General features: G+C 64.2%; 41 protein-coding genes and 1 tRNA gene (1 of these 42 only partly in view). 9 read left to right on the forward strand and 33 right to left on the reverse strand.

Annotated features, from left to right (window positions below; translation table 11 throughout):
- A protein-coding gene (locus E4L98_RS27110; protein WP_135204646.1) for a CysB family HTH-type transcriptional regulator crosses the window boundary here: on the forward strand, nt 1–95 show its 3' portion. It extends 838 nt beyond the left edge of the window; 95 of the gene's 933 nt are visible here — the last part of the coding sequence; its start codon lies off the left edge, out of view; its stop codon occupies nt 93–95.
- Nucleotides 96–135: 40 nt separating this feature from the next.
- Here the strand turns inward: E4L98_RS27110 and E4L98_RS27115 are convergent, their stop codons facing one another.
- The 5 genes from E4L98_RS27115 to E4L98_RS27135 form a co-directional block, all read right to left on the reverse strand.
- Entirely contained in the window at nt 136–2,568 is a 2,433-nt protein-coding gene (locus tag E4L98_RS27115) for a TonB-dependent receptor plug domain-containing protein (RefSeq protein ID WP_135204647.1), read from the reverse strand.
- 308 nt (nt 2,569–2,876) lie between these two features.
- Nucleotides 2,877–3,917, reverse strand: coding sequence for a quinone-dependent dihydroorotate dehydrogenase (locus E4L98_RS27120; protein WP_135204648.1), 1,041 nt, complete (start codon nt 3,915–3,917; stop codon nt 2,877–2,879).
- A 33-nt stretch (nt 3,918–3,950) separates the two neighbouring features.
- A complete protein-coding gene (locus tag E4L98_RS27125) occupies nt 3,951–4,679 on the reverse strand; it encodes an arginyltransferase (RefSeq protein ID WP_135204649.1) in 729 nt (242 codons plus the stop codon).
- A gap of 72 nt (nt 4,680–4,751) precedes the next feature.
- Complete coding sequence (gene aat, locus E4L98_RS27130) at nt 4,752–5,480, reverse strand: leucyl/phenylalanyl-tRNA--protein transferase (protein ID WP_135204650.1); 729 nt, start codon at nt 5,478–5,480, stop codon at nt 4,752–4,754.
- A complete protein-coding gene (locus E4L98_RS27135; RefSeq protein WP_135204651.1) occupies nt 5,477–6,061 on the reverse strand; it encodes an NUDIX hydrolase in 585 nt (194 codons plus the stop codon). Before E4L98_RS27135 ends, aat begins: the two co-directional genes overlap by 4 nt.
- A gap of 161 nt (nt 6,062–6,222) precedes the next feature.
- Here E4L98_RS27135 and E4L98_RS27140 point away from each other — a divergent pair.
- A tRNA-Met gene (locus E4L98_RS27140) sits at nt 6,223–6,299 on the forward strand.
- 24 nt (nt 6,300–6,323) lie between these two features.
- Here E4L98_RS27140 and E4L98_RS27145 read toward each other — a convergent pair.
- From E4L98_RS27145 to E4L98_RS27170, 6 genes are all read right to left on the reverse strand, one after another.
- The gene (locus E4L98_RS27145; protein WP_135204652.1) at nt 6,324–6,791 is read right to left on the reverse strand and encodes a DUF29 domain-containing protein; all 468 of its coding nucleotides are present in this window, start codon (nt 6,789–6,791) and stop codon (nt 6,324–6,326) included.
- A 46-nt stretch (nt 6,792–6,837) separates the two neighbouring features.
- On the reverse strand, nt 6,838–7,869 hold the full coding sequence (locus tag E4L98_RS27150; RefSeq protein WP_135204653.1) for a MerR family transcriptional regulator: 1,032 nt from the start codon (nt 7,867–7,869) through the stop codon (nt 6,838–6,840).
- A 10-nt stretch (nt 7,870–7,879) separates the two neighbouring features.
- Nucleotides 7,880–8,689, reverse strand: coding sequence for a class I SAM-dependent methyltransferase (locus tag E4L98_RS27155; protein ID WP_135204654.1), 810 nt, complete (start codon nt 8,687–8,689; stop codon nt 7,880–7,882).
- A gap of 68 nt (nt 8,690–8,757) precedes the next feature.
- The gene (locus E4L98_RS27160) at nt 8,758–9,651 is read right to left on the reverse strand and encodes a DNA-3-methyladenine glycosylase family protein (RefSeq protein WP_135204655.1); all 894 of its coding nucleotides are present in this window, start codon (nt 9,649–9,651) and stop codon (nt 8,758–8,760) included.
- A complete protein-coding gene (locus E4L98_RS27165) occupies nt 9,648–10,532 on the reverse strand; it encodes a DMT family transporter (protein WP_135204656.1) in 885 nt (294 codons plus the stop codon). Before E4L98_RS27165 ends, E4L98_RS27160 begins: the two co-directional genes overlap by 4 nt.
- A 143-nt stretch (nt 10,533–10,675) precedes the next feature.
- Entirely contained in the window at nt 10,676–11,698 is a 1,023-nt protein-coding gene (locus E4L98_RS27170) for an XdhC family protein (RefSeq protein WP_135204657.1), read from the reverse strand.
- 44 nt (nt 11,699–11,742) lie between these two features.
- On the opposite strand from E4L98_RS27170, the gene E4L98_RS31115 reads away from it, so the two are divergent.
- Complete coding sequence (locus tag E4L98_RS31115) at nt 11,743–11,871, forward strand: hypothetical protein (protein WP_267874932.1); 129 nt, start codon at nt 11,743–11,745, stop codon at nt 11,869–11,871.
- On the opposite strand, the gene E4L98_RS27175 is transcribed toward E4L98_RS31115, so the two are convergent.
- The 15 genes from E4L98_RS27175 to E4L98_RS27245 form a co-directional block, all read right to left on the reverse strand.
- Nucleotides 11,868–12,263, reverse strand: coding sequence for a surface-adhesin E family protein (locus E4L98_RS27175; protein WP_135204658.1), 396 nt, complete (start codon nt 12,261–12,263; stop codon nt 11,868–11,870). The genes E4L98_RS31115 and E4L98_RS27175 overlap by 4 nt on opposite strands.
- A gap of 13 nt (nt 12,264–12,276) precedes the next feature.
- Complete coding sequence (locus tag E4L98_RS27180) at nt 12,277–13,386, reverse strand: M48 family metallopeptidase (protein WP_135204659.1); 1,110 nt, start codon at nt 13,384–13,386, stop codon at nt 12,277–12,279.
- Between the two features lie 20 nt (nt 13,387–13,406).
- Entirely contained in the window at nt 13,407–13,856 is a 450-nt protein-coding gene (dut, locus tag E4L98_RS27185; RefSeq protein ID WP_135204660.1) for a dUTP diphosphatase, read from the reverse strand.
- Between the two features lie 11 nt (nt 13,857–13,867).
- Nucleotides 13,868–15,091, reverse strand: coding sequence for a bifunctional phosphopantothenoylcysteine decarboxylase/phosphopantothenate--cysteine ligase CoaBC (coaBC, locus tag E4L98_RS27190; RefSeq protein ID WP_205746850.1), 1,224 nt, complete (start codon nt 15,089–15,091; stop codon nt 13,868–13,870).
- Nucleotides 15,092–15,109: 18 nt separating this feature from the next.
- Nucleotides 15,110–15,613 carry a signal peptidase II gene (lspA, locus tag E4L98_RS27195; protein ID WP_135204662.1) on the reverse strand — a complete coding sequence of 168 codons (504 nt, stop codon included), beginning with the start codon at nt 15,611–15,613 and terminating at the stop codon, nt 15,110–15,112.
- 65 nt (nt 15,614–15,678) lie between these two features.
- Entirely contained in the window at nt 15,679–18,546 is a 2,868-nt protein-coding gene (gene ileS / locus E4L98_RS27200) for an isoleucine--tRNA ligase (protein WP_135204663.1), read from the reverse strand.
- Nucleotides 18,547–18,611: 65 nt separating this feature from the next.
- Nucleotides 18,612–19,568 carry a bifunctional riboflavin kinase/FAD synthetase gene (locus tag E4L98_RS27205; protein ID WP_135204664.1) on the reverse strand — a complete coding sequence of 319 codons (957 nt, stop codon included), beginning with the start codon at nt 19,566–19,568 and terminating at the stop codon, nt 18,612–18,614.
- A 144-nt stretch (nt 19,569–19,712) separates the two neighbouring features.
- Nucleotides 19,713–20,939, reverse strand: a complete 1,227-nt coding sequence (locus tag E4L98_RS27210; protein ID WP_229257599.1) for a tetratricopeptide repeat protein — start codon at nt 20,937–20,939, stop codon at nt 19,713–19,715.
- A gap of 70 nt (nt 20,940–21,009) precedes the next feature.
- Nucleotides 21,010–21,441 carry an ExbD/TolR family protein gene (locus E4L98_RS27215; protein ID WP_205746847.1) on the reverse strand — a complete coding sequence of 144 codons (432 nt, stop codon included), beginning with the start codon at nt 21,439–21,441 and terminating at the stop codon, nt 21,010–21,012.
- 65 nt (nt 21,442–21,506) lie between these two features.
- A complete protein-coding gene (locus tag E4L98_RS27220; protein WP_135204665.1) occupies nt 21,507–21,935 on the reverse strand; it encodes an ExbD/TolR family protein in 429 nt (142 codons plus the stop codon).
- Nucleotides 21,936–21,941: 6 nt separating this feature from the next.
- Nucleotides 21,942–22,856 (reverse strand): MotA/TolQ/ExbB proton channel family protein, encoded by a 915-nt coding sequence (locus E4L98_RS27225; protein WP_205746848.1) that lies wholly within the window; start codon nt 22,854–22,856, stop codon nt 21,942–21,944.
- A gap of 83 nt (nt 22,857–22,939) precedes the next feature.
- Nucleotides 22,940–23,602, reverse strand: a complete 663-nt coding sequence (locus tag E4L98_RS27230; protein WP_135204666.1) for an energy transducer TonB — start codon at nt 23,600–23,602, stop codon at nt 22,940–22,942.
- 516 nt (nt 23,603–24,118) lie between these two features.
- On the reverse strand, nt 24,119–25,657 hold the full coding sequence (locus E4L98_RS27235; protein WP_135204667.1) for a SpoVR family protein: 1,539 nt from the start codon (nt 25,655–25,657) through the stop codon (nt 24,119–24,121).
- Nucleotides 25,654–26,925 (reverse strand): YeaH/YhbH family protein, encoded by a 1,272-nt coding sequence (locus E4L98_RS27240; RefSeq protein ID WP_135204668.1) that lies wholly within the window; start codon nt 26,923–26,925, stop codon nt 25,654–25,656. The genes E4L98_RS27235 and E4L98_RS27240 overlap by 4 nt, the downstream gene beginning before the upstream one ends.
- A gap of 67 nt (nt 26,926–26,992) precedes the next feature.
- Entirely contained in the window at nt 26,993–28,915 is a 1,923-nt protein-coding gene (locus tag E4L98_RS27245; RefSeq protein ID WP_135204669.1) for a PrkA family serine protein kinase, read from the reverse strand.
- Between the two features lie 4 nt (nt 28,916–28,919).
- Between E4L98_RS27245 and E4L98_RS27250 the strand changes: the two genes are divergently transcribed.
- From E4L98_RS27250 to E4L98_RS27260, 3 genes are all read left to right on the forward strand, one after another.
- Nucleotides 28,920–29,237 carry a hypothetical protein gene (locus E4L98_RS27250; RefSeq protein WP_135204670.1) on the forward strand — a complete coding sequence of 106 codons (318 nt, stop codon included), beginning with the start codon at nt 28,920–28,922 and terminating at the stop codon, nt 29,235–29,237.
- Between the two features lie 115 nt (nt 29,238–29,352).
- Entirely contained in the window at nt 29,353–30,360 is a 1,008-nt protein-coding gene (locus tag E4L98_RS27255; RefSeq protein ID WP_135204671.1) for an adenosine deaminase, read from the forward strand.
- Between the two features lie 6 nt (nt 30,361–30,366).
- Nucleotides 30,367–32,901 carry an ABC transporter permease gene (locus E4L98_RS27260; protein WP_135204672.1) on the forward strand — a complete coding sequence of 845 codons (2,535 nt, stop codon included), beginning with the start codon at nt 30,367–30,369 and terminating at the stop codon, nt 32,899–32,901.
- On the opposite strand, the gene E4L98_RS27265 is transcribed toward E4L98_RS27260, so the two are convergent.
- Entirely contained in the window at nt 32,898–33,908 is a 1,011-nt protein-coding gene (locus E4L98_RS27265; RefSeq protein WP_135204673.1) for a response regulator, read from the reverse strand. The two genes, E4L98_RS27260 and E4L98_RS27265, sit on opposite strands and share 4 nt — an antisense overlap.
- A 3-nt stretch (nt 33,909–33,911) precedes the next feature.
- Nucleotides 33,912–35,210 carry a sensor histidine kinase gene (locus tag E4L98_RS27270; RefSeq protein ID WP_229257600.1) on the reverse strand — a complete coding sequence of 433 codons (1,299 nt, stop codon included), beginning with the start codon at nt 35,208–35,210 and terminating at the stop codon, nt 33,912–33,914.
- 154 nt (nt 35,211–35,364) lie between these two features.
- Between E4L98_RS27270 and cqsA the strand changes: the two genes are divergently transcribed.
- Genes cqsA through E4L98_RS27285 form a run of 3 tightly spaced genes read left to right on the forward strand, consistent with a single transcriptional unit; the run spans nt 35,365 to nt 38,286 of the window.
- On the forward strand, nt 35,365–36,597 hold the full coding sequence (gene cqsA, locus E4L98_RS27275; protein ID WP_135204674.1) for an alpha-hydroxyketone-type quorum-sensing autoinducer synthase: 1,233 nt from the start codon (nt 35,365–35,367) through the stop codon (nt 36,595–36,597).
- Nucleotides 36,598–36,612: 15 nt separating this feature from the next.
- Nucleotides 36,613–37,005 (forward strand): group II truncated hemoglobin, encoded by a 393-nt coding sequence (locus tag E4L98_RS27280; RefSeq protein ID WP_135204675.1) that lies wholly within the window; start codon nt 36,613–36,615, stop codon nt 37,003–37,005.
- Nucleotides 37,006–37,008: 3 nt separating this feature from the next.
- The gene (locus E4L98_RS27285; protein ID WP_135204676.1) at nt 37,009–38,286 is read left to right on the forward strand and encodes a DNA recombination protein RmuC; all 1,278 of its coding nucleotides are present in this window, start codon (nt 37,009–37,011) and stop codon (nt 38,284–38,286) included.
- A 49-nt stretch (nt 38,287–38,335) separates the two neighbouring features.
- Here E4L98_RS27285 and E4L98_RS27290 read toward each other — a convergent pair whose 3' ends face one another.
- From E4L98_RS27290 to E4L98_RS27310, 5 genes are all read right to left on the reverse strand, one after another.
- On the reverse strand, nt 38,336–39,169 hold the full coding sequence (locus tag E4L98_RS27290) for an ABC transporter permease (protein WP_135204677.1): 834 nt from the start codon (nt 39,167–39,169) through the stop codon (nt 38,336–38,338).
- Nucleotides 39,166–39,801: an ABC transporter ATP-binding protein gene (locus tag E4L98_RS27295; protein WP_135204678.1), complete on the reverse strand. Its 636-nt coding sequence runs from the start codon at nt 39,799–39,801 to the stop codon at nt 39,166–39,168. Before E4L98_RS27295 ends, E4L98_RS27290 begins: the two co-directional genes overlap by 4 nt.
- 4 nt (nt 39,802–39,805) lie before the next feature.
- Entirely contained in the window at nt 39,806–41,677 is a 1,872-nt protein-coding gene (gene moeA / locus E4L98_RS27300; protein WP_371857292.1) for a molybdopterin molybdotransferase MoeA, read from the reverse strand.
- 58 nt (nt 41,678–41,735) lie between these two features.
- Entirely contained in the window at nt 41,736–42,845 is a 1,110-nt protein-coding gene (gene moaA, locus E4L98_RS27305; RefSeq protein WP_135204680.1) for a GTP 3',8-cyclase MoaA, read from the reverse strand.
- A 162-nt stretch (nt 42,846–43,007) separates the two neighbouring features.
- Nucleotides 43,008–43,224 (reverse strand): hypothetical protein (locus tag E4L98_RS27310; RefSeq protein ID WP_135204681.1); only part of this gene is annotated, 217 nt, incomplete at its 5' end.

The following is a 43,224-nucleotide window of genomic DNA, read 5'->3' on the forward strand; positions in this document are numbered from 1 at the left end:
TGCGCGCGTATGCCTACCACTTCATCCAGCAGTTTGCGCCGGACCTGAGCCGCGCCGAGATCGAAGCCGCGGTCAGCGGCGGCGATCCCGCCTGAAACAACATCGGGGTCAGAGCCGACTGCTGACGCCGCTCGATTACCAGGTGTAGCCGGCCTTGGCGTAGTAGTAGCGGCCGTTGAAGCCGTTGGGCGCGAAGCCGCTGTACGGGTTGATGCCGTTGTTGTTCAGATTGCCCGCCGTGGTGACCTGGTCCGGATAGCGGTCGGTCACGTTGTCCACGCCGGCCGTCAGGCGCCAGTTCTTGCCGAGCTTGACGCTGGCCGACAGGTCCAGCACCCATTGCGGATCGTAGGTCTGGTCCAGCGCGGCGTTGTTCTGCGGCACGGTGAACTTGCCGTAGCGCGTCACCACGGCGCGCGCGCCCCACTGGTTGATGCTCCAGTCGGTCGCCAGGCTGAACTTGTCCCTGGGCGAGCCGACCGTGATGCGGTTGATGGTCTGGCGGTCGATCAGGGTCAGGCCGTTGGCGCTCAGGATGGCCGGATTGGCGTTGACGTGTTCCAGCTCCGTCTTGTTGTGGTTGTAGGCGCCGGTGAAGTCGAAGCGGCCGGCGTCGCGCGTGTCCAGCCGATAGGTGCTGAGCACATCCACGCCGGTGGTGCGGGTGTCGATGGCGTTGGTGAAGTAGCGGCCGGCGCCGACCAGGATGCCTTGTTTGGCCAGCGCGTCCTTCAGGGTCTGGTTCAGCGTCATGTTGGCCGACAGCGCCACGCGGTCGTCGATCTTGATGCGGTAGGCATCGACCGTGGTGGTCCAGTTGCGGCTCGGCTGGATCACCAGGCCGAGGCTGTAGTTGCGGGCTTTCTCGGCCTTCAGCGGGGTCGCGCCCAGCGCGCTGGCGGCCGCGCTGCCGACCGCGAAGGTGCCGGTCTCGATCGCCGTGTTGACATTGTTCACCACCGAGAAGTTGGTGGTGGTGATGGTGTAGAACTGCTGCGCCAGCGACGGCGCGCGGAAGCCGGACGAGCCGGTCGCGCGCAGCGACACGATGTCGTTGAAGGCATAGCGCGCCGAGCCCTTGGCCGAGGTGGTGTTGCCGAAGTCGCTGTAACGCTCGTGCCGCAGCGCGCCCGAGGCCGAGAATTGTTTGGTGATTTCCGCCTCGACGTTGGCGTAGACCGATTGGTTGTGGCGGCTGTTGCTGCCCGCGTTGACGGGACGGAAGCCGGAAAAGCCCTGCGCCCCGGTGCCGCTGTACGACGCCTCGTCGCCGGCGCCGATTTCGTAGGTCTCGCGGCGGTATTCGCTGCCCAGCGCCACGGTCACCGGGCCGCTGAACGCTTCGACCGGGAAGTCGCGCGCGACGTCGAGGTTGACCAGCGTCTGCGCATTTTTCAGGCGGCCGGCGTAGAAGTGGGTCGGGCTTTTCGCCCCCAGGTCCTGGTTGACGGTGTCATCGAGGTTGAGGCGGAATTCATTTTCGCCGTAGTTGAGGCTGACATCCCAACGCCAGCCGCCGGCCTCGCCGCGCAGGCCGGTCACGACCGCACCATCGGTGGAGCGGCTGTTTTCCAGCGGCAGGAAGCCGCGCGGATATACCGGCGTGCGTTGCACGTATTCGGTGTGCGCCGGTACCGTCGGCGTGGAGGCGACGTTGACCGCCACCAGCGCCGTGCGCCAAGTGGCGGCGGCCGAGGTGTCGCGCTGGCCGTAGTTGGCGAAGGCGTACCAGTCGATATCGTCGTTGATGTGGTATTCGCTGTTCAGGAACAGCGCGGCCGGCTTGGTCTTCGGATCGCCGAAGCGCTGCGTGACCTGGCCGTAGCGCGGTTCGAGCGGATTGCGCACGTCGGCGCCGGCGCGGTTGGTGGGATCGCGGTCGGCGACGTCGACCGCCACGCGTACCCAACCGTTTTCGCCGAGATTCAGGCCGCCCGAGGCGCGCAACGAGCGCTGACGGCCGTCGTGTTCCTGGTACTCGCCGAAGCCGACTTCGGCATCGCCGCCGTCGGCGCCTTTTTTCAGGATGATGTTGATCACGCCGGCAATCGCATCGGAACCGTACTGGGCGGCGGCGCCATCGCGCAGCACCTCGATGTGGTCGATGGCCGACAGCGGGATCGCGTTCAGGTCCACCGGCGCCGAGCCGCGGCCCTGGGTGCCGTTGACGTTGACCACGGCCGAGGCATGGCGGCGCTTGCCGTTCACCAGCACCAGCACCTGGTCCGGTGACAGGCCGCGCAGCTGGGCCGGACGCACCGCATCGCTGGCGTCCGCGCCGGACGGGCGCGGGAAGTTCAGCGATGGCAGCACGCGGCCCAGCACGGTCGCCAGTTCGGTCGAGCCGCTGGCCTGCAGCTCGCGCGTGCCGATGATATCGATCGGCGATTCGGAATCGACGGTGCGGCGGTTCTTGGCGTAGGTGCCGGTGACGACCACCGACTGCAGCTCGCTGTCCGCGGCGTTGTCCTGCGCCTGCGCGGCCATGCCGGTCGCCATCAGTCCGCACAGGAACAGGGCGCGCGGCAGCGGGGCGAGGGCGAGGGCAGCGGGACGGTATATAGGCATGGCAACAATCTCTCTATGACGGAAATGGCGAAATCTTATCTGCGCGCGGGTAGGCTGCCCACGAATCGTTATAACTTAGCATATGTGAATTTTTCATGTCTTGCTCGAATTCACCGAAGCACCGGCTAGCGCAGGTTTTTCGCATGAGCGAGGATGTCTTCGACGGCAGCACATCGCTGCCGATCTGGAGCGCCTGTCGCGGCGACGCAGACAGCATGCGCCGCATGTTCGATGTCCACGTCACCGGCCCGCTGCTGGCCAGCAAGGCGGCGGTGGCGCTGTTCCCGGCCTGCAAGGCTGGCGCTATTTCAAATGCCGCGGACGGCTTTGGCGCAGTCGTGGATCAGTCCGGGGCCGGCGTAGATCAGGCCGCTGTAGAGTTGCACCAGCTGCGCGCCGCACTCGATTTTGACGCGCGCGTCCAGGCCCTGCATGATGCCGCCGACGCCGATGATCGGCACGGCGTCGCCCAGCTCGGCCTTCAGCAGCCGGATCACGGTGTTGGAAAACTGGAACACCGGCGCGCCCGACAGGCCGCCGGCCTCGGCGCCATGCAGCATGCCGGTCACGGCGTCGCGGTTCAGTGTGGTGTTGGTGGCAATCACGCCGTCGATCTTGTGACGGATCAGCGCGTCGGCGATGTTCTTGACCTGGTCGCCATCCATGTCCGGCGCGATCTTCAAGGCCAGCGGCACGTAGCGCCGGTGCTGGTCGGCCAGCCGCAGCTGGGCGTCTTTCAGCGTACTCAGCAGGCCGTCCAGCTCCGAGCCGCCCTGCAGCTGGCGCAGGTTCTTGGTGTTGGGCGAAGAGATGTTGACCGTCACGTAGCTGGCGTAGGGATAGACTTTCTGCAGGCAGTGCAGGTAGTCGTCGGTGGCGCGCTCGATCGGCGTGTCGGCGTTCTTGCCGATGTTCAGGCCGAGGATGCCGGCCTGGTCCTGATAAAACCGCGACGCCTGCACGTTCGCCACGAAGGCGTCGACGCCGCCGTTGTTGAAGCCCATGCGGTTGATGATGGCGTGCGCCTCCGGCAGGCGGAACATGCGCGGCTTTGGGTTGCCAGGCTGCGCGCGCGGCGTCACCGTGCCCACTTCGATCGAGCCGAAGCCCAGGTCGGCCAGCGCGTCGATGTAGGCGCCATCCTTGTCCAGGCCGGCCGCGAGGCCGATCGGGTTCTTGAACGTCAGGCCCATCACGGTGCGCGGGTCCGCCTCGGGTTGCCTGATAAGCTTGGTCAGTCCCAGCGACGCGGCGCGTTTCAGGGCGGGCAGGGTGAAGTGGTGGGCGGCCTCGGCGTCCATGGAGAACAGCAGCGGACGGGCCAGGGAATACAGGATTTTTTGGGACATGGGGCGCTCTGGTTAGGGATCGCCCGTATTTTATCAGGCGTCCAGCACGCTCCATACGCCTTTGACGCGGGCTTCCAGCGGCCGGAAATTGGTTTTGTACGACATTTTCGGGCTTTCCTGGATCCAGTAACCGAGGTAGACGTAGGGCAGTTTCAGCTCGCGCGCCTGCTCGATCTGCCACAGCACGTTGAAGGTGCCGAACGAGGCGCCGTCGACATCGGGATCGAAGAAGGTATACACGGACGACAGCCCGTCCGACAGCACGTCGATGATGCTGACCATACGCAGCGTGCCGTCCGGCTCGCGGAATTCCACCAGCCGCGTGTTGACCCGGCTTTGCAGCAGGAATTGCGCATACTGGTCGCGGCTGTCCTGGTCCATGCCGCCGCCGGCATGCCGCCGGCTCTGGTAGCGCAGGTACAGCTCGTAATGCTCGTCCGAGAACGACAGCGTGGCGACGCCGGCGCGCAGGTGGCCGTGCCGCACCCAGGCGCGGCGCTGGCCGCGGCTGGGCTTGAATTCGTCGGCCACCACGCGCACCGGGATGCAGGCCTGGCAACCATCGCAATACGGCCGATAGGTAAAGATGCCGCTGCGGCGGAAGCCGCTTTTGACCAGTTCCGAATACACGTCGGCATTGATCAGGTGCGAGGGCGTGGCCACCTGCGAGCGCGCCTGGTGCGCATCGAGGTAGCTGCAAGGGTAGGGCGCCGTCGTGTAAAACTGCAGCGTCGCGAATGGAAGGTCGTTCAGGTGCGTCATGCACGTCCCATCGGGCGGTTGTGGATAGCCTATGATAGCGTGTCATCCAGCAGCACGCTTGTCACGCCTAGCTTAACTGTCTGGTGCGAGTGGTGCAACCGGTTCCCACTCGGTGATCTGCGGCAATTCAATACTGTTGCGCAGATGCGCCAGGAATTGCGCGCGCGCGATCGGCGCCGCGCCCAGCGAAGCCAGGTGGCCGGTCTCCTGTTGGCAATCGATCATGCTGACCTGATGGGCGCGCAGGAAGCGCACCAGGTAGGCCAGCGCGATCTTGGAGGCGTCGGTGACGCGCGCGAACATCGATTCGCCATAAAACATGCGGCCGATGCTGACGCCGTAGGCGCCGCCCACCAGCTCACCGTCGAGCCAGACCTCGGCCGAGTGCGCGTAGCCCATGCGGTGCAGGCCGGTGTAGCCGGCGATGATGTCTTCCGATATCCAGGTGCCGGGACCGTCGCGGCGCGGCGCCGCGCAGGCGCGCATCACCTGCTCGAAGGCGCTGTCGAAGCGCACCTGCCAGCGGCCGCCTTCCCGCCTGCTGCGCTCGACCTTGCGCAGGGTTTTCTTCAGCGAGTCGGCGATGCGGAAGTTGGCCGTCATCAGCACCATGCGCGGATCGGTGCTCCACCACAGAATCGGCTGGCCTTCGGAAAACCAGGGAAAGATGCCGTGTTTATACGCCATCAGCAGGCGCTGCGGCGACAGGTCGGCGCCGGCGGCCAGCAGGCCGGGCGCGTCCCTGGTGAGCGCCTCGGAGACGTCGGGGAACGGGGTATGGGTGTCTAACCAGGGGATCACTTTGCCTCTTCGCCCTCCGCGCGCATGGTGCGGTTGATGTCCTGCGTGTGGAAACCGTAGCTGCCGCCCTCGCGGATTTTGACACGGTCGGCGAAGAACAGTTCCAGCGTGGTCTGAATGGTGGGGAAGGCCAGCTCGCTCCACGGTATGTCCCGTTCGCTGAACAGCTGCACCTCCAGGCTTTCCTCGCCGGGCGCGAAATCGAGGTCGACCAGCTCGGCCAGGTAGAACATGTGGACCTGGTGCACGCGTGCCACGTTGAGCAGCGTGAACAGATTGCCAAGTTTGATGTTGGCGCCTGCTTCTTCCTGGGTTTCGCGGATGGCGGCCTCGGCCGTGGTCTCATTGTTTTCCATGAAGCCGGCGGGCAGCGTCCAATAACCGTAGCGCGGTTCGATCGCGCGCTTGCACAGCAGTACCTTGAGCTCGCCGTCGCGCTCCCACACCGGAATCGAGCCCAGCACCATTTTCGGGTTCTGATAATGGATGGCGGCGCAGCTGGTGCAGACGTAGCGCGGGCGGTTGTCGCCGGCCGGGATGCTCAGGCTGACGGGCGAAGCGCATTCGGAACAGAATTTCATAAAAAGTGATCAAGTCGGTTTAGCGATTACTTTACACCGTTTGCCGCAGACGCGGCGTGATCGCACCGTCCGGCCATTTGGATTTATTCGATCTATCGGAGGAGTTTGGGGGATTGATATTGCCTAAGTCCGGGATCTGCCGTATAATACTTTCCATCAGACGCGGGGTGGAGCAGTCTGGCAGCTCGTCGGGCTCATAACCCGAAGGTCACAGGTTCAAATCCTGTCCCCGCAACCAAATTCGAAAGAGCCGTTGAGACCGTCAGGTGTCAACGGCTTTTTTACTTGGCGCCGGCAAGAAATCTTCATCGAGTATCTGCTCGATCGAGTAAGGCATTGCTTTCGGAAAGGCTGAGACGGGCAAATAGGTTTCTCTGGCCGCGTCCCTGACTGCTTTAGGATAAACGCGGGCAGCATAGTCGCCGAGCTGCCGGCGCAGACTGGGCATGTCGTCGAGCACCATCATGATCTGCTGGCGCTGCGTCTCAATTGTCTGGCGCCAGCTGTTGCAGACGCGTGCAGGCTGGAATTGGTATTTCAGCAGATGATGCACTAGTCGGCGCAGGCGGCTCGCCACTTCCCGTTTGTCTTTTCTCACCTGATACCCCAGCTCGGAAATGATGTTTTCCAGATCCAGCTGATCGAACTTTCCGGCGCGCAGCAAGGCGATCTGGGTTTCGGTCCAGATCAGGGCGTCGGTTTCGTAAAGGCTGTTGATGTGGTCGTCCATGGGGCACCATGGTAGGACGGTGAGAACACTTCCACTTTATGCCCGATCAAACGTCCTCGCAAGCGGCCACGGCGCGGCGGATGTAGGCCAGGGTGTCGGCGTTGACCCAAGTGCCGCGCAGCAGTTCGGGTTCCTGCTCGTGCGCGTGGCGTATCTTGGCCTGCACTTCGGGACTGTCGCCGGCGCGCGCGCGGAACAATGCCATCCATTCCCGCGCCAGCGCCTGGGTGGACGGGTGTTCCGGCGCGATGCCGTCTTCCATCTGCCGGTGGACCTTGATGAACAGCGCGATCCATTCGTGCTGCCTATTGCGGCTGTTGGCGCGCAGGTGGCGCATCTGCGCTTCTTTGAGGTACTTCGCATACAAGGCCATCTTGCGTTCATGGAAGGCGATGCCGACATACTGTTGCATGTCTTCGCTGATGACGGGCTGACGCCGCGCGCGCGCGTCCTGCTCCATCATGGCGGTCATGCGCCGGGCGAACTCCGGATTGGCGCCGGTGTCCTGCTCCAGCATCTCCATCCATTGCTGCGACAGGCGGCTGGCCTGCTCGCTGTCGGCCGGTACGCCTTGCGCCATCAGGCTGCGCACATCGCCGATCAGCGCGCGCCAGCGGGCGTTGCGGCGCGCTTCCTGCTGCCAGAATGGCAGGCGGCGCAGTTCTTCGGGCGTGAAGTACTGCTCGTACAGCTTCATCTGCTCCAACGCGTCCAGCCAGTCCTGCAGCTCGGGATTGCTGTCGCCATCCATCTGCTGCTGCAGGCGGCTCAGTTGGCCGCGCAGCGCGCTGGCCTGGGCGATCTGCTGGTCCAGCGCGGCGATCTGTTGCGACACCACGCCGGCAAACGGCGCGTCGGGGCTGGCGAGGAAGGTGGCGATGTCGGCCAGTGACATGCCGAACTTGCGCAAGGCCTGGATCTTGTGCAGGCGTTCCACATCGTCGCGATTGTAGAGACGATAGCCGGAATCGGCGCGCGCCGATGGCGTCAGCAGGCCGATGCTGTCGTAGTGGTGCAGGGCGCGCACGGTGAGGCCCGAGTGCGCCGCCAGTTCGCCGATCTTCAATACGCTGTTCATGGGCTGAAGTTTAAACCGTCGCGCATATCATGCGAAAGATGCCGCTCAGTCCCGGCGGCGCCAGATGCTCGACCTGGCGGAAGCCCAGATGGCGCAGCATGTGTTCCAGCAGCGGCGGTTCGAAGCTGCTGCGCAGATGCTCACCTTGTGCGGTCAGCGAGGCGGCGACAAAGTCCAGGCCCGCGCACAGTTCGTCGCTCAGGTGTTTGCGGTGGACGCAGTAGTCGAACACGATCACGCTGCCCGGCGCGCAGGCGCCGATGTCGGCCAGCGTTTGCATCACCTGGTCCGGTTGCAGATACATGCTGACGCCCAGCCAGGAGAAGCAGGCCGGCAGGGCGGCATCGAAACCGGCCTGCTGCAAATCTTCGCTCAGCGTGCCGGCGGCGAAATCGGTGGCGACGTAGCGTAAGTGCTCCGGTTCGGCGATGCCGGAAATGCGCAGACAATCGCGCTTCCATTGCTGCATGGTCGGCAGATCGGCTTCGTAGATGCGCACACCGTGCGCGGGCGCCATGCGGTAAGCATAGGTGTCGAGTCCTGCGCCGAGGATCACGTATTGCGTCACGCCCTGCCGCTGCGTGGCGTGCCAGCAATCCTCCGCCGCACGGGCGCGCGCGGCCATGGCGGCGCGCATGGCGACGGCCAGCGGGTGGCGCTGGCGCTGCTCGTCGGCGCGCAGTCCGGCTTCGCGCTGCGGGCCGAGGATGCGCAGGGCCAGCGGGTCGTTCAAGACTAGCGGCTGATCGTACAGCTGGTGCGCGGCGCGGGCGGTGGCCGCGATCCAGGCGCTGGATTTGGGTGGCGCGGGGTAAGACATTGATGGCTCTCCTTCATCGACAATGAAGGGAGCATAAAGCCTGACGTTACGTGAGGCTCAAGCGGAATTTAGCCGGCGTCGCGGTCATGCAGGCTGGCCCACAGGTGAGCGGCGGCCATGGTGCGGTGCGGGCTGTAACGGGCCAGGATTTCCTCGGTGCGTTTGATGTCGGGCCGCTCCGCGTCGCCAAGCAGGGTTTGCAGCGCGGCGCGCACGGCAACGTCACCGTGCAGCGAGCAGTCGGCGTAGCCGTAGCCGCGCAACAGGCCGTAGTTGACGGTCCACGGGCCGATGCCTTTGACGGCCAGCAGCGCGGCGGAGATCTGTTCGATGCTGTTGGCGGATGTGAGGTCCAGTTGCAGTTCCCCGGCGGTGATGAGTTGCGCCAGCCGCAGCAAGGTCTCGGCCTTGGCGCGCGAGAATTTGCGGCTGGTGAGGTCGTCCAGCGACAGCGCCGCGGCGCTGCGCGCGTCGGGATAGCACCACAAGCCGCTGCTGTGCTGGCGCCCGGCCAGCAGGATGAAGGTGCGGCGCAGCGCAATCGCAAACGACAGGTTGATCTGCTGGCCGATGATGGCCCAGGTCAGCGCCTCGAACACGGTGGCCGATTGCACGATGCGCAGGCCGGGCTGACGGCGCGCCAGCGCCGCGAACAGCTGGTCCTTCTTCACGAAGGCGCTGAACGGCGCCGGATCGATGCGCAGCCCGAGAATGTTGAGCACCGCCTCGCGCGCCTGTTCCTGCGCGGCTTTGGACAGCTTGCCGTCCGCATCGACGTTGACGCTGGCGCTGGCCGGCGACAGCGCGAGATCGAGCACCACCGGCACGCCTTCCAGCAGCACGCCTTTGCGCAGGCGTTCCGGCGCCACCTGCTCGGCGATGCTTTCGGCATCGCGACGGTGGAAGCTCAGGACATCGCCGACACGGTAATCGGCCGGAAGCGCCAGGGTATATGGCTTCATGCGGTGCGCGCCTTCAGGCCGAGGCTCGGGCGGAAGCCGGTGACCAGTGCGGTGCCGGTCAACACGATGGCCGCGCCGACAAAGGTGTACCACCCCACCGTCTCGCTGAGGAAGGCGACGCCCCACAGGATGCCGAACAGCGGGCTGAGGAAAGTCACGGTCAGCGCCGACGATGGCCCGACATCCTGGATCAGCCGGAAGTAGATCAGATAAGCGACGCCGCTGCACAGAATGCCGAGCGCCAGCACCGCGCTCATGATGCCGAAGGTCGGCGCGCCCGGTGCCGGGAAGAACGGCACCACCGGCAGCACCAGCAGCGTGGAGGCCCACATCGAACCGTGCGCATTGGCGAACGGTTCGACCGCCTTGGCGTGCTTGGCGTAGTTGCTGGCGATGCCGTAGTTGAAGGAGGCGAACAGCACCGCCGCAATCGCGATCGCGGCGCCCGGCTTGGAACTGACGTGGTCGAAGCCGACCAGCAGCGCCACGCCGCAGGTGCCCAGCGCAAGGCCGAGCAGCACCTTGGCGCTGACCATGGTGCGCGACCAGACGGCGGCGATCAGCGTGCCCCACAGCGGCGTGGTGGCGTTCAGCACCGCCAGCACGGAAGCGGACAGGGTGCGTGCGGCGAACGCGAACATCAGGAAAGGCAGGGCCGAGTTGAACAGGCCGAGGATGAAGTAGTGCTTCCAGTGCTGACGCAGTTGCAGCGACTTTTTCAGGAAGACGCCGATCGCGGCCAGGAAGAGGGAGGCGAACAGCACCCGGTATTCGATCAGCACCGCCGCGCCCAGCACCGGCGCGGCGATGCGCATGAACAGGAAGGAGCCGCCCCAGATGGCGGCGAGCAGGAAGAGTCGTAGCAGGTTGGCGGTGCTCATGCGATATCCAGTCGAGATCGGAGCGGCGCGCTCCGGCCGGATATTGTCGCGCATCCGCGCACGCGGCACCAGCCGATTCTTGCTTTCAATTCGGGCACAGACCACGTTTTTGAAATATTGCGAAAACGTGGCCTGTCCCCGGGTTAGACGGCGCCGGTTTCGACGGCGCACACGGCGTCGCCCGGCGCGGTGGGGGCGGCGGCGTGCGGCACGATCATGTCGGTGGGAACGCCGTTTTTGATCGCGGTCATTTCGGCCAGGATGGAGATGGCGATTTCCGACGGCGTCTTGCTGCCGATGTACAGGCCGATCGGCCCATGCAGGCGCGCCAGCTGCTCAGGCGTCACGTCAAACTCCACCAGCCGCTCGCGGCGCTTGGCGTTGTTCTTGCGCGAGCCGATGGCGCCGACGTAGAAGGCGTCCGATTTCAGCGCTTCCATCAGCGCCAGGTCGTCCAGCTTGGGGTCGTGGGTCAGGGCCACCACCGCGCTGCGGCGGTCCAGCTGCATGGACAGCACGATATCGTCCGGCATGTCGTGCACCAGTTGCACGCCGTCGACGTGCCAGCCGGCCCGGTATTCCTCGCGCGGGTCGCACACGATCACGTGGTAATCCATGGCGGTGGCGATCTGCGCCAGGAAGCGCGACAGCTGGCCGGCGCCAATGATCAGCAGCCGCCAGCGCGGGCCGTGGATGGTCACCATGGCCTGCTCGCTGACCTGCAGCTGCGCTCCCGGCGCCGCCTTGGACAGCGTCACCGCGCCGTCGCGCAGGTCGACGCGGCGCTGCACCAGTTCATGCTGCTCCAGCCGCTGCAGCAGCTCGTCGATGCGGCTGGCGCCAGACAGCGGCTCGATCGCCAGTTCGATGGTGCCGCCGCAGGGCAGGCCGAAACGGTGGGCTTCGTCGGCGGTGATGCCGTAGCTGACGATTTCGGGCACGGTGCGGCTGATGCCCTCGTCGCGTACGCGCGCGATCAAATCATCTTCGATGCAGCCGCCCGAGACGGAGCCGATCACGGTGCCGTCTTCGCAGATGGCCAGCGTCGCGCCTATCGGACGCGGGCTCGAGCCCCAGGTCTTGATGACGGTGATCAGTTCGCAGCGCTTGCCGGCGGCGATCCAGCCGGCGCTGGTTTTCAGTACTTCGAGGTCGATGGAGTCCATGGATGGAATATACTACGGCTCATCAAAGCTTGCAGGGAACGGATATGCCTCATAAGGAAGACGACGGTACCCCCAAATTCGGGCGTTTGCTGATTGTGCTGATTTGCGCGGTGCTGGTCTGCGCCGGCCTGACCTGGCTGATGGCGACCGTCTACCCGAATTTCCCCAACTAGATCTTGCAGGCCGCCGCCAGCGCGCTGTCCAGCGGCGTGTCGGGCACGATGTCTTCCGGACTGAATTTCTCGAACTTGTAGTTCTCCACCGGCTCGCCCTTGCCCATGGTTTCGGGATAGTAGATCTGCGCCATCAGGGTGCTGGTGTGGTCCTCGCAGGCGTAGATGTGCAGCATCTTCACCGAGCGGTACAGTCGTCCCTCCGGCGTCTTCTGCGGCCGCGCATAGCTCTGCATCGACCACACCTTGCGCGTCTTCTCGTTTTTGACGATGCTGGCCTTGTCGATGTAGAAGGCGTTGCCGCTGCCGCCGCCCACGCGCATCCACTGCGCCGCCTGCGCCGATCCGGCCGCCAGCAGCAGGGCGATTGCGATCAGACCGGATTTGCTCATGGCGGGCTCCCGTTCAGGGCACCAGCGGACGCTGGGCCGATTGCTTGCTGCGGATTTCCGCCACCGTCTTGTCGATGGCCGACAGGCGGTAGGCGATGCCCGGATGGTTGGCGTTATAACCGTTCAGCACCGAGGCCGGATACTGCGTGGCGAGCTTTTGCCAGAAGGCGTGCGCGCCTTCCACGCTGTAGCCGGCGCGCGCCACCATGTACAGCGACAGCCGGTCCGCCGCCGCATCAAGTTCCTGCGGCATGGGCTTGACGCCGGCGCTGCCGATCAACATCGACAGGTCGGGACGCACCGACACCAGGTTGTCGATGATGCCACCCACGGTGTACGCCTGTTTGGTGGTGGCCGCGTGACCCAGCACATTGTGGGCGATGTCCTTGGCCAGCACGTAGGCGATGGCTTCGTCGCTCTGGGCGAAGTGGATCATGCCGCGCGTGATCATCACGCGCTGGCCGTCGGAATACGCGTTGACGTTGTCCGAATTGCCGATATCGATCTTGAAGGCGCAGGCGCGCGTGACCGGCATCTTCAGCTGCTGGTTATTGCCGCCGCGGGCGATGGTGAGGGTGATGGTGCGCGCACTGGACGCCAGCGGGCCGAGAATGGCGGCGGCGTCGGTTTCGGCGTTGGCGCCCACCGGCAGCAGCTTGCCTTCGGCGGCGACCAGGCCGTCGCCCTTGCGCAGGCCGACGCGGGCGGCGCCGCTGCCGGCCAGCACGCTGGCCACTTCCAGGCGGTCACCGTAGTTCAGCACCGCGGCGGCGGCATCGGCGAAGTCGCCGGGATAGGAGTATTTGTTCTTGGCGGTGAAGCCGAGCAGGTTGCGCGCCTGCGTGCGGCACAGGTCCGCGTTATTGATCAACAGCGGGCCCGCTACACGGTACAAGCGCTCTTGCAGCGCCACCATGTCGCCCAGCTGCTTGCGCGCTTCGGCCATCCTGGCGGTGACCTGCGGCGGCGCCTCGGTCACGCTGCTGACCACCGCCGCCGGCGCGGCCGGTGCGGCCGGCTGCGGTTGAAGGGTGGAGCAGGCCGACAGCAGCAGCGCCGCCGCGCCGGTGGCCGATGCGAGGGATAATGTGCCGAATGTGTTGATCGTTTTCTGCTGAACCATCCCGTTGCTCCGTCTCCGTTTTAGTGTTTGCCAGTGCTGCCGAAACCGCCGGCGCCGCGCTCGCTGGTATCGAATTCTTCCACCACGTTGAAACCGACCTGCAGGACCGGCACGATGATCAGCTGCGCCAGGCGTTCCATCGGGTTCAGCGTGAAGGTGCTGTGGCCGCGGTTCCAGGTCGAGATCATCAACTGGCCCTGATAGTCGGAGTCGATCAAGCCTACCAGATTCCCCAGCACGATGCCGTTTTTGTGTCCCATGCCGCTGCGCGGCAGGATCATGGCGGCATAGCCCGGATCGGCGATGTGAATCGCCAGGCCGGTCGGCACCAGCACGGTCTGGCCAGGCTCGATCGTCATCGGCGCGTCGATGCAGGCGCGCAGATCGAGGCCGGCGGAACCGGGCGTGGCGTAGGCCGGCAGCTGATCCTTCATGCGTGGGTCTAGGATTTTAACGTCAACGGTTTTCATTTATTTAGCGCTTATTTTGCGAATAGAGAGTGTTGCGAGATCCGTTTCGAGATCTCCGAAATCAGCTGGCGCGCCAGGGTCAGTTTGTCGGCGCGCGGCAGGATGGTGTGACCGTTCTCGTCGAACAGGATGATGGTGTTGTCGTCCTGGCCGAAGGTGTGGTGGCCGATATTCCCGACCAGCAGCGGGATGCCCTTTTTCTCGCGCTTGTCGGCGCCGAACTGCACCAGGTTTTCCGATTCCGCGGCAAAACCCACGCAATACGGATGACCGGCCAGGTTGGTGCGGGCGGCCACGGTGGCCAGGATGTCCGGGTTCTGTTCGAACTTGAGGTCGGGCGCGGTGCCGTCCGGATTCTTCTTCAGTTTCTGCTCGCTGGCGTTGGCGATGCGCCAGTCGGCCACCGCCGCCACCGCGATGAAGATGTGCTGGTGATCGACGTTGGCCATCACGGCGTCGAACATCTGCTGCGCGCTCTGCACGTCGATGCGCTGCACGCCGAACGGCGCCGGCAGGGCGGTGGGGCCGGAGACCAGCACCACCTCGGCGCCCGCCTCGCGCGCGGCGCGCGCCACGGCATAGCCCATCTTGCCGGAGGACAGATTGGTGATGCCGCGCACCGGATCGATCGGCTCGAAGGTCGGCCCGGCGGTGATCAGGATGCGCTTGCCGGCCAGGACTTTTTCCTGGAACGAGGCCACCACTTCCTCCAGCAGTTGCGCCGGTTCCAGCATGCGGCCCAGGCCCACCTCACCGCAGGCCTGGTCGCCGGCCGCCGGCCCGAAGATGACGATACCATCCTCACGCAGCTGCTGCACATTGCGCTGGGTGGCGGGGTTCTGCCACATCTCCACGTTCATCGCCGGCGCCACCAGCAGCGGCACATGGCGCGGACGCGCCACGCACATGGTGGACAGCAGGTCGTCGCAGGCGCCGTGCGCCAGCTTGCGGATGAAGTCCGCCGAGCAGGGCGCGATGATGATGGCGTCGGCCTCGCGGGTGACGTCGATGTGGGCCATGTTGTTGTCCACGCGCGGGTCCCACTGGCTGGAGTAGACCGGTTTGCCGGACAGCGCCTGCATGGTCACGGGCGTGATGAATTGGGTGGCGGCGTCGGTCATTACCACCTGCACCGAGGCGCCGGCCTTGGTCAGCGCGCGGCACAGTTCCGCCGATTTGTAGCAGGCCACGCCGCCGGACAGGCCGAGGACGATATTTTTACCAGTGAGTTCCATCATGATGCTGCTCCGTTCTTAGCGATTCACCCGGCGTAGTTCGTCCAGGATGAACAGGCCGGCGCCGATGCAGATCGCCGAATCGGCGACGTTAAACGCCGGGAAGTGGCCGAGTCCCGGCCAGTGGAAATCGAGGAAGTCGATCACGTGGCCGTAGACCATGCGGTCGATCACATTGCCGATGGCGCCGCCGAGGATCAATGCCAGCGCCCACGAGAACATGCGCTGGCCGCTGTGCTTTTTCAGCAGGTAGATGATGAACACGGCCGCGGCCAGCGCGATGCCGGTGAAGAAGTAACGCTGCCAGCCGCCGCTGTCGCTGAGGAAGCTGAAGGCCGCGCCCTTGTTATACGCCAGCACCAGGTTGAAGAAAGTGGTGATCACTTTTTCTTCGCCCAGCTGGAAGGTCTTGGCGATGGTGATCTTGGTCAGCTGGTCGATCAGGATCACGAGGGCGGCGATGCACAGCCAGGGCGTCAGGCTGGCCGAGGATTTGGTCGGGAAGATTTTTTTGGTGGCCATAAAAGTTCTTGTTGGTTCGTCGTGGCGATGCCGCCGCGCTTTTTGGCAGCGCGGCGGCCGTCATATTAAGCGAACTTGCGTTTCTCGCCCGCACCAAACAGGTTGCTGTAGCAGCGGCCGCACAGGGTGGGGTGGTCGGCGTGGGCGCCGACGTCGGCGCGGTAGTGCCAGCAGCGCTCGCACTTCTCGGCCGTCGATGCGGCCACGCTGACCGCTTCTTCCGCCTCGCTCGCCACTTCCGCCACCGTCGCCACCGAGGTGATGAAGATGAACTTCAGATCGTCATCGAGGCTGGCCAGCGCCTGGTACTTGTCGCCGGCGGCCTTGATGCTCAGTTCCGCCTGCAGCGAGGATCCGATCGCGCCCGAGGTGCGCAGGTCTTCCAGCTGCTTGGTGACGTCGGTGCGCACCGCGCGCAGGGTCGCGTACTTGCTCAGCAGCGCGTCGGCGTCGGCCAGCTGCGGCAGCTGCCACCAGGTCTGGGTGAAGATGGTTTCGTCGCTGGCCTTCCAGCCTTCCGGACCGGCGAAGATCTCCCATGCTTCCTCGGCGGTGAAGGACAGGGCCGGGGCCATCAGGCGCAGCAGGCTTTGCGTGATGTGCCACAGAGCGGTCTGCGCCGAGCGGCGCGACAGCGAGGTCACGGCCGTGGTGTACAGGCGGTCCTTGAGGATGTCCAGGTAGAAGCCGCCCAGGTCTTCCGAGCAGTAGTTCTGCAGCTTGGACGTCACCGGCTGGAATTCGTACTGCATGTAGTGCGCTTCGATTTCCTTCTGCAGCTGCGCCATGTTGGCGATGGCGTAGCGGTCGATCTCCAGCAGTTCTTCCACCGGTACCGCGTCCTTGGCGGCGTCGAAGTCCGACAGGTTGGCCAGCAGGAAGCGCAGGGTGTTGCGGATGCGGCGATACGATTCGGTCACGCGCTTGAGGATTTCGTCGGAGATCGACAGCTCGCCGGTGTAATCGGTCGAGGCCACCCACAGGCGCAGCATGTCGGCGCCCAGCTTGTTCCACACATCCTGCGGTGCGACGGTGTTGCCGATGGACTTGGACATCTTCTTGCCTTCGCCGTCGACCACGAAGCCGTGGGTCAGCAGCGCCTTGTAGGGCGGCGCGCCGTTCAGCATCGAAGAGGTCAGCAGCGAGGAGTGGAACCAGCCGCGGTGCTGGTCCGAACCTTCCAGATACAGGTCGGCCGGGAACGCCGATTGCTCCTTGTGCGAGCCGCGCAGCACGGTCTGGTGGGTGGTGCCCGAGTCGAACCACACGTCCAGCGTGTCCTTGTTCTTCTCGTATTGGGCGGCTTCGTCGCCGATCAGGTCTTTCAGGTCCAGCGACTGCCAGGCGGCGATGCCGTCCTTCTCGATCAGTTTCGCCACCTGCTCGAGCAGCTCGGGGGTGCGCGGATGCAGGGCGCCGGTTTCCTTGTGGACCACGAAGGCCATCGGCACGCCCCACTGGCGCTGGCGCGACAGGGTCCAGTCGGGACGGTTGGCGATCATGCCGTGCAGGCGCGCCTTGCCCCAGTCCGGGAAGAACCGGGTCTCGTCGATGCCTTTCAGCGCGGTCTGGCGCAGGGTGGCGCCGCCGTCCTTCGGATGCACGTCCATGCCGGCGAACCACTGCGAGGTGGCGCGGTAGATGATCGGGGTCTTGTGGCGCCAGCAGTGCATGTAGCTGTGGTCGAACATCTTCAGTTCAAACAGGGCGCCGGCTTCCTTCAGCGCGTTGCAGATCGGCTTGGAGGCTTCCCAGATGGTCAGGCCGCCGAACAGCGGCAGGGTGGAGGCGTATTTGCCGTCGCCCATGACCGGGGTCAGGATGTTCGCGTCCTTCATGCCGTGCGCGCGGCACGAGATGAAGTCGTCCAGGCCATAGGCCGGCGCCGAGTGCACCACGCCGGTGCCGGAATCGGTGGTCACGTAGTCGGCCATGTAGACCGGCGACAGGCGGTCGTAGAACGGATCGGCCGCGTGCAGCGGATGGCGGAAGCTGACGCCGTCGAAGGCCGCGCCGTGGGCGGTGGCGATGGTGGTGCCTTCCAGCTTGTAGCGGGACAGGCAGGATTCCACCAGATCCTGGGCCAGGATCAGCAGCAGCGGCTGGCCGTCACGCTCGGTCTGCACCAGCGCGTAGATCACTTCCGGATGCACGTTCAGCGCCTGGTTGGACGGGATGGTCCATGGCGTGGTGGTCCAGATCACGATGTAGCCGTTATCGGTCGGCAGTTTGTCCAGGCCGAAGATCCGCGCCAGCCTGTCGGTATCGTCGAACTTGAAGCCGACGTCGATGGCCGGATCGCGCTTGTCCTTGTATTCCACTTCCGCCTCGGCCAGCGCCGATTGGCAGTCGAAGCACCAGTTGACCGGCTTCAGGCCGCGGTAGACGTAGCCCTTTTCCAGCAGGGTGCCGAGGGCGCGCAGTTCGTCGGCCTCGTTGGAGTAGTTCATGGTCAGGTAAGGATTCTGCCATTCGCCCAGCACGCCCAGGCGGATGAAGTCCTTGCGCTGGCGGTCGACCTGCTCCAGCGCGTAGGCGCGGGCCTTGGTCAGCACGTCGGCGGTCGGCAGATTCTTGCCGTACTGTTTTTCGATCTGGATCTCGATCGGCATGCCGTGGCAATCCCAGCCCGGCACGTATGGCGCGTCGTAGCCGGCGAAGGTGCGGGCCTTGACCACCATGTCCTTCAGGATCTTGTTGACGGCGTGGCCGATGTGGATGTCGCCGTTGGCGTACGGCGGACCATCGTGCAGGATGAATTTCGGACGGCCGGCGGCAGCCTTGCGCACGCGCTCGTAGATCTTCTTGTCCTGCCATTGCTTGACCCAGTTCGGCTCGCGCTTGGCCATATCGCCGCGCATCGGGAACGGGGTTTCGGTCATGTTGACCGGGTATTTACTCTCAGGCTTCTTTGCGGATTTGTTATCGGACATGGTATGCGTTCAGTATGGGTATTCGGGAATTCGTTGGTAGCCGGCGCGCGTAGCTGATCGCGCGGTCAAATTCGGTCGGTGGCGCGCTTGGCGAAGAAGGCGCGCGCCACGGCGGCGTCGTTGTGGATGGCGGCCGTCAGCGTCGGCAGATCGACGTATTTTTCCTCGTCGCGGATCTTGTGCAGGAACTCGACGCGCACCTGTTTGCCGTAGCAGCTCCGGGCGAAGTCGAACACGTGCACTTCCAGCAGCACGCGGCCGCTGTCGTCGACGGTGGGGCGCACGCCCAGGCTGGCCACGGCCGGTAACGGCTGCCCGGCCAGGCCGTGCACCTGCACGATGAAGATGCCCGCCAGGGCGGGGCGGTGCGGCACGCGCAGGTTCAGCGTCGGGAAGCCCAGCGTGCGGCCCAGTTTCTGGCCGTGGATCACATGGCCGGAGATGGCGTAAGGGTGGCCGAGCAGCGCCTGGGCATGCGCGAAATCGCCGGCGTGCAGCGCCTCGCGCACGGCCGACGAGGAGATGCGGGTGCTGCCGTTCATCACGGTAGGCAGGGTCTCGACGTGGAAGCCATACTGTTTGCCGGCTTCCAGCAGCATCTGCACATTGCCGGCGCGGCGGGCGCCGTAGCAGAAGTCGTCGCCGACCATCAGCCATTTCACGTGCAGTCCCTCGACCAGCACTTTCTCGGTGAATTCCCGCGGCGTCAGCGCCGCGAACGGCGCCGAGAAGTGTTCGACGATCACGCGGTCGATGCCGTTATCGGACAGCGATTGCAGCTTGTCACGCAAATTGGCGATGCGGGCCGGGGCGCGGGACAGGTCGCCGGCCTTCTGCGCGAAGAATTCGCGCGGATGCGGTTCGAAGGTCATCACGGCCGCTTCCAGTCCGAGGCCGGTGGCGGCGGCGCGCACGCGGGCCAGCAATGCCTGGTGGCCCAGGTGGACACCGTCAAAGTTGCCGATCGTGAGCGCGCAGGGCGCGCGCGCCGCTGCATTGGGGAGACCTCGGAATACCTTCATGGGGAATCTGGTGGAAACAATCGCAAATACGGGATTATACCGGACACCAACATCGGGGTCAGAGCCGACATTCGGACACGACCCCGAATAAAAAAAGCGCTGTCGGCCGGGCCGGACAGCGCTTTGCGCATCAGACTGCCCGAATTATTGCATCGGGTGGTTGATGTTCATGGCCCAGTAACGCGCCAGGTCGCCGGTACCGTCGGTGCCTTTGACGGTCTTCAGGGTCGCCAGCGCGGCTGGCTTCTTGCCGGCGACGAATTGGGCGATGCCCAGGTGCAGCTTCAGGGCTTCCGGATTCTTGCCGGTGCCCAGCTTGACCGCCTGTTCCATCAGCGGCAGGCCCTTGTCGGCCTTGCCTTCCGACACCAGGCCGTAGCCCAGGTTGGACAGGGTGTCGGCATCCTTGGCCTTGGTGGCTTCCGCTTCGGTGGCGGCGGCCTTGGCGTCGAACTCGGTCTGGGTCTTGGCCGCCAGGTCTTTCAGACGCTGGTGACGCGGGGCGTCGGAACCGGTGCCCAGGGCGCCTTTCTTGTAACCCTGGTCGATGATCTTGATCGCTTCAGCCGGATTGCCGGCCTGCAGCGACAGCTGGGCCATTTCCAGGTAGTCGGACGGCTTGGTCAGCAGGCCCAGTTGCAGGCGCAGGCGCAGCAGGTCCAGCGACAGGGTCGAGGAGAAGCCTGGCTTGGTCTGCACGCGCTGCAGCAGGTCGGCCCAGGTCTGGGCTTTCGGATACGAGGCGGCCATCTTTTCCAGGGTCTGGACGTAACCGGCCTTGTCGTTCTGCTTGAGCTGGATGTTGGCCAGCATGCCCAGCTGGGCTTCGGTCAGGTTCTTGGCGTTCGACAGTTCCTTGGCGGCTTCCTGGTATTTGCCGCTGATGTAGTAGGTCTGCACCAGCAGTTCGTACATCTGGCTGTCGTTCGGATTGTCTTTCAGCGCGCGCTGAATCCAGGTGATGGCTTTCGGGTAATCCTTGATGCGGTAGTAGATGCCGGCCAGCGCCTGGGTGAATTTCGGTTGTTCGGCAGGCGACAGCTTGCCGGAATTGATCACGGTCTCGAATGCTTTCGCGGCGGTCTCGTATTCGCCGGCGGCGGCGGCGGCCGAGGCGCGGGTACGTTCGATCAGATAAGTTTCGTTTGCGGACTTGCCACCGACGCTGTCGGTTTCCTTCAGCTTGGCCAGCGCTTCCTTGTTCTTGCCGGAGCCGGCCAGCTTCTGGGCTTCTTGCAGCGGTTTGCCGATTTCAGCACGCACGGTCTCGGCGGCGTAGGCGACCGACGACAGGCCGGTGACAGGAACTGCTGCGGTGAAACCAATAGCGGCCATTACCAGGCCGAGATGGGCGAGACGAAACTTGGTCATGGGTGAGTTTTCTTTCTTCAAAAAACGAAATAGGCAGGAATGTCCTGCCTATCATTGTACATGGGACTTATTACTGGAACTGTTCGTTACCGACCAGACCAATCTTGGTCACGCCCAGACGCTGGGCCGAAGCCATCACGCCTGCGACAACTTTGTACGATACCAGCTTGTTCGGACGCAGATGCACTTCCGGCTGGTCAGCTTGCGCCGCGACATCGGTCAGTTTCGCTTCCAGGGTGGCGCGGTCGGGAACGACAGCGTTATCCCACAGAATCGTACCGTCGAAGTCGACGTCAATGGTGACGACCACTGGTTCCTTGGTTGGCGGCGGCGGGGTGCCGACCGGCATGTTCAGGTTAACCGAGTGGTTGGCTTTTGGAATCGTAATGATCATCATGATAATCAGCACCAGCATCACGTCGATGAGGGGCGTCATATTCATTTCCATCATTGGTTCCGGATCCGCGCCACCACCTGCAGGGGAACCGACATTCATACTCATGGTGTTTCCTTTAAGAAAGGCAGGTTGGGACCGAAGTCCCGAACCTGCGATGCACGTATCGGGGATTAACCCTTATCAGGCGGTTCGGTGATGAAACCGACCTTCTGAATGCCCGCGCGCTGGGTCGTGTAGATCACCTTGCCGATGGCTTCGTAGCGGGTTTCCTGGTCGCCACGAACGTGCACTTCCGGCTGCGGTACCTTCACGGCTTCGACCTTGAGCTGGTCGAACAGATCGTTGGCATCGCGCATTTTCTTGTTACCCCAGTAGATATCGCCATCTTTGCTGACCACGATGTTGATGTCTTCTGGTTTGGTCTGGATAACCTGATTGGTTTCTTCTGGCAGCTTGATCTTCACCAGCTTCAGCACAACCGGGCTCGTAATCAGGAAGATAATCAGCAGAACCAACATGATGTCCACGAGGGGCGTCGTGTTGATCTCCGACATGACGGTATCTTCGTCTCCGGTATCGGAGCCTACGGACATGGACATGATTAATTACCCAACTTTTTTGGAGCCGGTAGCGGTCGACATTGCGCCCGAGATCAGCACCGAGTGAACGTCAGCGGAGAAGGCGCGCACGTCTTCCATCGCGGCTTTGTTACGACGCACCAGCCAGTTGTAGCCCAGAACCGCAGGAACTGCAACGAACAGACCGAAGGCGGTCATGATCAGCGCTTCACCCACTGGACCTGCCACTTTGTCGATCGAGGCGTTACCCGACATGCCGATCGCGATCAGCGCGTTGTAAATACCCCAAACGGTACCGAACAGACCGATGAACGGTGCGGTCGAACCCACGGTTGCCAGGAACGACAGGCCGTCTTGCAGACGCGATTGAACTTTGTCAACAGCGCGCTGGATCGACATGGTCACCCAGGTCGACAGGTCGATTTGTTCCAGCAGGGCGCCGTCGTGGTGAGCGGTGGCCTTGGTGCCGGTTTCAGCGATGAAGCGGAATGGCGAACCATCGGTCAGGGTCGACGAACCAGCGGCGATCGACGAGGCCTTCCAGAACTTGGCCGACGCTTCTTTCGACTGCTTGAAGATCTTCATCTGGTCGATCAGCTTGGTGATGATGATGTACCACGAACCCATCGACATCAGCGACAGGATGATCAGGGTGCCACGCGACACGAAACCAGCTTCCCACACGGCGGCGAAGCCGTATGGGTTTTCCACTTCTTCTTTACCACCGTGAGCGGCTGCTGGCGCGGCGGCCGGAGCGGCGGCGTCAGCGGCAGGAGCAGCAGGAGCTGCGGCCGCGTCCGCGGCTGGCGCGGCTGCAGGGGCCGAAGCGGCGGCCGAGGCTTGGTCCTGCGCGAAGGCTGGAGCGCTCACCAGGGCAGTAGCTGCGGACACCGAGAACAGCACAGCGGCCAGTACAGCGGACAAACGGGTATTCTTAAACATGCTTCCTCCAAATTGAAAAATAATCAGATCGCTGGCGTAATGACAACGAAATTACTAAGTTGAGACAATGGGTTGTCTCGGGTTTACTCCAGCGTCCAGACGTATTGCATCTGCTGCCAGCCTTCTTTTGGCACGCCATCTTCCGTTCCCGGTTTGAAGCGGCACTTACTGATGCCATTCACTGCTGCTTTATCCAGATCGCGGAAGCCACTGGATTTCACAACCTTGGCGTCGGCAACGTGACCATCGGTCGCGATCAGGAACGACAGTTGCACGGTACCGGTTTCTTCATTACGCAGCGACGACTTCGGCCATTCCGGTTTGGCGCAAGTGCTGAAGTCGACCACAGCAGCCGTACGGACACCGGTTTTCGGAGGGCCAGGTGGCGCTGCCGGCGGGGCTGGCGGGGCTTTCTGGATCTCGGTTGTCGGCGGCTTCACGTTAGTCGCGTTCTGAATAACGTTCTGCGGTGGCGGCGGCTGCTGCACGTTCACCTCAACTGGCGGGATGAAAGGCGGCGGTGGCGCTTTCATCTCTGGCGGAGGTGGTGGCGGTGGGAGTTCTTTCGGTGGAGGAGGTTTCACCTCCTCGATGATCTTGGTCTCCACTGGTGCGACCATCTTGGCCACCAGACGTTTTCCCAAGCCCGTCACGATCCCATAAGCGACCAGGAGGTGCAACAAAACGACAATTGTGATGCCTGTAAAGTTCTTCCCGGTGCTTTTCTCGTTGTGCGTGAAATTCATGCCTGCTTTCTCCAATACCTACTCTTTTTGGTGCTACTGAACCCCAAAATGGCGACACAAAACAACAGCCGCATCCGGGACGTCGGCGAATTATACATACGAATTCTTGATTTTACATAGAATTTTCATCCCTAAAACCGGTTAAATTTCATAGGGTTTTCCTATATGGTAGCGCTCACTTTGCACCGTTCTGGAACATTCGACAAGCTTGTTCCGCGCAATTTTGTGCGCGCTTGCACCATGACGTTACTTAGTTTTCCCTTAAGGCCAAAAACGGAATTTTATGCGAGTAACTTTACTACGCGCAGTTAATAATTTGGCCGTAAATGTTTCTTGTATGAAATTCTTGCCGAGCCTCCTATACAAGTACTTTCAGAAAAACGTTGACTTCTCTTGCCGCTCATGCATCCCATAAAAAAACCGGGTTCAGCGCGCCGCCGCCGACCCCGGTTTTAGTCCTTGCAAAAGCCGTGCCTGAATCTGATCCGGCCGGCCGACAGACATATCTATATCAGGTCATGGCAGGCGCCCCCGTTTTTCACGCTTCACTTCCAGCGTGTTGACCACCTCGCCCGCGGGGCTGACCGTCTCCAGACGGACATCGAAGCCCCATAAGCGTGCGACGTGCTTCAGCACCTCGCCGGCCTGCTGGTTCAGCGGGCGGCGCTGGAACTGGGTATGGCGCAGGGTCAGCGCGCGGTCGTCCTGGGTGTTGACCGACCATACCTGGATGTTGGGTTCGCGATTACCCAGATTATATTGTTCCGCAAGTTGCTGGCGCACGTATCGGTAACCGAGATCGTCGTGGATCGCCGAGACGGTCAGCTTCTCGTGGTGGTCGTCGTCGAGCACGGCAAAGAAGTGGAATTCGCGTATCAGCTTGGGCGACAAATACTGGGCGATGAAGCTTTCATCCTTGAAATTGCGCATGGCGAAGTCCAGCGTCTTACGCCAGTCGCTGCCGGCGATGTCGGGGAACCATTCGCGGTCCTCGTCGGTGGGGTGCTCGCAGATGCGGCGGATGTCGGTCATCATGGCAAAGCCCAGCGCGTACGGATTGATGCCGCTGTAATATGGGCTGTTGACGGGCGGCTGGTAGACCACGTTGGTGTGGCTCTTCAAAAACTCCATCATGAAGCCGTCGCCGACCACGCCCTCGTCGTACAACTGGTTGAGGATGGTGTAGTGCCAGAACGTGGCCCAGCCCTCGTTCATCACCTGGGTCTGGCGCTGCGGGTAGAAGTACTGGGAAATCTTGCGCACGATGCGCACCATCTCGCGCTGCCACGGTTCCAGCAGCGGCGCATATTTTTCGATGAAGTACAGCAGGTTTTCCTCGGGCTCGGGCGGGAAGCGCGGCGCCGCGCGCACCGCTTCCTCCTCGGCGCGGCGCGGCACAGTGCGCCACAGCTCGTTGACCTGCGACTGCACATAGGCTTCGCGCTCCTTCTGCCGCGCGCGTTCCTGCGCCATCGACAGCTTGGCCGGCCGCTTGTAGCGGTCCACGCCGTAGTTCTGGATCGCGTGGCAGGAATCGAGCAGCAGCTCGACCGCGTCGATGCCGTGGCGCTGCTCGCACTCGGCGATGTAATTTTTGGCAAACACCATATAGTCGACGATGGCGTCGGCGTCGGTCCAGGTGCGGAACAGGTAATTGCCTTTGAAGAAGGAGTTATGGCCGTACGCCGCGTGCGCGATCACCAGCGACTGCATGGTCAGGCTGTTTTCCTCCATCAGGTAGGCGATGCAGGGGTTGGAGTTGATGACGATCTCGTAGGCCAGGCCCATCTGCCCGCGCTTGTAGCCCTTCTCGGTGCTGAGGAAGTGCTTGCCGAATGACCAGTGGTTGTACGACACCGGCATGCCGACCGAGGTGTAGGCATCCATCATCTGCTCGGCGGTGATGATTTCCAGCTGGTTGGGGTAGGTGTCCAGGCCGAAGTTGCCGGCCACGCGGCGGATTTCCTGGTGGATTTGCTCGATCAGGTCGAAGGTCCATTCGGATTGCTCCGGCAGGGCGTTCGGATGTCGCGGCTTGGGCGTCATATCGTTCATGATTTCGGCTGCTTCTTGAACAGTTCGCGGAACACCGGATAAATGTCGGCCGGCGTGACGATTTTCTGCATGGCGAAGTTCGGATGGTATTCCGGCACCTGCGCATACTGCTCCCACAGGTTCTGCGGCGGGCCATCGGTGATCTCGACATAGGTGTAGTACTGCACCTTGGGCATGATGGTGTTGACCAGCAGCTGCCGGCACAGCATCGAGTCGTTGTCCCAGTTGTCGCCGTCCGAGGCCTGGGCCACGTAGGAATTCCAGCTGCCCGCGCCGTAGCGCTCGTCGATGATCTTGTTCAGCAGGTGCAGCGCCGACGACACCACGGTGCCGCCCGATTCGCGCGAGTGGAAGAATTCGTTCTCGTCGACCTCGGCCGCGGCCGTGTGGTGGCGGATGAACACCACCTCGATCTTGTCGTACACGCGCTTGAGGAACAGGTACAGCAGGATGAAGAAGCGCTTGGCCGTGTCCTTGCGCGTCTCGTCCATGGAACCGGAGACGTCCATGATGCAGAACATCACCGCCTGCGTCATCGGCTTGGGCACCTTGATGCGATTGGTGTAGCGCAGGTCGAACGGATCGATGAAGGGGATCGCCAGCAGCCGCGTGTGCAGGTGATGGATCAGCTTCTTCAGCTCCACCACGCGCGGGTCCTGCAGCGGCAGCCCTTCGGCCAGCAAGTCCTCGAGCTCGCGCTCGGCCTCGATCACGCGCTTGCGCGAACTGCCGCCGACGGCGATGCGCCGGCCCAGCGCGCCGCGCAGCGAGCGCAGCACGTGGATGTTGGACGGCGTGCCCGACATGTTGTAGCCGGCGCGCTGGTTCTTGAATTCGGTGGTGGCGGTCAGCTGGGTCTTGACCATGTGCGGCAGTTCCAGGTCTTCGAAGAAGTAATTCATGAATTCTTCGCGCGACAGCTCGAAGATGAAGTCATCCTCGGTGGTCTGGTCGCTGTTGCCGGCCTTGCCGCGGCCGGCGCCGCCGCCGCCCTTGGGCCGGTTGATCTGGTCGCCGCGCTGGTATTCCTGGTTGCCGGGGTTGACCACCTCCCACACGCCGCCGTGGGCGTGGCCAAAGGTGGGCTCGTTCACATCCTTGACCGGGATGGAAACTTTTTCGCCATTTTCAATGTCGGTGATGGAACGTCCCTTGATGGCGCGTCCCACCGCGTCCTTGATCTGGGCCTTGTAGCGCCGCAAGAACCGTTCGCGGTTGACGGCCGACTTGTTCTTGCCCTGAAGGCGACGGTCGATGAGGTAAGTCAAATGATGCCTCCTGCTGCTATTGGTCGGCGCCGCGCCGTGTCGCCACGGCGGCGGCGCGGGGTACTGCTTAGGACGACTTCCTCACGCGCAGATACCATTCGCACAGCAACCGCACCTGCTTGGCCGTATAGCCTTTCTCCACCATGCGCGCGACGAAGTCGGCGTGCTTGTTGGCGTCCTCGGCGCTGGCTTTGGCGTTGAACGAAATCACCGGCAGCAGTTCCTCCGTATTGGAGAACATCTTCTTCTCGATCACCGTGCGGAACTTCTCATAGCTGGTCCAGGCGGGATTCTTGCCGCCGTTGTTGGCGCGCGCGCGCAGACCGAAGTTGACGATCTCGTTACGGAAATCTTTCGGGTTCGATATGCCTGCCGGTTTCTCGATTTTCTCCAGCTCGTTGTTCAGCGATTCGCGGTCGAAGCTCTCGCCGGTGTCGGGGTCGCGGTATTCCTGGTCCTGAATCCAGAAGTCGGCGAAGGTCACGTAGCGGTCGAAGATGTTCTGGCCATACTCGGAATACGATTCCAGGTAGGCGGTCTGAATCTCCTTGCCGATGAACTCGACGTAACGCTGCGCCAGGTGCTCCTTAATATAAGAGAAGTATTTCTGTTCCAGCTCAGGCGGGAACTGCTCGCGCTCGACCTGCTGCTCCAGCACGTACAGCAGGTGCACCGGATTGGCCGCTACTTCAGTATTGTCGAAGTTGAAGACTTTGGACAGGATTTTGAACGCAAACCGTGTCGACAGCCCGTTCATGCCCTCGTCGACGCCGGCATAGTCCACGTATTCATGGATGGACTTGGCTTTCGGATCGGTGTCCTTGAGGTTCTCGCCGTCGTAGACCAGCATCTTGCTGAAGATCGACGAATTCTCCGGCTCCTTCAGGCGCGACAGGATGGCGAACTGCGCCATCATGCGCAGGGTGCCGGGCGCGCACGGCGCGTTCGACAGCGAGGAATTCAGCAGCAGCTTGTCGTAAATCTTGATCTCGTCGGCCACGCGCAGGCAGTACGGCACCTTGACGATGTAGATACGGTCGAGGAAGGCCTCGTTGTTGCGATTGTTCTTGAACGACTTCCATTCCGACTCGTTCGAGTGGGCCAGGATGATGCCGTCGAACGGGATCGCGCCGAAGCCCTCGGTGCCCTTGTAGTTGCCTTCCTGGGTGGCGGTCAGCAGCGGGTGCAGCACCTTGATCGGCGCCTTGAACATCTCGACGAATTCCATCAGGCCCTGGTTGGCCAGGCACAGGCCGCCCGAGTAGCTGTAGGCGTCCGGATCGTCCTGCGAATAATCCTCGAGCTTGCGGATGTCGACCTTGCCGACCAGCGAAGAAATGTCCTGGTTGTTTTCGTCGCCCGGCTCGGTCTTGGAAATCGCCACCTGCTTGAGCACGGACGGATAGCGCTTGACCACGCGGAACTGGTTGATGTCGCCGTTGAACTCGTGCAGGCGCTTGACCGCCCACGGCGACGGAATATTGCGCAGGTAGCGGCGCGGGATGCCGTAGTCTTCCTCGAGGATGGTGCCGTCCTCGTCCTCGTTGAACAGGCCCAGCGGCGACTCGTTGACCGGCGACCCCTTCAGACAGTAGAAGGGCACATGCTCCATCAGCGACTTCAGCTTTTCGGCGATCGACGACTTGCCGCCCCCAACCGGACCCAGCAGATACAGGATTTGCTTGCGTTCCTCCAGGCCCTGGGCCGCGTGGCGGAAGTAGGACACCACTTGCTCGATCACTTCCTCGGTGCCGTAGAACTCGCGGAATGCCGGATAAATCTTGATGACCTTGTTTGCGAAGATGCGTGACAGCCGCGTGTCGTTACGAGTATCGACCAGGGTCGGCTCGCCGATGGCCGCCAGCATGCGTTCCGCGGCGGAGGCATAAGTAAGCCGGTCTTTTTTGCAGAGTTCGAGATATTCCTTCATGGACATCTCTTCTTCCTTGGTTCGTTCGTACCGCGAGGCGTAATTGTCAAAAATGGTCATTTGAATGTCCTTTGATGATGAAAACCTGCATGTCACGAGTCACCGGCAGATCGCTGCCCTGGCTCTGTTATGTATATTCCTTTCTTTATTTTTCTTATGGCCAGCTTCCTCGACGTGGCACGGATTGCCCGTGCCGTATGAGCTGGCTTTATCGCCGGGTGACGGCTTTTATGTGTTGGTCGAAACGCTTCTTACGTCTATGAAATTGATTATTGCGCTATTACTGCAGGAAGTCAAAAGATATGTCTTCATGTCGTTAATACTCTTTCGTAAGGCCATGATTTTAAAAATAAAAGCGGCCTCCAGCCTGCGGTTCTGTTGAGGTTTTCCTGTGCGTTGACACCACAGTATCACGCCTTTGAAAGATGTGCTGACACACTCTCGCCGCATGCGCTAAGATGGACCGGTTAAGCAACTCATGTAACAGGAAAAAAACCATGTTGAACGAACAATTGCGGCGCGTGTTGCAGCAGATGCCCAAGGCCGAACTGCACATCCATATCGAAGGATCGCTGGAACCGGAACTGATCTTCGCGCTGGCCGAACGCAACGGCGTCAAGCTCGCTTACGACTCGGTGGAAGCGCTGCGCGCGGCGTACGCCTTCACCGACCTGCAATCCTTCCTCGACATTTATTACGCCGGCGCCAGCGTGCTGCTGCGCGAGCAGGATTTCCATGACATGACGGCGGCCTACCTGAAGCGCGCCGAGCAGGACAACGTGCGTCACGCCGAAATCTTCTTCGATCCGCAGACGCACACCCACCGCGGCGTGCCGATCGAGGTCGTCATCAACGGCATTTACCGCGCCTGCCAGGACAGCCCGGTCAGCGCCACGCTGATCCTGTGCTTCCTGCGCCATCTGTCGGAAGAGGACGCGATCGCCACGCTGGAGGCGGCGCTGCCATACCGCGACAAGTTCATCGGCGTCGGCCTCGATTCGTCCGAAGTCGGCAATCCGCCCGAGAAGTTCGCGCGCGTGTTCGCCCGCTGTCGCGAGCTGGGCCTGCACCTGGTGGCGCACGCCGGCGAGGAAGGCCCGCCCGAGTACATCAGGACCGCGCTCGACACGCTCAAGGTGGAGCGCATCGACCACGGCGTGCGCTGCCTGGAAGACGCCGAACTGACGCAGCGCCTGGCGCGCGAAAAAATGGCGCTGACGGTGTGCCCGCTGTCCAACGTCAAGCTGTGCGTGTTCGACCAGATGGAACAGCACAACATCATGGAGCTGCTCGACGCCGGCATCGCCGCCACCATCAACTCGGACGACCCGGCCTATTTCGGCGGCTACATGAACGACAACTTCATCGCCACTTTCGAGGCGCTGCCGCTGGGCCTGTCGCACGCGCAGCGCCTGGCGCGCAACAGCTTCGAGGCGGCCTTCCTGCCGCCGCGGCAGAAGCAGCAATACCTCGACCAGGTGGACGCCTTCTTCGCCAAGGTATAAGCCCTCATGCTCAAACTCGCCTGGAAAATGACCCTGCGCGACTGGCGTGCCGGCCAGCTGCGCTTCCTGCTGATCGCGCTGACGGTGGCGGTGGCGGCGCTGTCGGCCACCGGTTTCTTCATCGACCGCCTGCGCAGCGGTCTCGATCGCGACGCGCACCAGTTGCTGGGCGCGGACGTGGTGATCAATGCCGATCTGCCGGTGCGGGCCGAATGGCGCACCCGCGCGTTACAGCGCGGGCTGGTGGTGACAGACACCGTCACCTTCCCCAGCATGGCGCAGGCGGGCGCGGGCGAGCAGTCGAGTTCCGTGCTGTCCGCCCTGAAAGCGGTCGGCCCCGGCTATCCGCTGCGCGGCCGGCTGAAGATCACCACCGACGCCGCACGGGCCGAGCAAAGCATCGGTACGCCGGCCGACAGCGTGCCGGCGCCGGGCACGGTATGGGTGGAACCCGGTCTGCTGGGCAGCCTGAACACCGCCGTCGGCCAGCCGCTCAAATTGGGCGACAAGACATTCACGATCACCAGACTGATTGCCGCCGAACCTGACCGCGGCGCCAATTTCCTCGCCTTCGCGCCGCGCGTGATGTTCGCGCTGCAGGATCTGGAAGCGACTAATCTGATCCAGCCCGGCTCGCGCGTCAATTACCGCCTGCTGGTCGGCGCGCCGCCGTCGTTGAGGAACGGCGCCGCCATCGCCAGGGCGTACCAGGAATCGCTGCTGGCGGAAATCAAGAGCCAGAACATCAAGGGCGTGCGCATCGAATCGCTCGACAACCGGCCCGAGATGGAAACCACGCTGGAGCGCGCGGACCGCTTCCTGTCGCTGGTCGGCCTGCTGTCGGCCATGCTGGCGGCGGTGGCCGTGGCGATGGCCGCGCGCCGCTTCATGCAGCGCCACCTGGACGCCTGCGCCATGCTGCGCTGCCTGGGCCTGACGCAGAATCAGGTCACCATCATGTACCTGATCGAATTCCTGCTGGTCGGTTTGATCGGCAGCGCCATTGGCGTCGCGGTGGGTTTCGGTGGCCATTACGTGCTGCTCAAGGTGCTGGGCACGCTCGTGTCCAGCGAACTGCCGGCGCCGACGATTTATCCGGCGCTGCAGGGCATGGCGATCGGCATCCTGCTGCTGGCCGCGTTCGCGCTGCCGCCGATCCTGCAACTGCGCAAGGTGCCGCACAACCGCGTGATCCGCCGCGAGCAGGACGCACCCAAGGTCAGCGCGCTGGCCACCTACGGCATCGGCATGGCCGGCTTCATCGCGCTGCTGCTGTGGCAGGCCGGCGACTGGCGGATGGCGCTGTACACGGCGCTGGGCTTTGTCGGCGCGTTCGCCGTGTTCGCGCTGGTCGGCTGGCTGGCCCTGCGCTCGCTGCGCCTGCTGCGCAACGCCATCGACCACCAGAGCTGGCGTTTCGCCATCACCTCGCTGCAGCGCCGTCCGGGCGCCACCATCGTGCAGATCGTCTCGCTGGCGCTGGGCATGATGGCGCTGCTGGTGCTGACCGTGGTGCGCGGCGACCTGATGACGGCCTGGCGCAACGCCACGCCGGCCGACGCGCCCAACCGCTTCATCATCAACATCCAGCCGGAGCAGCAGGCCGAGATCGCGCAGCGGCTGAAGGCGGCCGGCGTGACGTATGCGCCGCAGTATCCGATGATACGCGGCCGCCTGACCGCCGTGAACGGCCGGGCCGTCACCGCCGAAACCTACACCGAAGACCGCGCCAAGGGGCTGGCCGACCGCGAATTCAACCTGTCCACCATGGCGCAAATGCAGCCCGAAAACAAGCTCAAGGAAGGCCGCTGGTTCGAGGACAAGCCGGGCTCGCCGGAAGCGTCGGTCGAGGAAGGGATCGCCAAAACGCTGCGCTGGCAGTTGGGCGACAAGCTGCGCTTCGATATCGCCGGCGCGCCGGTGGACGTGACCATCACCAGCATCCGCAAGCTGGACTGGGGTTCGATGCGCGTCAACTTCTTCGTCATCATCAACCCGGCGGCGATGACGGAAATCTCGCAAAGCTGGATCACCGCCTTCCACTTGCCGCAGGGGCAGGGCGCGGTGATGAATGCGCTGACGCGCGATTTCCCCAACCTGACCATCGTCGACGTCGGCGGCATCCTGCGCCAGATCCAGGCGGTGCTGGACCAGGTGATCACGGCGGTGGAATTCCTGTTCATCTTCACGCTGGCGTCCGGCGTGCTGGTGCTGTACGCCGCGCTGATGGGCTCCCAGGACGAGCGCACGCGCGAGGCGGGCCTGCTGCGCGCACTGGGCGCCACGCGCACGCAGTTGTCGCAGGCGCAGCTGATCGAATTCACGCTGGTGGGCGCGCTGTCCGGCGTGCTGGCGGCGAGCGGCGCGGCGGCCATGGGCTGGGCGCTGGCCACCTACCAGTTCAAGTTCGCCTGGGAATTCAGCCCGGCCGTGTGGCTGGTGGGCCTGCTGGCCGGCGCCGTGTGCGCGATCGCCGGCGGCTGGCTGGGACTGCGCAACGTGCTGCGCCAGCCGCCGCTGCAAACCCTGCGGGAAGCCTAGGCGGCGTTCAGCTGCGACAGCTGCATCTCCTGCAGGAATTGCTGGTAGGGCGCTGGCGTCTGCCCGAAATAGTGGCCGGGCAGGTCGAACAGCGCCCAGTAGTACGCCTCCCGTCCCAGGCACACGCGCGGCGCCGCGCTGTAGCGGTGCCAGTTCTCGCGCATGGCGCTGGTGTACATGCCGTCGCCGAACGGATCGCTGAAGAAGGTCAGCACGCGGCGCTCCATCAGCGCGTGCAGCAGCGAGCGCGGGGCGTCGCTGTCGCGCGCGATCTCGTACTGCGACTGCAAGCCCTGCTCGGTCTCGATCACCATCAGCGTGGCCTTGCCGTGCTGGTCGAGGAACAGGATGCCGGTCGGGTTGGGGAAGATGTAGTGTTCGACGAAGCCGAGGTTGCGCTTCAGGTCCAGCACCACTTCGGCCAGCGCCGGATCGCTGAGAAAACGGTAGTCGTGCAGCAGCAGCAGTTCGCGCAGGGTGTCGGAACTGTGCTCGAAGTAGCTGTTCTGCAGCGCCTTGATTTCCATTTCCAGGATATCCAGCGCGTGGGCGTCGCTCTTTTGCACGTAGCGGTCGATCAGGCCGCGGTTGAAGGCGCTGACGGCGATCTTCTCGTCGGCCGCGCCGGTGAACAGGATCTTCTTGCACGGCAGCTGCGCCACCGCTTCGCAGAATTCCAGGCCGTTCATCTGCGGCATCGAATAATCCACCACCAGCACCGACGGCGTGGCGAAGCGCCGTTGCTGCTCGGCGATGCGGTAGATCGATTCCAGGTTCAGCGCCACATTGCACTGGTCGGCCGGCAGGTTCTGCATGTCGAAATTGACGTGCAGCGGCACGCCGCTGCCGGGCGCGCTGGCGTGCAGCCAGTGCAGCGCCTCGGTGGTGTCGTGAAAGGTGGTGTTGGCCAGCAGGGGATCGAGCTGGAACGACAGGCTGCGCAGGAATGAGTCGCTGTCGTCGACCAGCACAGTCAGGGTGGGATGGGCGTAGACGGGGAGTTGCATGATTTACCTCGATGGAACGGACGGCTGGGGAAATTCGAGAATGAAGATGGCATAGGCGCTGTCGCGCGAAACGCAGCGGATGCTGGCGCTCCACGCTTCCAGGATCTCGCGGCACAGCGCCAGGCCGATGCCGGCGCCGTTGTGCGGCGGATGCGAATAGAAGCGGCGGAAGATCAGGCCCATCTGCTGCGCCGTGATGCCGCAGCCGGTGTCGATGAACAGTAGCCGCGGCGGCATGTGGCCGCCGTCCACCACGATGCGCACGCGGCCCTTGCCGGCGCGCTGCACGGCGCGCAGGGCGTTGCGCATCAGGTTGAGCAGCACCACCACCGCCAGCTCGCTCTGGCCGGCGAAATGGAAGTTGTGGCGCAGCTCCAGCCGCACCATCTTCTGCTGGCTGTGGCTGGCGAAGGGATAGCGCTTCAGCACGGTCTCCACCACCTTTTCCATCGACACCGTCTCCACCGGGTGCAGGTTTTGCCGCACCGCGGTGGCGCTGAGCAGGAACAGGTCGATCATGTGGTTCATGTGGCGCACCTCGAACTGGATGCGCGACAGCGCGTCGATGATGCTCAGCCGCTCGTCCGGCGTGTGGCCCTGGGCGTCCGCCATCATGCGCAGCAGGCCGCGCACATTGGCGTCGACGCTGGTGAGCGGCGTGCGCAGCTCGTGCGCCACGGTGGCCAGCCCGGCGCCCATGCCGGCCAGCTTTTCCTGCGCCAGGACGTTGCGGCTGATCTTGGCCACCGACAGCGCGGTGATGGTGAACCAGTGGATCGGCAACTGCTGCAGCACCGGGCGGCTGAGCAGCACGGCGCCCTCGCCCTGTGCCACGGCGGCGGCGCAGGCCAGCGCGGTGCCGATCAGGTAGGCGCGCAGCGCCACGCCGGTATCGAAGTGGAACAGCACCACCAGCCCGATCAGCAGCGACTCGCCCCATACGCCGGACGCGTGGTTCATCACGAACATGTAGGTGAAGAAGAATGGAAAGATGTAGCTGAGCGCCACCAGCAGATACAGCTGCAGGCCGCCGCGGCTGAACTGGCGCGCGAACAGGCCCAGCGCGCACAGCAGGATGCCGAACATGCGCAGCGGCAGCGATTCGTATTCCTGCGGGAAGAAGTGGCTCCAGATCACGTAATACAGCGGCATGCCCACCGTGCCCAGGCAGGCGAGCAGCAGCACGCGCACGGTCGCGTGGTCCTCGCGGCCATGGTACTGGAGCAGCGACTGCACCAGTCGCTGCTGCCAGCGCTTCCAGCGCTCTTGCGGTATGGGCTTCATGATCGAATTGATTTTCATCAAGTGCCCATGATCGCCTTAAATTACAACGCGGTTGGCCATATCAAATCGGTGATTGATCCGTATCAATTCAAGTGAGTTTTTTTAGCCTCATCGTGGGAACAAGCTTCACAAAAAAACAATCTTTTGATCAGATCCAAAAGGGGACCTCACCATGACCTACGCCATCGCCCACCGCCACACCACCTGTCCGCTGCCCGATTTCGTCACGCGCCGCATGGACCTGCACTACGTCACGCGTATCGAACAACTGCTGGGCGGCGAACATCCGCACGCCTGGCAGCCGACCCCGGCCGGCGCGGTTTTCCTGGCCGGTAACGACTACCTGTGTCTGGCCGGCGAGCCGGCGCTGGTGCGGGCGCAGATGGCCGCGCTGCGGCAGCGCCACGGCGAGTTGCTGATGTCGGCCGTCTACCTGCAGGACGGCAGCCCGCAGCATCAGCTGGAGCGCAAGCTGGCGCGTTTCATGGACGCCGAGGAAGGCATCCTGACGCAATCCGGCTGGGCCGCCAACGTCGGGCTGGTGCAGACCCTGACCGGACCGGGCATTCCAGTCTATCTGGACATGCAGGCCCACGCCTCGCTGTGGGAAGGCGTGCAGTCGGCCGGCGCCACGCCGGTGTCGTTCCTGCACAACGACATGGCGCATCTGCACAGGCAGCTGCAGCGCCACGGCCGCGGCCTGATCGTGGTCGATGCGCTGTACAGCACCAACGGCAGCCTGGCGCCGCTGCATGAACTGGTGACGCTGGCGGAACGCCATGGCTGCATGTTGCTGGTCGACGAATCGCACTCGCTGGGCACGCACGGACCGCGCGGCGCCGGGCTGGTGGCGGCGGCTGGCCTCAGCGAACGCGTGCACTTCCGCACCGCCTCGCTGGCCAAGGCGTTTGCCGGCCGGGCCGGCTTCATCACCTGCAGCGGCAAGTTCAAGGGCTACTTCCTGTCCGAGTCGCGGCCGGCGATCTTCAGTTCCTGCCTGCTGGGCCATGAACTGGCCTGGTTCGACGCGGCCGTCGACTTCATCGCCGCGGCCGACGAGCGGCGCGCGGCGTTGCGCGCGCACACGGCCGAACTGCGCGCGGAACTGCGTGCGCTGGGCTACAACGTCAGCGACGGCAGCGAGCAGATCATCGCGCTGGAACCCGGCCCGGAGCCCAGGACGCTGGCGCTGCGCAAGCTGCTGGAAACGCACGGCATCTACGGCGCCATGTTCTGCGCGCCGGCCACGCCCAAGAACCGCTCGCTGGTGCGGCTGACGCTGAATGCCGGCCTGACGCGCGCGCAGCTGGACCGCATCGTCCACGCCTGCGACGAAATCCGCGGCCAGGCCGGCCTGGAGGAGTGGTCATCGACGCGGCGTCTGCGCAAGCTGGCGCTGGTATAAGCTATCATGGCGGGTATGAGTGAAGAATCCCGTACCCTGTATGAAGTAATCGGCGGCGAGCCGACCGTGCGTGACATGGTCGACCGCTTTTATGACCTGATGGAGCTCGAACCCGAGTTCCAGCTGCTGCGCTCCGTGCACGGCCCGTCGCTGGACAATGCGCGCGAGCGCCTGTTCATGTTCCTCAGCGGCTGGATGGGCGGCCCGGACCTGTACCAGCAGGCGCATGGCCATCCACGGCTGCGCATGCGGCACATGCCGTTCGGCATCGGCACCCAGGAACGCGACCAATGGCTGCGCTGCATGGCGTGGGCGATGGAAGATGTCGGCATCGACGTCGAGCTGCGCGTGCGGCTGATGAACTCGTTCTTCCAGACCGCCGACTGGATGCGCAACAAGCCGGATTAAACCATGACCCAGACCGAGTTTTTCGTCCTGCTGGCGGCCCTGATCGTGGTGATCGCGCTGCAGCTATTGGTGCTGCTGCGCGCGCGCGGCGTCGGCGCAGCGGCGCCGGCCGCCGGCGCCGATCTGGCGGAGCGCATCGAACGCGTCGAGCGCGAAGTGCGGGTGCAGTTGCAGACCACCGCCCAGACCAGCAACGCCGCTATCGTCCAGCAGTTCGAAGCCATGCGCCGCCAGCTGGAAGCGCAGGGCGCGGTCAGCCGCAACGAACAGGCGCGCAGCCTCAAACTGTTCGCCGACACCATGAACCAGCGCATGCTGGAAGTGCGCGGCACGCTGGAAATCAAGATCCGCGACCTGCAGGCCGACAATGGTGCGCGGCTGGAGGAAATGCGCAAGACGGTGGACGAAAAACTGCATGCGACGCTCGAGTCGCGCCTGAGCGCCTCGTTCCAGCAGGTGTCCGAGCGGCTCGAACGCGTGCATCAGGGGCTGGGCGAAATGCAGCAGCTGGCGCTGGGCGTGGGCGACTTGAAGCGCGTGCTCACCAACGTCAAGACGCGCGGCACCTGGGGCGAAGTGCAGCTGGAGATGCTGCTGGAGCAGGTGCTGACGCCGGACCAGTATGCGAAGAACGTCGAAACCATCGCCGGCAGCGGTGCGCGCGTCGAATTCGCGCTCAAGCTGCCGGGGCAGACCGAAGGCGGCGCGCCGGTATGGATGCCGATCGACGCCAAGTTCCCCAAAGAGCAATACGAACGCCTGCTGGAAGCGGCCGACAGCGCCGATGCGGACGGCGTGGCGCAGGCCGGGCGCGAGCTCGAACGCGCGGTGCGCACCGAGGCCAGGACCATCTCGGAAAAATATGTCGGGCCGCCGCACACCACCGACTTTGCCATCCTGTTCCTGCCGACCGAAGGGCTGTATGCGGAAGTGATGCGCCGTCCCGGCCTGGCCGACGAACTGCAGCGCGTCAACCGCATCAGCATCGCCGGCCCGTCGACACTGACGGCGTTGCTGAACAGCCTGCAGATGGGCTTTCGCACGCTGGCGCTGGAAAAGCGCTCGTCGGAAGTGTGGCAGGTGCTGGGCGCGGTGAAGACCGAATTCGGCAAATTCGGCGACGTGCTGTCGGCCACCAAACTGACGCTGGAGCGCGCCGCCAAGAACATCGAATCGGCGGAAACCCGCAGCCGCCAGATGGCGCGCAAACTGAAAACCGTCGAAGCCCTGCCGGCCGAAGCGGCCCAGCTCCTGCTGGGCGCCGCCGATCCCGATGAATAACTCCGGGGTCAGGTCTTTCATTGCGTCACGAGCCCGGCCGTAGGCACGCCTACGGCCGGGCTCGTGACGCAATGAAAGACCTGACCCCGGAGTTGAGCCGTTCCAGCCGCAGGCGGTGGCGCTCGTCGGTGACGCTGCGCGCGGCCAGGTAGACCGCCAGCGTGACGGCGATGCCGCTGCCGCCGGCCAGTAGGAACATCAGCAGGATCTGGTAGCGCACGGCGTCCATCGGGTCCATGCCGGCCAGGATCTGCCCGGTCATGATGCCGGGCAGGGTGATGATGCCGGCCGCCGACATCTGGTTGATGATGGGAATCAGGCCTTTGCGCACCGAGTCGCGGATCAGCGGCGCCAGCGCTTCGCTGCGACTGGCGCCCAGCACCAGTTGCGCTTCGATCGCGGCGCGGGCGTTGACCACGCCGCCGTAAAAGGTGTCCAGTCCCAGGCTGGCCGAGTTCAGCACGTTGCCCAGCACGATGCCGATCAGCGGCACCGCGTATTGCGGCTCGTACCACGGCGTCGGATGCAGCACCGTCAGCAGCGCCAGCACCACGGTGGCGATGCTCGAGAATCCGACGCTGACCGCGGCCAGCCACACGCCGGGCCAGCCCCGCAGACTGCGTGCCGGCCGCGTCGCCACTTCGCGCGCGGCGGCGGCGATCATGACGAAGGCGACAGCCAGCGTGGCGGCCGGCGAAGCCAGCGCAAACACCCAGCGCAGCACCAGTCCCACCAGCAGCAGTTGCACCACCATGCGCAGCGCCGACCACAGCATCGTGCGCTGCATGCGCAGGCCCAGGTATGCCGAGATGCCGGCGTTCAGCACCACCAGGGAAGATGCGATGGCCAGGTCCATGGCGCCTGGCTGGATGGCGTTGCTCATGCCGCGTCCTCGTGCAGTATGCGCTCGCGCATGGTCATGTGGCGATGGCCCAGCGTGCGCGCCTGCGCCGACGAATGCGTGACCAGGATCAGCGACAGACCGGCCGCCACTTCGCGCTGCAGCAGCGCTTCGGTGGCGGCGACGGCTTCCGGGTCCAGCGCGGCCGTCGGTTCATCCAGCAGCAGCACTTTGGGACCGCAGGCCAGTGAGCGTATCAGCGCCATGCGCTGGCGCTCGCCGGTGGAGAGGCGGCTTGTTTCGGTCTCCAGCAGCGCCGGCGATAGCTTTAATTGCGGCAGCAGCTCGCGTACCCGCGCCATGTGGCCCGGCGTGAAATGCTCGCCGGCGGCCGGCAGCCACCATGCCGGTTCGGCCGGCTGATACACGACCTGCGCGCGCCACGCCGGGGCACTCATGCCGGAACGCGGCAAGCCATCCAGCAGCGCTTCGCCGGTATTCGGATCGAGATCGCACAGCATGCGCAGCAGCAGGCTTTTGCCCGAGCCGGACGGCCCGGAGATGGTGAGGCACTGGCCGGCCGCCAGCGCGAACGAATACGGTCCGGCCAGCGCCGATTGCAGCTGGTGGACCTGGAGGCGGGGCGCTGGCCGAGGGCTGGCTGGCGGCTGCATGATCTCAGGTCAGGCCGTCGAACAGCAGCACTTCCACCATTTGTCCGGCGCTGACGTTGCCTTGCGCATGGTGCAGCACGACGATGCAGTTCGCTTCGGTCATGGAGCTGAGGATGCCGGAACCCTGGGCGCCGGTCAGGCGCACCTGGGCAACGCCGTCGGCGCCGGTGCTGACGATGCCGCGCTGGTATTCGGTGCGGCCGGGACGCTTGCGCATCGCCTCGGCGGCGCGCGCCTGCACGGTCGGCAGCGTGGCCTGCGCCGCGCCCATCATGCGCAGCAGTGCCGGCCGCGCGAACAGGTAGAACGACACCATCACCGCCACCGGATTGCCGGGCAGGCCGAACAGCCAGGCGCTGTCCCGCTCGGTTCTGACCTGGCCGAACGCCAGCGGCCGGCCGGGACGCATGGCCAGCTTCCAGAAGGCGACGTCGCCCAGCATGGCCATGATGTCGCGCGTGTAGTCGGCCGCGCCTTCGGACACGCCGCCGGAGGTGATGATGGCGTCGGCCTGGCCGGCGGCCGCGCTCAGCGCGGCTTTCAGCGCGGTCGGGTCGTCGCGCACCACGCCCAGGTCGATCGCCTCGCAGCCCAGGCGCGTGAGCATGCCGAACAGGGTGTAGCGGTTGCTGTCGTAGACGCAGCCCGGTTCCAGCGTTTCGCCCAGCGAGCGCAATTCGTCGCCGGTGGAGAAGAAGGCCACTTTCAGCTTGCGCTTGACGCTGACCTCGCCGATGCCGAGCGAAGCCACCAGGCCCAGATCGGCCGGACGCAGCAGCTTGCCGGCGGCGATGGCGACGCCGCCGGCCTTCAGGTCTTCGCCGGCGCGGCGCAGGTTGGCGCCGGCGCGGATCGCGTCGTGGGCGATGGTGACCTGGTCGCCGTCGATGGCGGCGGCCAGTTCCTGCGGCAGCACGCTGTCGCAGCCGGGCGGCATCGCCGCGCCGGTCATGACGCGCACGCACTCGCCGGGCCGCGGCGCTTGCGTGAACGGCCGGCCGGCGTAGGCGATGCCGATGGTGTTCAAGGTCACGCTGGCGCCTTCGGCCGGCAGGTCGGCGCCGCGCAGGGCGTAGCCGTCCATCGCCGAATTGTCATAGGCGGGCACGTTGATCGGCGAGATGATGTCGGCGGCCAGCACGCGGTCCAGCGCGGACAGCAGCGGCAGCGTTTCGCTGGCGTCAACCGCGCCGATGCGTGCGCAGATCAGGCGCTGCGCCTCGTCGACCGGCAGCGCGGCGGCATCGTGGTCGACGCGCTGGCCGCCCGCACCGACAGCGGACGGCGCCGATGCCGGACCGGCGGCAGCGCTGCGCTCGTGGCGCTGCAGTTCCTCCAGCGTGTTGATGTTGCTGAACGCGGTGGCGTCATCGAACAGCACCTCGGCCACGCGCAGCGTCTTGAAGAAGCCTTCCATGCGGCGGGCGTCGGTGGCCAGGTAGGCTTGCAGCTGCGGCAGCACGCTGGCCTTGATCAGGCTGAACACGGGATGCGGCTGGCGGTAGGGCGCGGCGGCCGGATCGGCGTCGTCGCGCTCCATGGTCACGGCCATGGCCAGGTCGGCGCCTTCGGCTGCCAGCGCCGCCTGCAGGCGTTCGGCCAGATCGGCGGGAAAGAACGGCGAATCGCAGGGAACGGTCAGCAGCAGCTCGGTGGGGCAGTATTCCAAGCCGACTTGCAGCCCGGCCAGCGGGCCGGCAAAACCGTCGAGGAAGTCGGCCAGCACCGGGCCGTCGCCAGCGATGGCCTGGTACTGCGGCAGGTTGCGATTGGCATTGATGGCCACCGTGGTCACCTGCGGCGCCAGGCGCGCGTGCACGTGCGCCGCCAGCGTGGCGCCGCGGAACGGCTGCAATCCCTTGTCGACGCGGCCCATGCGCGTGCCGCGGCCGCCCGCCAGTATCAGTCCGGTGACCTTGCTTTTGACAGACAAACTACCCTCCGATGTAAGACATTTCCACTTTGTTGGCGCTGCGGCGCAGGATCTCGGTCTGGCTGCTGCGCAGCTCCGAGTAGCGGTCGCCGCGCGCGCGCCACAGATGCGCCAGCACGGTGCCGATCTCGGCATCGCTGCGGCCTGCGCGCAGCAGGGCGCGCAGATCGTGGCCGCCGGTGGCGAACAGGCAGGTGTACAGCTTACCCTCGGTCGACAGGCGCGCGCGGGTACAGTCGGCGCAGAATGCCTGGGAGACACTGGAAATCAGGCCGATTTCGCCGCTGCCGTCCAGGTAGCGATAGCGGCTGGCCGTCTCGCCGGCATAGTTGGCGGCCACCGGCGCCAGCGGTATCTCGGCGCCGATGCGGCGCACCACTTCGGCCGACGGAATCACTTCGTCCATCTTCCAGCCGTTGGAGGCGCCGACGTCCATGTACTCGATGAAGCGCAGGATGTAGGGCGTGTTGCGGAAGTGGCGCGCCATCGGCAGGATTTCGTGGTCGTTCATGCCGCCCTTGACCACCATGTTGATCTTGATCGGCCCCAGGCCGACCTGGTGCGCGACGTCGATCCCGTGCAGCACGTCTTCAACGGCGAAGTCGACGTCGTTCATGCGCTGGAAGGTGGCGTTGTCCAGCGCGTCGAGCGAGACGGTAACGCGCTGCAGGCCGGCGTCCTTGAGCGACTGCGCCTTGCGTGCCAGCAGCGAGGCATTGGTGGTCAGCGTCAGGTCCAGTGGCTTGCCGCTGACGGTCGTGATCCCGGCCAGCATGCCGATCAGGCGCTCGATGTTCTTGCGCAGCAGCGGTTCGCCGCCGGTCAGGCGGATTTTCTCCACGCCGTGGGCGACGAACAGCCTGGCGATGCGGGTGATTTCTTCGAACGATAGCAGCGAGGTGTGCGGCAGGTACTGGTAATCGTTGTCGAACACCGCCTTGGGCATGCAATACACGCAGCGGAAGTTGCAGCGGTCGGTGACCGAGATGCGCAGGTCGTGCAGCGGCCGGGCCAGGCTGTCGCTCAGCAGGCCGGTCGGCGCTTCCAGTGTCGCGGGGATGGCCGGCGCAGCACCGCGCTGCTCGGTCATCATGATGATTTTTTCTGCCATGGGTGATGCAATGTTGCAGTTTTGAAAATTAGGGGCGATGCACGCCCGCCTAACCAGTAACGATACCACGAGCGGCGTTTGCCCGTACGCTGGCTGGTCTTGTGAGAGGGAAATAAAAAAGGGAAGCGCGAGGCTTCCCTTTTCATTGCCTGCCAGGGCGGGTTAGCGGCGGGTGTCGACCTGGATCAGCGGTTCGTCCACCACCACCGGCGCCGGTTTGCGCTGGCGTGGCTTGTGCACCGGCGGTGCGACCTGGGCGGCGGCTTCCTGCGCGGCGCGCAGTTTGGCCGGGTCGGTCGCGGCCAGGGTCAGACCGGCCGAGCTCAGGACGGCTTGCAGGTCGATCGGCGTCGACGCCGATCGACCTGCAAGCCGTCCT

This window comes from Duganella callida (assembly GCF_004614165.1).
Lineage (GTDB): Bacteria > Pseudomonadota > Gammaproteobacteria > Burkholderiales > Burkholderiaceae_D > Rugamonas > Rugamonas callida.

What these genes read in the sequence shown, in the direction of transcription:
- E4L98_RS27220 (WP_135204665.1), bottom strand. Translation starts at nt 21,935, where the DNA reads ATGTCCATGTCCGTAGGCTCCGATACCGGAGACGAAGATACCGTCATG.
- E4L98_RS27280 (WP_135204675.1), top strand. Translation starts at nt 36,613, where the DNA reads ATGAGTGAAGAATCCCGTACCCTGTATGAAGTAATCGGCGGCGAGCCG.
- E4L98_RS27165 (WP_135204656.1), bottom strand. Translation starts at nt 10,532, where the DNA reads ATGAGCACCGCCAACCTGCTACGACTCTTCCTGCTCGCCGCCATCTGG.
- E4L98_RS27245 (WP_135204669.1), bottom strand. Translation starts at nt 28,915, where the DNA reads ATGACCATTTTTGACAATTACGCCTCGCGGTACGAACGAACCAAGGAA.
- E4L98_RS27135 (WP_135204651.1), bottom strand. Translation starts at nt 6,061, where the DNA reads ATGAAATTCTGTTCCGAATGCGCTTCGCCCGTCAGCCTGAGCATCCCG.
- E4L98_RS27120 (WP_135204648.1), bottom strand. Translation starts at nt 3,917, where the DNA reads ATGTCCCAAAAAATCCTGTATTCCCTGGCCCGTCCGCTGCTGTTCTCC.
- E4L98_RS27235 (WP_135204667.1), bottom strand. Translation starts at nt 25,657, where the DNA reads ATGAACGATATGACGCCCAAGCCGCGACATCCGAACGCCCTGCCGGAG.
- moaA (WP_135204680.1), bottom strand. Translation starts at nt 42,845, where the DNA reads ATGGCAGAAAAAATCATCATGATGACCGAGCAGCGCGGTGCTGCGCCG.
- E4L98_RS27125 (WP_135204649.1), bottom strand. Translation starts at nt 4,679, where the DNA reads ATGACGCACCTGAACGACCTTCCATTCGCGACGCTGCAGTTTTACACG.
- E4L98_RS27145 (WP_135204652.1), bottom strand. Translation starts at nt 6,791, where the DNA reads ATGGACGACCACATCAACAGCCTTTACGAAACCGACGCCCTGATCTGG.
- E4L98_RS27285 (WP_135204676.1), top strand. Translation starts at nt 37,009, where the DNA reads ATGACCCAGACCGAGTTTTTCGTCCTGCTGGCGGCCCTGATCGTGGTG.
- E4L98_RS27180 (WP_135204659.1), bottom strand. Translation starts at nt 13,386, where the DNA reads ATGGTTCAGCAGAAAACGATCAACACATTCGGCACATTATCCCTCGCA.
- E4L98_RS27150 (WP_135204653.1), bottom strand. Translation starts at nt 7,869, where the DNA reads ATGAACAGCGTATTGAAGATCGGCGAACTGGCGGCGCACTCGGGCCTC.
- coaBC (WP_205746850.1), bottom strand. Translation starts at nt 15,091, where the DNA reads ATGGAACTCACTGGTAAAAATATCGTCCTCGGCCTGTCCGGCGGCGTG.
- E4L98_RS27265 (WP_135204673.1), bottom strand. Translation starts at nt 33,908, where the DNA reads ATGCAACTCCCCGTCTACGCCCATCCCACCCTGACTGTGCTGGTCGAC.
- E4L98_RS31115 (WP_267874932.1), top strand. Translation starts at nt 11,743, where the DNA reads ATGCCTCATAAGGAAGACGACGGTACCCCCAAATTCGGGCGTTTGCTG.
- E4L98_RS27290 (WP_135204677.1), bottom strand. Translation starts at nt 39,169, where the DNA reads ATGAGCAACGCCATCCAGCCAGGCGCCATGGACCTGGCCATCGCATCT.
- moeA (WP_371857292.1), bottom strand. Translation starts at nt 41,677, where the DNA reads ATGGGCCGCGTCGACAAGGGATTGCAGCCGTTCCGCGGCGCCACGCTG.
- E4L98_RS27205 (WP_135204664.1), bottom strand. Translation starts at nt 19,568, where the DNA reads ATGAAGGTATTCCGAGGTCTCCCCAATGCAGCGGCGCGCGCGCCCTGC.
- E4L98_RS27115 (WP_135204647.1), bottom strand. Translation starts at nt 2,568, where the DNA reads ATGCCTATATACCGTCCCGCTGCCCTCGCCCTCGCCCCGCTGCCGCGC.
- E4L98_RS27215 (WP_205746847.1), bottom strand. Translation starts at nt 21,441, where the DNA reads ATGAGTATGAATGTCGGTTCCCCTGCAGGTGGTGGCGCGGATCCGGAA.
- E4L98_RS27250 (WP_135204670.1), top strand. Translation starts at nt 28,920, where the DNA reads ATGTCCTTTGATGATGAAAACCTGCATGTCACGAGTCACCGGCAGATC.
- ileS (WP_135204663.1), bottom strand. Translation starts at nt 18,546, where the DNA reads ATGTCCGATAACAAATCCGCAAAGAAGCCTGAGAGTAAATACCCGGTC.
- E4L98_RS27155 (WP_135204654.1), bottom strand. Translation starts at nt 8,689, where the DNA reads ATGTCTTACCCCGCGCCACCCAAATCCAGCGCCTGGATCGCGGCCACC.
- E4L98_RS27170 (WP_135204657.1), bottom strand. Translation starts at nt 11,698, where the DNA reads ATGGACTCCATCGACCTCGAAGTACTGAAAACCAGCGCCGGCTGGATC.
- E4L98_RS27160 (WP_135204655.1), bottom strand. Translation starts at nt 9,651, where the DNA reads ATGAAGCCATATACCCTGGCGCTTCCGGCCGATTACCGTGTCGGCGAT.
- dut (WP_135204660.1), bottom strand. Translation starts at nt 13,856, where the DNA reads ATGAAAACCGTTGACGTTAAAATCCTAGACCCACGCATGAAGGATCAG.
- lspA (WP_135204662.1), bottom strand. Translation starts at nt 15,613, where the DNA reads ATGGCCACCAAAAAAATCTTCCCGACCAAATCCTCGGCCAGCCTGACG.
- E4L98_RS27175 (WP_135204658.1), bottom strand. Translation starts at nt 12,263, where the DNA reads ATGAGCAAATCCGGTCTGATCGCAATCGCCCTGCTGCTGGCGGCCGGA.
- E4L98_RS27255 (WP_135204671.1), top strand. Translation starts at nt 29,353, where the DNA reads ATGTTGAACGAACAATTGCGGCGCGTGTTGCAGCAGATGCCCAAGGCC.
- E4L98_RS27210 (WP_229257599.1), bottom strand. Translation starts at nt 20,939, where the DNA reads ATGACCAAGTTTCGTCTCGCCCATCTCGGCCTGGTAATGGCCGCTATT.
- cqsA (WP_135204674.1), top strand. Translation starts at nt 35,365, where the DNA reads ATGACCTACGCCATCGCCCACCGCCACACCACCTGTCCGCTGCCCGAT.
- E4L98_RS27270 (WP_229257600.1), bottom strand. Translation starts at nt 35,210, where the DNA reads ATGAAAATCAATTCGATCATGAAGCCCATACCGCAAGAGCGCTGGAAG.
- E4L98_RS27230 (WP_135204666.1), bottom strand. Translation starts at nt 23,602, where the DNA reads ATGAATTTCACGCACAACGAGAAAAGCACCGGGAAGAACTTTACAGGC.
- E4L98_RS27295 (WP_135204678.1), bottom strand. Translation starts at nt 39,801, where the DNA reads ATGCAGCCGCCAGCCAGCCCTCGGCCAGCGCCCCGCCTCCAGGTCCAC.
- E4L98_RS27225 (WP_205746848.1), bottom strand. Translation starts at nt 22,856, where the DNA reads ATGTTTAAGAATACCCGTTTGTCCGCTGTACTGGCCGCTGTGCTGTTC.
- E4L98_RS27260 (WP_135204672.1), top strand. Translation starts at nt 30,367, where the DNA reads ATGCTCAAACTCGCCTGGAAAATGACCCTGCGCGACTGGCGTGCCGGC.